This is a genomic window from Yersinia hibernica (assembly GCF_004124235.1).
Classification (GTDB): domain Bacteria; phylum Pseudomonadota; class Gammaproteobacteria; order Enterobacterales; family Enterobacteriaceae; genus Yersinia; species Yersinia hibernica.
The window spans coordinates 4,033,386-4,091,056 of sequence record NZ_CP032487.1; the positions used below are offsets into that span (position 1 = coordinate 4,033,386).

Below are 57,671 nucleotides of genomic sequence, written 5' to 3' on the forward strand. Positions count from 1 at the left end.
GGCCGGCGTTCGCAGTTTTCATGAATCAAACGGCCATAGGCAAAGGTCGGGCGGTTTTTAGCATCCAATGCCGGTGGGCGCTGGAAAGTAATAATATGGGCCACTGTTGCCAGGAAGTTATGCGGGTTGGGCGGGCAGCCGGGAATATTAATCACCGTTTTGCCCGGCAGCGCCTCTTGCAGGCTGACCGCGCCGGTCGGATTACCGCCAGTGGCAGGCACGCCGCCCCAAGCTGAACATGAGCCAATGGCAATAATAGCCGCGGCATGTTCTGCAGCTTCACGGATATGCTCGACAATAGGTTTACCGGCCACCATGCAGTAAATTCCACCATGTTTCAGTGGAATAGAGCCGTCCACCACTAACACATATTTCCCTTTATATTGCTCAATAGCCCGGTGCTTATTTTCCTCCGCTTGCTCGCCAAATGCAGCAGAAAGCACTTCGTGATATTCCATGGAAATAACACTGAGCAATAAATTCTCAATAGTTGGGTGGGTTGAACGTAACAGTGATTCGGTACAACCGGTGCACTCCTGAGCACCAATCCAAATAACCGGAGGGCGCTGGGGCGAGGCCACGGTGTTGGCAATTTCAGCAGCGGCCTTGCTGCTGAGACCCATGGTGGCAGCCAATGCTGCACAGAGCTTCATAAAATCACGACGGTTAACGCCATGCTGGGAAAGCATGTTTTTTCCCCTGTCATTATTATTCTATTGTTCACATACCCGAGACGAACAACGGGCATACCCTTATAAAAAGAATGGTTTTGTATCCAATAAAATTCAAAATGCAAAGAAAGAAGGCAGCAAACACACCTGCACTTTGAAAGGTAAAAGATTTTCTGTTAATAGTTTGTAACTCTAGGACTTTAATTAAGTTGATCTTTATCAATGGATAATTGATTGAGTTGGTGTGGGGGAAATATCTGTGAACTAAAACCGTTTCAGCAAAATATTTCATTTGCTAGAAGATAGAAAATCTGTCAGATGACAATGTGGTGGATGCAGATGAAATTGAATATCATTAACCACGCACACTCAATTAATGCAATAACTTTAATTATATATTACTAACTTTAGTTATTTAAAGAGGAATGAAAATTCTATATAACTTAAATATGAAATGAGGAATTGAGCAACTATTCAATCATACTGATGAATAATAAACCTTAATTCGCCATTAAAAATGCCGAAATTGTGCAGCTAAAATTGCCCTCTGATATCAGCGCTTCCCTTGCCACGACTGGCGCTTAGCTCCGCGCTCTGTTAGAGGCAAAAACCTATACAAAAAACAGGCTCCAGCCAGCTCCATTTCAATCTATCACTGACTTAAAATGATTAATTTAACATTTTTCCCAGCCCTTCCGCCTGCCTAAAATCTATTAACAATTAACTCTTACCTTGCCATTTTATAAAAAGTAAAACAGAGAAGATTCGGCAATATAAATCACCCAACGTGATTAATAATTAATTTAGCCAATACACCCAATATGAATTGTTAAATCCGGCAATCAATCAGATTTCTATCAGTTTCATTCAGATTGAAGATTTAAACACCCTACTTTGCTATTTCTAATGATAAATCCTAATGTTACAAAATGGATCGCCAGAAGCTGCGACTGATAATCCCCAGCCATAAACACACCTATTTCTGGGTATATCAGGCCGAAAATGGTGCTTGCAGTCCCATGTCTTCACCTCAAATTTGTATTTACCAGCCCCCTACAGTGTAAGGAATAAGCCGTAAATCTTAGTTAATTGTATATTTTGTATATAAATCAAGTTATTGGTAAATGAGTCGTGCTATGATTTATTTACCGGTCAATATTCAACCGGTTATGCGCTAAAAGGGGTCGCTATGATTAAGCCATTCATTGTTGTTGCTATCGCCGTCGCCACACTCAGTGGCTGCGCAAATAATAATACCCTTTCGGGTGATACGTTCAGCAGTTCTCAGGCTGGGCAAGCCCAAACTGTCACTTACGGTACTCTGGTTTCGGTACGCCCGGTCACTATTCAGGGCGGTGATGGAAATAACATCGCGGGAGCCGTCGGCGGGGCGGTGGTCGGTGGTTTCCTCGGTAACACCATTGGCGGAGGTACAGGCCGGCGTCTGGGCACCGCTGCGGGGGCCGTTGCCGGCGGTGTTGTTGGTCAACAAGTCCAGAGCATGATGAATCGCAGTAACGGAGTTGAACTGGAAGTTCGCCGTGATAACGGAACCACTTTCCTGGTGGTACAAGCACAAGGGGTAACTCAGTTCCATGCCGGTCAGCGCGTGACTATTGCCACCAATGGCAATACCGTCACCATCACTCCACGCTAATTTTTTCAGCTACGCATTCGTAATGCGAATGCGTAGCTATTATTAGCATTCGGCTACCTCAAGAGCTTAAGATAAATTGCATTACCGAAACCCACTCGCCAGAAACCTTTCTCTGTTCTATTTCTTGCCACCCCAACTTGCGGTACAGCGCTTGCTGATCCGGCGTGTAGAGATAAAGATGTGTAATACCAAATTGCCGACACTGTTCGATGCCAGCATTAACCAGCGCCGTGGCAATACCTTGCCCACGATAAGTTGGCGAGGTAAAAACCTCGCCTAACCAATACTGCCGTTCCTGAATATCATCTAATTCGTACAGCATCACGCTCACGGTTCCCGAGACACACCCATTGTCAGCCAGAGTTAATAAAGTAAATTCCTTATTTAACCCTAAATTACGCAGCGCCAGCCGCTCATTAATCTCGCCAGCGCAAGACCAGCGGGTTAAATCAGACCACTCCTCCTGCAACATTTGAGCTATTTCCGGGACTAAGTGGGGATATTCTTCCAGCTTTTCTATTTTCATTTTTGCGGAGCATCAGCAGAGTAAGACAAACAGTAATAGCCTATTTCCCTGAGTGGGTAAACTTCCTTCGAGGCCTATTTCACCACATTCTCTGCGAGCTCGCCACAGAGCATGCAGTGGCAAATATGCTGAACAGAACTTCCCTCTTCTACCGGAAGGAGAGTGCGCGAGGTTCTTGTTAATATCACCATAGTGATTATTGGAAGAGCATCCGGCTGATAATCACATCGTCAAATGGCATCGGCACATTTAATTTTTCAAAGTCTTTCTTATATTCACTCATCAGTTGTTGGCGTAAATCAGCAATTGAAGTACGACGTACAGCTTGATAATCCATATGTGAAAGTAAGTTTATGGTGGCAGCGCGAATAACCAGCCCCATGGAAACGACGGCCTTAATATCATTATCATCCCCGGTGGCAACCCCTAACTCCAATTGTAGATAGCGCTCATTTTTACTGTCTTTCAGAGTGATAATCATGTTATCAATCTCAACAAACTGGACCGCTTTGTTACCACGAATAAACGATTTGCTGGCAGCCACTGGCTCAGTTTTTCGTTCATCCCCAATAACATCTCGCGCGAGTATCGTCATTACCACCATCAGCGGAATTAACAAAAATAATCCCCCTCTTTTCAAAGGAAATGTTTTTTTCTCTGTATTCATAAATAGTCCTTTATCCCGTGATTAGTTTGGTTCTGTCATTTTATTTCAGCAATTGCCGTGCCAACTTTAATTCACTGATATATATTGAATTAAACTATTAAGGGGAAACAGATCTTCCGATCGGCGGAAGAATCTGGATGACACGACGGAAGAATAAATTAGCATTCCATTTCAGTCAGTTATTATTAATTTTAAAAACAGGTAAAGAATTTCACTTTTTCCGCGACCAATAGAATAACAAGATTATTTTACTTCAGTACATTATAGAATAATGTATAAAAATCATGATGGTAAAAATGTCAAAATGAATAAATTGACTATTTATCCTGCTTGAATGAGGTCATGGATAATACGACATGATCTTAGTTAAAAAATAACCTCTCGCAAAAAAAAAAAACTAAAAATCATCGAATTATGCAATGAAATATACTGAAAACATCTTATCTTCCTTACTTGAAGTTGCAAGAATAATAGCCGCGTTTACTTACCCGAATCACCTACTCACGGCGACTTGAAACTCATTTTTAGGGCAGTGTCTCGTATACGTTCTTAATTTCTGTTTCATCGATCAACGAAATATTGATGCCATTGTGTATATCCCTGAGCATTGAGAATTTTATTTCCCATAAACCATGCTCCTAGCGTAAATTAAAACCATCTACAAATAAAAATGACAAGAAAAACATATATAATTAATGGCTACTTAATCGACCTGAATTCTGGATTTATGACTCACAGAAACACAGGAGAAACAAAGCGACTTGGCGAGTATCAGTTAAAATTGCTCACTGCGCTACTGCAGCATGCGGGTAAAATATTATCCCGTGATGAGATAACGAGTTTAGTCTGGCAACGCGGTCGTGACGCAAACTTAGTGTTGGTGTACTCTTTACCCTTTGGATGATTGATGGCAAAGATTGATGTGGTTTGTCCTCGCTGTTCTGAAACTCATGGGGTTATCCGAAACGGCCACTCCGGCTCAGGGGCGCAGCTCTATCGCTGTAACCAATGCCTGAAGACCTTCCAGCTCAGCTATCGCTACAACGGAGCTAAACCCGAAACCCATCAGGCCATCGTTGATATGGCGATGAACGGCTCCGGATGCCGCGATACAGCACGGGTTCTACGGATAAGCCTCAATACCGTTCTGCGTCATCTAAAAAACTTACGCCGCACCAGGTAGCGCAAAACGTAGAGCCTAGCGCAGAGGTGGTTATCTGCTGTGAAGCCGATGAGCAGTGGTCATATGTCCGCTGTAAAGGCAATCAACGCTGGCTGTTTTATGCCTATGACCGCATCCGAAAGCGCGTTATCGCCCATGTATTTGGCCCGCGAAATGCTTTGACATTAAAGCGTCTTCTGGTTTTGCTGAGCCAGTTTAGCATTGCCTTCTACATGACCGATGCCTGGCCGGTATACCGCACTTTATTGTCCTCAACCAGTCATGTTATCAGCAAGAAATACACCCAGAGGATAGAGCGACATAATCTGAACTTGCGAACCCATCTCAAACGGTTAGCCCGCAAGACTATCTGCTTCTCAAAATCAGAAGAAATGCACGATAAGATCATCGGATGGTATCTGACAATTAACCATTACCACTAAATCTGCGGCACGACCGGCAACGCCGTGTCATTGGCAATAATAGTTTGCCGAATGCTATTCACACCCTACGGTTAGTACTTGGCGACAAAAATAAGCAACAACGCATTATCCAAACCATCCCGAAAATGGGTTATTCGCTAGACCCGAGTTTTTGCGAAATTGTCGAGGATAGCGGAGAGCAATTGCCCGGTACGCTGGCGACAACTCAGAAAGTTGTGCATTCTGCGCAGCGAATTGCGGATACCAAAGCGAATGACGAGCAGGAGGTCAGCCCGATATTCCCTTTAAGTAAAAAGCCACTACTTATCTCTGAAGCACCATCAGAAAATCTTGCTATTGCGGCGAAAAATATCAATCCAGTCAACAACCAGACTCTCTCAACACCTGAGGGTCCCCCCCTAGAAATTGCGGCCAAACAGCGCCCTCTTTTCAGCCGCTGGGCCATAAGTTTGCTGTTGCTGTCAATTCTCATCATAGGTGTCGCTGGCAGTTATATTGTCTATCAGCAGCAAACCACTTTCAACAGTCAGGCAGTCGAACAAAACTTGGGGATGTATAGCAATACTCGTGTTTTGCAATTGCTTGATTCACAGCTATCTCTACAGGACAAACAGAATCTTAATCAGTGTTTAAAAAAACATGCTCTATATGATAAATAAGTAACTTGCCACAGCAATTTGCCATTAGCGTCATAGCAAACAATAAATCAATAATCTAATTAACAAAGAGATGGTGAGAAAAAAGAGCGGAAAACCGCCCCCCTATGCATAATACTCAATGTCGATACCTTCTTCCCGCATATTAGCCAGTCGATATCGCAATGCCCTGGGTGTAATACCTAAAAATTCGGCGGTTTTGGACTTGCTGCCTCTATGTCGTTGTAGTAAATCTGCAATATATTGGTACTGGGCGAGGCGTCCATGTAATTTAATATTACTGTCATTATTCATAGGCTGAGAATTAGATGAAGAAAATATACGTTTATTTCCTGCCAATACATTGCCAGTGGATGCGCTGTCATAAGGTGCTACTAATCCCAAATGAGAAATATCGACCACCCCATTATTACTCATAATAATGCCTCGCTGAATAACATTTTCTAATTCGCGTACATTACCGGGCCAAGGATATTTCTGAAGTGCACTTTGTGCTTGTGGTGTGATATTTATTTTCACATCCGAAAAATCCTGATATTTATAAAAAAATTCTTTTACTAACGGCATAATGTCCTCCGGTCTTTCACGCAAAGGAGAAATATTAATAGGGAAAACTGATAGTCTATAATAAAGATCCTGACGAAATCGCCCTTCAGTGATTTCAACGTTCAGATCTTTATTGGTTGAAGCAATCATTCTAATATCTAGAGGGATACGCTTATTACTGCCTAAACGTTCCACTTCTTGCTCTTGTAATACACGAAGCAACTTAACTTGCAACGTTAATGGCATATCACCTATTTCATCGAGTAATAACGTCCCACCATTAGCCTGTTCAAATTTTCCGACCACACTACTCACCGCGCCAGTAAAGGCACCTTTTTCATAACCGAATAATATTGCCTCCAGCATACTCTCAGGGATAGCGGCACAGTTAACCGCCACATAAGGTGTATTATCGCCCAACGCTTTCTGATGAATATACTTTGCGATACACTCTTTACCGGTTCCTGTCTCCCCCGTAATTAATACTGGAACATTAAATTTTGCCACCCGGCGTGCGAGGGTAAATACACTCACACTGGCGGGTGAATTAGCCACAAAGCCATATTCATTTTTAGTCAACAACACCATAATAATGTCCCCCTCGGCAATAATAAAGTTAATACCCTACGTACAAAAATCACTGATATGACACTTAAAAGACAGCCTTAAACACTTAAATATAAGGTTTTCAAAAGTTATTACCCCAAGCCATAAGATGGTGATATAAATCATGGGTAATCGACTATAAACATTCGATTAAAGATAAAATAATTAAATAAAAATTAAAAAGATTAACACTTTAAAGTCATATGGTTATCTCGGTATATTTAATTTACCTACTGGCTATGCAGAACATAGCATCTCGGGCTTTGGTTAGATGGTTATAAGAGATATGGCATTACTTTTCTTATTCTCCCCACTCAGTTAAGTTGCAATGGCCTGACTTTTTTCAGAACTAATGAGATTAAAGTAAGGGAGATATTCCGAGTTCAAAAACTGTCACTGTGGTGACAGAACAAATCCAAAGTCAGTGAAGTGATGGGGATTAGAGAGTGGTAAGCATCATTATCATGCCCGCTTCTATGGCTAAAAATCTGTAAGGAGCAATAAAAAAACCACCAGATGATGCTGAGTATCTGATGGTTTATTTCTAGTAATCCGATAAAAATATTTTATTTCTAACAGTTAAACTCTCTTTTCGCCCTGCTTAAGCCGCTTGGGGATTGTCTGTGAGATGAAAAACAGCAACAGCTTCAGTTAGCTGGCGAGCCTGCTCCTCTAATGAGGCCGCCGCCGCGGCAGATTCTTGTACTAAGGATGCATTTTGCTGGGTGACGCCATCCATTTCTGCTACAGCTTGGCCAATTTGACCAATCCCACGGCTTTGTTCATCAGAGGCAGATGCTATTTCCCCCATGATATCAGTTACATTCGTCACCGCCTGAACAATGCTGTTCATGGTATCTCCCGCTTTGGCAACTTGTTGCGACCCCATGTTCACGCGAGATACTGATTCACTGATAAGTCCTTCAATTTCCTTGGCGGCCTGCGCACTACGCTGAGCTAAATTGCGGACTTCACTGGCGACGACGGCAAAACCACGCCCTTGCTCACCAGCTCTTGCTGCTTCAACTGCCGCGTTTAGTGCCAGAATATTGGTTTGGAATGCAATACTGTTTATCACCCCGATAATATCGGCGATACGACGAGAACTTTCAGTAATACTGCTCATGGTCGCCACAACATCATTGACAATACGCCCGCCATCTTGTGCTGTTGCGGAGGCATTCTCCGCCAATTTACTGGCCTGGTGAGCATTTTCGGCATTCTGTTTTACGGTGGCATTCAATTGCTCCATGCTGGCCGCAGTTTCCTCTAATGCCGCAGCTTGCTGCTCAGTACGTGAAGAAAGATCGGCATTTCCTGCTGCTATTTCCCCTGCACCGGTATAAATCGCATCAGTGCTATTACGAATAGTCGATACAGTATTCACTAAGCTATTTTGCATTTCTCTTAGGTAGGGGATTAATTGTCCAACACAGTTACGGCCAAATTCAGCCATCGGCCGGCCTAATTGCCCTTCCGCTAAACGTTTAAAATGCAACTTAATTGAATCCAGAGGCCGCACCAAATAACTGACAATATAGCGATCAGTTAAGACCAAAATAATAATACCGGCGATTAATGCAGCCAGTAGCGCCCGCTCACACCACGTGACCAGAGACTCAATGCGTAAACTGGCAGCCTCCGTTGATTGATCAACCGCCGAATTGTATTTCTCGATTGTGGAGCCAAACTCACGGCTTAAAACAGGATATTCAGTGTTAAACATGCGGTTATAGTCATCAAATCGCTTTTCAGCCACCGCCTTAACCATTGGCTCAATGCCTTTGTCCAATAGTGTTGTCCAGCTTTGGATGGTTTTTTCCGTCAGTAACGAATCCATTTCCTCATGAGATTGCAGCTTAAATTTCTGCAATGCTTCTTGTGTATTTTTCAGCGCAACACCTGCGGAGGCTAATTCACGATCAGCATCTGCCATAGCGCCATTTTGGCGATAAGCAGCCGCCCGACTTAAACGAGTGACGACCCGAAAATACTGGTCATTGCCGCGATTAATAATATTAACGTTTTTCTGTTGTTCTGAACTCAGGTGAAGAGAATGTGTTAATTGGTTAAGTGAAAATAATGTAAAGGTTGAAATACCTCCCCAGAGTAACAAAAATACAACAAGAATAGATAATAACGCCATCCTGATGGTGATATGTTTTAGAAAATTCACGGGAATACCCTTGTGTTTTATTTTTTTAGTTTATTTCCTTGAGATTTCAAGGTGTTTATCGCTGATAATTTATGCAGGGAACAAGCTGATTATCAGGATTAAACCATAAAATAGCATAAAACCAATACAAAAGATCAATATCGCCGATCAATAATAACTAACCGATTGATTTCATCTATTAAAATGTAAACAAGCATCGCTACATTTGATGCAATAAATCATTAGTAAATTTCAGTTTTTTCACCAGATATGTATTTACTTTGAATATAAATACAATATCGACTATCAAATGAAATGAGGAATTATAAGCAAATCAATTAATTTAATTACAGAGAGATTATGCCCCTCCGTTGCCACAGCAGAATTAAATACCTTATTAAATAAGATTCGGCGAGATAAATAAAATCCTAACAAAAATTCATATTAAACTATCAGGTTTGATATACAGCAGAATTTATCTATTTATTGGGATAGATCTCTTTGACGTTTTTTTGAACAATAATTTAGCGCGGGGTCAATAATCTTTTTATTCATTACATTACTGCCAAGTGCCGAGCACCTGGCAGTGTTAAGCTGGTTATCAGCGCCACTCAACTTCCCCGATGAGATAACTCACCGAGAATAAAATCGTTAATGATACTGTCGAAATCTTTATCACTGCTGAAACCTAAGGTTTTGGCATAATGCGCTGAGAAATTTCCGGGCCAAGAATTGACAATTTTTTCAATGAGTGGGTCTTGCTGAATTTTAATGAAACCAACCACTTCCTCCCCCGCAATGCGCCGTAATGCATCAATCATCTGCTGCACACTAACAGATAAACCAGGCAGATTAATGACCCGTCCAGACTTAAGCTGACTGGCATCCAGTTGATGACCGTGGATCAAGTTGTTAATCGCCATCTTTGGCGATAATAGCCACAAAAGTGTTTGCGGGCTAACTGGACAAATTGTCGCAACCCCCTGTAATGGCTCGCGAATAATACCGCTGGCAAAGCTGGAGGCGGCACGATTGGGCTTGCCAGGACGAACCACAATAGTCGGCATTCTTAGGCTACGGCCATCAACAAATCCGCGCCGGCTATAATCGGCCAGCAGCAAATCATTCAATGCTTTTTGCGTCCCATAGGAACTTTGTGGCGCCCAAACCTGCTCATCTGGCACCACCGCCGGTAACTCCCCGCCAAATACAGCCACTGAACTGGTCATAATCACTTTAGGGCAGTGCCCCAGCTGACGCGCCCGCTCCAGCAAACCGCGAGTAGCATCAAAGTTGATGCGCATTCCCAGCTCAAATTCCTCTTCTGCTTGGCTGGAAACCACCGCCGCCAAATGGAAAATAGTGTCAATCTGCGCGTCAAAAACACTTTCCAGCCAGTGTGAATCGGCGATATCACCACAAAAGACCTGTACCCGCTCATCAGCTATTGCACTTAGCGGCATCACATCGCAAGCAACTATTTTATTGATTCTGCGCTGCTGGCCTTGGCTGTCCGTCAGATAATCCAGAGTCAGTAAACGTTCAATTAATCGACGCCCCAGAAAGCCAGCAGCGCCTGTTACCATTATGTTCATTGTTTTGTCCTTTTATCTGCGCGGTTAGCGGTTAACTGTTTTGGCCGGAACCAAAAAGACCAGCCCCGCCCCTATAAATAGCATGGTGGAAATAATCAACATCCCGATGGTGGTGCTTTGAGTCAGGTCTTTCAGGTAACCCATCATATAAGGTGCGGCGAAACCGGCCAGATTGCCCCAAGAGTTAATCAGTGCAATACCTGCAGCAGCGGCCGTACCGCCCAGAAATGCCGTCGGTAAGCTCCAAAACAGTGGCAAAGTGCTGAGGGCTCCCATCGCGCCCATGGTTAATCCAATCATGGCGATGATGATGTTGTCACTGAAACTGGCTGAGATAATCATTCCAATGCCACCCAATGTGGCGGTTAATGCCAGATGCCAACGGCGTTCCCGCAAGCGGTCCGCACTGCGTGATACCACAATCATGGTCAACGCAGCCGCGGCATAGGGGATGGCACTTAACAGGCCAATCGACAAAATATCGGTCACGCCGCTGTCTTTAATCAATGTTGGCAACCAGAAGCCAATGGTGTAAAAACCGGCAATCAGGCAGAAATAAATCAGGGTTAGTAACCAGACTCGTGGTTGCAGGAAAATATCTTTCAGGCTGCTATGAACATGGTGTTGAGTGTCATTATCGATATTGGTTTGTAAGATTTTTTTCTCATCGTCACTGAGCCACTTGGCATGGCCAATGCGGTCTGTCAGTTTAAAAATCACCAAAATACCGATCAATACGGAGGGGATACCTTCCAGAATAAACATCCATTGCCAACCGGCATAGCCGTGGAACCCATTAAAGGCATCCATTATCCAGCCAGATAGCGGTGCGCCGATCACCCCTGATAAGGGAACGGCAGTGGCAAATAAAGCATACATCCGGCCACGGCGGTTAGTCGGGAACCAATAAGAGATATATAGAATGACCCCCGGGTAGAAGCCGGCCTCGGCAATGCCCAACAAGCAGCGCATGATGTAAAATGACATCGGCGTGGTAACAAAAGCCATGCCCGCAGAGATAATGCCCCAAGTTATCATGATGCGCGCAATCCACAACCGCGCCCCCACGCGATGCAACATCAGGTTACTGGGAATTTCCAGAAAGAAGTAAGCAACAAAGAAGATACCCGCACCAAAACCATACACCGCATCAGAGAATTGTAAGTCATCAGCCATTTGCAACTTAGCGAAACCCACATTCACCCGATCCAGATAGGCGACGATGTAGCACAGCATCAGTAAAGGTAAAATATGCCACGCCGCCTTACGGTAAGCATGATTTTCCTCCGGTAGCACCTTTGGTATCACTAAAGGTTCGCTGGATGATTCAGACATAGTAGAGCCTCATATTGTCATTATTCGCGGGGAAGAGGTCAGCCATAACCCTGTCAACTACGGCTGCGGGCATTACAGTCAAATGTTAATTTTAGTTATTTAATGTTTATTAAAGTTAAATCTAAGGGATAAGCGGGTGAGTAAATGCGATTGAAATCACAATAATTAACAAATGTGAATGTTAAAAATCATAACTTATTGTTTTTAAATGATTTAAAGTTAAATTATATTCACGAAAAATAACACTGATGCGGAGAGCGGCCAGTAATAAGTCAGCATTGATAGCAATACAGGGGAGAGATAACTGGGCGACTGACCCCATAACCACGAAAACTGACTGTTATGGGGTAGCAAAAAGAGGAGTTTATAGCTCAAACATGGCCAATCAGGCTGACAGTGTGGCACCGCCGTCGACCACAATATCTTGCATTGTGATGTGGCTGGCTAAATCTGAAGCTAAAAATACCACGGTGTTGGCGATTTCCTGCGGCGTGGCAATTTTCCCTAACGGGATACCCAATTTATATTGCTGAGGAAAACCGGCAATCGTCTGCTGCTCAGCATCTGCGCTGTGCCACATACCGCGCTGCATCGGGGTATCCGTAGAACCGGGCGAAACCAGATTACAACGCACGCCGTACGGCGCTAACTCCAAGCCAACACAATGGCTGAAGCTGGTTAATGCCGCTTTAGAAGCACAATAAGCAGACATTCTCATGCGCGGTGCATGGGCTGCATTAGAACCAATAGTGACGACGGCGCCAAATCGCTGCTGTTTGAACTGGGGAATTAATTGGCGCAATAAATAAAATGCGCCAAAAACATTCACATTAAAGCACTGTTGCCAATCTTTCAGACTCAGCGCTTCGGTCTCCGCCATATGCAAAATTCCAGCACCATTGACCAGCACATCAAGACGTGGCGTCTCACTCAATAAATGCTGGCACACCAGTGCTACTTGCTGTGGGTGGCTAATATCCAGCAAAACTGTGGTGAAAGGATAAGACTGAGTCGGCGCAAATGCTTTATCCAGCCCCACCACCTCAGCTCCTTGTGCGACAAACTGGCAAGCAATCTGATAGCCAATCCCTTGCCCGGCCCCCGTCACCCACACGCGTTTACCGCTAAAATCCATCTGCGCAACTTGATGGGCTGCATGGCTATTTTCACCGGATGGCACCTGACTGTCAGCCATTATTCAGCCCTCGCCAGGGCAGCATTTTTGCTCTGCACACTAAGTTGCGGCTCCAGCAATTGCCACCACCCATTCAGACTGGGGCTCTTCGCCAACTCGATAAAACTCAACTCAATACCTTGCTGACGCCATTGGGTTGCCAGCGCCATGATATGCACCGAACTCAAGCCATAGTCTATCAGATTTTCGTCTTCGTCGAAATCTTGGGCGCTTTCATCAATCAGAGCCAGTAATTGCTGTTTAAGCTGATTTTTGCTGAAAAGTAATGTGTTTTCGTTCCTGTTCGTGACAATATCATCAGTAAAAATAACCCGACCACTGCGGGTAGCGACATACTTAAGTGCCATCAAATGCTCTTCAAGCGAGAAATCGGCAATAGCATCGGCGACCATAAATGGTTGAATATCTTGCATAAAAGCATCTGTAGCTGTTGTCAGGCAGCCAATATGGCCATAAATGCCGCAGATAACCAACTGATCACGGCCCCTGTCGGCCATGATTTGGCGTAATGGCGAGCGGTAAAATGCGCTGTAACGCCATTTAACCAGCACTTTATCATCCGCATCCGGTGTCAGCTCTGACACCACCCGCTGTTTAGCCGGATGATTATTCAAACCCGCGCCCCACATATCATTGAGTAATGCGCGATCTGCAGTACTTTGATGATTGGGTTGAGCGGTATAAATCACCGGAATTCCCTGCTGCTTACATTCATTCCTCAGCGCCACAATATTCGCGATAACCTGCTGTATCAACGGGTTATTTTCACCATAGAAACTCACAAAATAGTCCTGCATATCATGGATAAGCAGCAGCGCGCGGCTCGGATTAAACTGCCAATTCACTTTATTGGCAGGAAATTGCCCCACTTTAGGGAGTTCGTAAGCAGGAAGAACAGGGATAGTCATCATAAAATCCTTATTTACTGAGTGTACTGAGGCGGTCTTGAATATCCTGGCGCAACCGCTTTTTATCTATCTTGCCGACCGGGGTAACCGGCAGGCGGGTAACCATTTCAAAGCGGTCAGGTAACTTAAAATCAGCCACCCCCATCTCACGCAGATATTTACGTAGGGCTACTGGCCTTAGATTGGCATTCGTACCAACAATAAAAGCGCAGCTTTTCTCCCCCATCATTTCGTCTGGCATAGAAACCAATGCCGCATGAATGATGTCGTCATGAGCCACCAGCAGGTTTTCAATCTCTTCTGCAGCAATCTTTTCACCGCCGCGGTTAATCTGATCCTTTTCCCGCCCAACCACCCGCAAATAGCCCTCTGTCGTCATCTGCACCAAATCACCTGAATGATAAAAACCTTCATTATCAAAGGCATTGGCATTATGCGCTGGGCTGCGATAATAGCCACGGAAGGTATAGGGGCCGCGAGTCACCAGTGCACCAACCTCGCCAATAGCCACAGGTAACCCATCACTATCAACCACTTTGATTTCATCATCCTCACTGATAGGTCGCCCTTGGGTGGTAAACACCAAATGGTCACTGTCACCAAAGCGAGTGTAATTCACCAATCCCTCCGCCATGCCCAGTACCTGTTGTAACTGGCAGCCCAATACCTGTGGAATACGCCGCGCCAGTGACTCACTGAGTTTTGCTCCCCCCACTTGCAAGACCTGCAAACTGGCCAAATCAGCGGCAAAATGCTCCGCGGCTTGTAACCACAGGGCGACAGCCGGCGGAACCAAAGAGGTAAATGTGATTTGATGGCGCTTAATCAGCGGAAAACAGCTCATGGCACTGGGGTCTGGCGCCAGTACCACACAGCCGCCGGCGTAAAAGACCCCGAGTGCCCCCGGTGAGCTGAGCGGATAATTATGAGCCGCCGGCAAGGCGCAAAGGTAGCGGGTGTGCTCATCAAGCTGACAGATTTCCGCGCTGGCACGCACACTGTAGTAATAGTCATTGTGTGTTCGCGGGATCAATTTTGGTGTACCGGTGCTGCCACCAGAAAGCTGGAAAAAGGCCACTTCATCCGCCGCTGACGGGTGAAATTCGTCAGTTTGCTTATCTAATCCCTCTTCGCTATACAGCAAATCTTCCAGCGGCTGGGCATAGTCCGTCTTTCCCGCCATGATAACGAACTCCAGCATCGGCATTTTTTGCTGTAGCTGAGCGCAATAGTCCCCGGCGGCAAACAGGTTATGACTGGCATGTGCAATCAGTAAACGCGGCTGGATTTGTTCAATATAAGCATTTAATTCCAAACGATTATGGCTAAACAGTGCATTGACTGGCGCCACACCGATTTTTAACAGTGCGAAATAAACCAGATAGAATTCAGCACTATTGGGCAGTTGAACCAACGCCGTATCACCGCAGCGCAAGCCCAACTGCGTTAAGCGCACAGCCAACCGCTGTGCCGCTTGCTCAAACTGCGCATAACTAATATGGCGTTCACCGCAGATGATGGCCGTCGCCGCGGGCCGTATCTGGCATTGGCGAGACAAAATCTCAGTCATCGGCTGAGAACTCCAATACCCTTTCTCACGATAGCGGCGAGCAAACGCCTCCGGCCAGCGGGTAAATTCAATACTCATAGCAGCGCTCCTGGGGGGTGATGGCAATAGCATTGAGCATGGTGCCCAATTTGGCTTCAGTTTCTGCCCACTCCGCGGCGGGTTGCGACGCATCAACAATGCCTGCTCCGGCAAATAACCGCACTTGCGTTGGGTGTACAGTGGCGCAACGGATAATCACCGCCCATTCGCCATTCCCCTGTTCATCACACCACCCCACAATTCCGCTGAATAACCCCCGCTCAAAAGGCTCGAGTTGCTGAATTAGCCGGCGGGCTTTTTGTGTCGGTAATCCACACAATGCCGGGGTGGGGTGTAGCAGATTCGCCAGCTCCAAGACTCGCGTTTGCGGGTTCTCCAACTCGCCACTGATGGCGGAGGATAGGTGCCACAATGCAGCGGTGTTAATTAATGAAGGCTGCGCCGGAATGTGCAGATGAGTGCAATAAGGTGTAAGCAAGCGGCGAATTTCATCAATAACCAGCCGGTGCTCATATTGGTCTTTCTCGGAATCCAATAATGCCAGACTGATATCCACGTCGTGCTGTGGGTCGATTTGGCGTTTCGCAGACCCTGCCAGCGGGTTGGTATACACTCCGGCCAGATGCTTACGAACCAATAATTCAGGGCTGGCCCCCAGCAAGACACCGCCATCAGCAAGGGGAACTCGGAAATGATGTGCAGTGTGGTTTTGGATCAGTAACTGATTCATAACCTGATCACTATCAACCGGGGTATCAGTATCAATTTCCAGAATGCGGGAAAGAACAACTTTATGGATGACTCCGCGCTGACATGCAGCAACAGCCTCGGCGACAATATGTTTGAATTCATTTTCATCCGGCAGGCTGCGTATGGCGCGGCTCGTCACGGCCCTGCCACTTTTGACTCTCGCGGCATTCACCAAAGTTTGGCGGTCACAAACTTGATAACTTTCTGGTATAAATAAGCACGATGGCTGACGGGTATCAAAAGGTATTGCCCCGACGATGATAGGCTGTTGTTGCCCGGCATCCCGGGCGCGCGAAAGTGCCGCTTGCAGTGCCGACTGTAGTGAATTGTCATGACCAGCACGGTCTTGTGCTGCTTGAGTAATTCGCTCGAAGATACCTTGAGTTTTGATACTCTGGTGTCTTGAAGTAAATAAAAATGTTGAGGGTACGGCTGAAAACGGCGAATTAATGGGCATTTCTTCAGAGCTGCCATGTTCTTCAGAGTTGCTGTATCGCACAAAAACCTCCACTGCGATGTAAATAGTAATGATAATTACTATCATTCCTTTTCTTGCGTGGTAAATTACGACTATGCATTCACATTGTCAATCAATGTAAAGATATTACTGATAAAACTTACTTATATATCCCCGCCAGTTTGTGGGCTTAAAACAGAAAGAGAAAATGCCGTTATGTCCTTTTATATCAGTCACCTTCAACCTAAAGCATCGCGTTCAATATTGATGGGCTTGGTAACTTTTGGCCTTATTTTCTGCTTGTCCGGCTGTAAACCCGCAGAAGAAACTACGGGTGAACAAGCGCCATCCTCCAATAATGAAAACGCAACAGCATGGACTCGCACAGTAGAAACGGCCAAAGGCCCGGTGACACTAACCCATCAACCAACGCGGATAGTGTCCACAAGTATCACCATCACCGGCACCTTGCTGGCTATTGATGCTCCGGTGATTGCCAGTGGGGCGACGGTGCCTAATACCACCGTGGCGGATAATCAAGGTTTCTTTACCCAATGGTCAGATATTGCACAGGCCAAAAAGCTGGTGCCGATGTACCACACCGAGCCCAATGCAGAAGCGGTCGCGGGCATGAATCCAGATTTAATTATTATTTCTGCCACAGGCGGTGATTCGGCATTGAAGTTGTATGACCAACTGTCAGCGATCGCCCCGACTCTGGTAATCAATTATGATGATAAAAGTTGGCAAGAGTTAGCTGTCGTGCTGGGGCAAGCAACCGGGCATGAGGCCGGCGCTCAGCAAGTCATTGAGAAATTCACCAATCGACTCAATGAGGTAAAGCAGAACATTACGCTGCCACCGCAACCTATTTCGGCGTTTGTCTATCAAGCTGCGGGCAGCACTGCCAATTTGTGGACCGAGCATTCCGCGCAAGGAAAATTGCTGCAGGAGTTGGGCTTCACACTGGCGCAAATCCCTGATGCGGTGAAGGGCAATACCAGCATGGGGCACCGCAAGGATATCATCCAACTGGGTGGTGAGAAGCTGGCTGAGGGCCTGAATGGCGAGGCTATCTTGCTCTTTTCCGGCGACCAACCAGCAATTGACGCACTGAAAAGTAATAAGTTTTTAGCTCACATCCCGGCCATTGAGCACCAGCGAGTGTATGCCGCTGGCTATGATACATTCCGGTTGGATTATTACAGTGCGAGTAATTTGTTGGCACGGATTGAGGGGATGTTTAAGACAAAACCTTAATAATATTATGTTTTATAAAGTATCAGTGTGGGATGACATCAGGACCATAGTGATGGCCCTGATGTCGATGAGTTTATTCGCAGACTAAGTTTTAACCGCCGTCACGGGCCACTTAAGTTGGTCCTATCTAATCCACAATCTCATCAGTTTTATCCATCTCATTACCCTCATCAGCAACCTCATCCCCCATGGTCGCCCGACGTAGTGTGACACCACAGGTGGCAATAACACCGCCGATGGCCGCTGCGGCCATGCCGAAGGTCAAGGCACTGAGCGCTGGGGTCATCACTCTCGCCAAGACACCTAATCCCAAGGCACCAAATGATTCACCGGTAACAAACTGCACATTCCACAGACTGTTGACCCGCCCTAATAAAGCATCCGGTGTATGAGTTTGCACCAAGGTATATTGCAGCAACCCACTGATAGACCCCAGATAGCCGTATAGCAACAAACCGGGCAATGCCAGATAGAAATTATGTGTCAGCCCCAACGTGCCAATGGCGAGAAAGGCCGCAATTGAACTGTACATCAACACCATGCCGGGCCGCCGAACCTGATTGACCCAACCACTGGTAAACGCGCCAATCGCCGCCCCGAGCGGCACCACGGAATACATCAAACCAATCTGCGACACCCCCACATGATAGGTACTCTGCGCCAAGGCCGGGAACAAAATGCGAATAGCGCCAATCATGCTAACTAATGTCCCCAGCAGCACCACGGACCCCACGATTTTATGCTGCAATACGAATAAAACCCCGGTCGCCAAGGCGCGCAAAGGGTGTTCGTGTTGGCTTGTGGTTGGTTTCATTGAAGGCAAGCTCAACAGCGGTAGCAATGTTAACATCGTCCCCACCGCAGCAATGCCATAGTTCCAACCGACCCCACCATAGACAATGACCAGGCCGCCAATTGCCGGGGAAATCACCGAGCCAAGACGCACTGTCAGCATGCTTAACCCCCCCGCGGCCGCCAAGTTTTCCCGCCCGACCAATGAGGGCGTTGCCGCCATCAATGCCGTCATACCGAGTGCGCCAAAAAAACCATCCCAAGCGGCTAATATATACAATACCCACAGTGAAGGGACCGCAGAGAAAGCATTGATACTTAAGCCAATAAAACCTAAGCCGCAGGTAAAACGGGCAAATAAAATCAGTTTTCGGCGATCAAGTCTGTCCGCTAATACGCCGCCCAGCAGTAGGCCAATAAACATCCCTACGCCATCCAAAGTGACAGCCAGCCCCACCAGCAAGGTGGATCCGGTCATCATTTGTATCTGTACCGGCACTGCAACAGTGAGCATTCCCAGCCCTAATATCGAAATAAAACGGGCAAAAAATACTGCACGAAAGTTAGCATTATCTTTTAATAGGCTGAAATCTAAAAGAATTGGCAATTTTGCCATGATTGTTTAATCCGTTAATGTAGGTTGTAATTACCTGCCATGGTGATAAAGAGAACATAAATCTTGTCAGGGAGAGAATTTTGCCGATGCATTAGCATAATAAGTCGTGTTAACATACATCAATTAAATAGTAATGATAATCAAAACGATAACAAAAATCATTCATAAAATCAGCATTTGTTAAAAAGAGTGACAATGCCCAAAATGGCCCCCCAACCCCCATCTTCACCCACATTGCGACCGTTAGCCCCCATTGCCCGTGCAAGTACGCCGCCCCGTCGTGGGCTTTTGCTCTTACTCAGCATGATGGTATTGATGCTCGTGATGGCCGCCAGCTTGATGTTCGGTGCAAAAGCCATTCCCTTTGCCGTCGTCTGGCAAAGTTTGCTAGGCCAGCAGGGTAACGCCGATAGCATCTTAATATTGGAGTCACGCCTGCCGCGCACCTTAATTGGCGTACTCGCCGGTGCGGCGCTGGGGTTATCAGGGGCTGTTATCCAAGCTCTGACCCGCAACCCACTGGCCGACCCCGGGATTCTGGGAGTCAATGCCGGGGCCAGTTTTGCGGTCGTCATAGGGATAACCGTGTTCGGCGTGCATGCCATTCATGGCTATATGTTCTCGGCCTTTATCGGGGCGATGCTCACCACTTTGGTGGTGTATTGGGTGGGAACTCTGGGCGCAGGGCGCGTTAATCCTTTGCGCTTGACACTCTCTGGCGTGGCTATCGGGGCGGTGTTGATGGGGATTTCTTCGGGCATATCCCTGACCCACCCGCAGGTCTACGACAGTGTCCGCTTCTGGCAAGCCGGGTCGCTAGATATCCGCAATATGTCAGTGGTGACGGCGGTAGCGCCGGCCATTCTTCTCGGTTGTGTGATTGCCTTACTGCTGGCACGCCCACTCAATGCCATGCATATGGGCGAAGATTTAGCCGCCGCGATTGGCGCTCGCATTGCTCAGACCCAATTCTGGGCGGTAGTTACGGTGACGTTACTGTGTGGAGCCGCCACCGCCGCCGTTGGCCCTATCGCCTTTGTGGGCTTGATGGTGCCGCATATTGCGCGCTGGATTGTTGGGCCGAATCAATGCTGGATCCTCCCATTCACGATGGTAATGACTCCAATTTTGCTATTGGTTTCAGACATTGTTGGCCGCTTCCTGGTTCCAGGCGAATTGCGCGTTTCCGTGGTGACGGCATTTATTGGCGCTCCCTTATTGATCTGGCTAGTGCGCCGTAACAAAAGGATGACCGCATTATGAAATCTGCCACTCCAGCGTGGCAATTGGGCCGCCCTGATGGCCCGATAAATCTGCGCATCCCGCCACGTAGCTTGATTGTCGGCGCTTTACTCCTGCTGGCCTGCCTATTGGCTGCCATGTTGGCATTAATGGTCGGTACAATGCCATTATCTCTGGGGCAAGTATTTACCGCCTTATTCGGCCACGCTAGCGGCGCGGTGGATATTATTGTTAACCAATGGCGATTACCGCGCGCGGTAATGGCACTGATTTTCGGTGCGGCGCTGGGGGTCAGTGGCGCAATATTTCAGTCATTAGTGCGTAACCCATTAGGCAGCCCCGACATTATCGGCTTTAATGCTGGGGCGTATACGGGGGCACTGGTGGCCATCACCGTGTTCAACGGCAACTATGTTGAGATTGCCAGCAGCGCACTGGGGGGCGGATTACTGTCCGCCATCGCGGTGTATCTTTTGGCTTACCGCCAAGGGATTCAGGGCTTCCGGCTGATTATTGTCGGTATCGCCATTGGCGCGATGTTAACGGCATTTAATACTTGGCTGACCATCACTGCATCATTGGAGGCCGCCATGACAGCCGCCGCCTGGGGTGCCGGTTCACTCAATGGCCTGACGTGGGCGAAAGGCCTGCCGTCGGTGATGTTTATCATTATTGCCACCGTGCTTGCCATGTTGCTGAGCCGCCGTATGCCACTGTTAGAAATGGGCGACGACGCGGCGGGAGCCTTGGGGGTTCCGGTCGAAAAAACCCGTTTGGGTCTGATGGCTATCGGCGTTATTTTGATGGCCGCAGTCACCGCCGCCGCCGGGCCAATTTCCTTTATTGCCTTGGCCGCCCCCCAGATTGCAAAGCGCCTGTCAGGGACATCGTCTGTGACGCTGACCGCATCGGCGCTAATGGGGGCGTTATTACTGATAGCCGCGGATTTGTGCGCCCAGCACCTGTTTTCACCGAATCAATTGCCCGTCGGTGTGGTCACTATCAGCATCGGCGGTCTGTATCTTATTTGGCTTTTAATCCGGGAGTCCGGACGATCATGAGTAATGTTAGCTCCGCTACCTCACCGACATCTCGCTTGCAGGCTCAAGCCCTGACATTGGGCTATGACGGCAAGATAATTAGCGAAAACCTGAATGTCTCCATTCCGGATGGCGAGTTTACGGTGATTGTCGGCCCCAACGCCTGTGGCAAGTCAACACTGTTGCGCGCCTTGAGCCGCTTGTTGAAACCGCAAGCCGGCGAGGTGATTTTAGATGGCAAAAACATTGCCAGCCTCAATACTCGACATGTCGCCCGCCATTTGGGCTTATTGCCGCAAAGCTCGCAAGCACCTGATGGTATCAGTGTGCTGGATTTAGTGGCGCGTGGCCGCTATCCCCATCAGAAACTGCTACAACAATGGACATCAGCCGACAAACTGGCGGTCAGTCATGCCATGCAAGCCACCGGTGTCAGCGAATTGGCGGATAGGTCAGTGGATGCCCTCTCCGGTGGGCAGCGCCAACGAGTATGGATAGCGATGGTACTGGCGCAGCAAACTCCCTTGTTGCTGTTAGATGAACCGACCACCTATCTGGATATCGCCCATCAAATTGATTTACTTGAATTATTCAGCAGTCTTAATCAGCAGCATAATCATACGTTAGTGGCCGTTCTGCATGATCTTAACCATGCTTGCCGCTACGCCACCCATATTATCGCCATGCGCGATGGGCAGGTCGTGACACAAGGCAAACCACGCGAAGTGATCACCGCCGAATTGGTCGAGCAAGTCTTTGGCATGCCGTGTTTAATTATTGATGATCCGGTTTCACATACGCCGTTGGTGATACCGAAGGGGCGCTTTTAGTTTTTATGCTTAACAAGGGTTCAGTTGTTGCAGTCTCGGGTTAGGTTTCGGTTGATAATCATTGTGTTACCACAGTATCTCAACCGAAACCAGACTCGATATTGCCAACAGCTATCCGAGTGACTCCATCCCACTGAATACTTTCTGTAAAATCGGCCCCAGCACTTTTAATGTCTCCGGCGACATCATGGTAATATGTGAACAATCAAGATGATATGTGCGCAATTGCTTGACATATGGCCGCCAAATCTCCGCCGGGGTTTCCCCTGCGGGTAGGGTTTGAGTGGCGACAAATAACGTGGTTTCGCCCTGATAAACCGGCGTTTTTGCCCCTGATAACAAGCCAACAGAATCGTCATAATTTGCCTGAATTTGTGCAAACATTTCTCGCTTCTCTTCCAGCTCATCGCCCGCCGCCGCCATAAACAATGCCCGCTCACGTTCAACTTCTTCCAGCGCTTCCGCCTCAATCGGAGCATGCCAGTCTTGGGTTTCCGGTGGATAAGTATCCAATAGCCCCAGAAATGCCACGTCCTCGCCCTGAGCCTGCAATTTTACTGCCATGGCCTGCGCCACGGTGCCTCCCAGTGAGTAGCCCATCAGATGGTATGGTCCTTGTGGCTGCACCTGACGTAACGTCGCCAGATGGTGGTCACATAAGCGGTCCATATCCTGATAGGTAGCAATGGCTCCATGAGGGCGCGGTGACTGAATTCCCAAGACTGGCCAGTGACCCGGTAAATAACGCGGTAATGCACTGAACTGCCAAGCAAAACCTGACGCTGGGTGGATACAAAATAGTGGATTACCGCTACCACTACGCAGCGGCAAAATTTCACTGAAACCGGCTTTGCCCGCACTTTGTTCTAATTGCGGCTGACTCAATGCGGCGGCCAATGCGGCCACCGTCGAGGCCACCATCACCTGCCCCACCGCCACCGGCTGTTGCAGCTCACGGCGCAGATCTGCTGCTAAGCGCATCGCCAGCAAGGAGTGGCCGCCTAGCGCGAAGAAATCATCATCCGCCGTCACCGACTCGACCCCCAGTAACTGGGCAAATAATCCGGCAATCACCGTTTCCAGACCGGCCTGTGGCACCCGTCCCCCTCGGCCCGCTTGATTAGCCGGTGCCGGCAATGCCTTGCGATCCAACTTACCATTGGCGCTCAGCGGGAAAGCATTCAAGCTGATGATAACCACTGGCACCATATGTGCTGGCAAGCGCTCACTCAGTTGGCTCCGCAAAACGTCCATATCGCTATTTTCTGCTCCGGCAACCGGCACGATATAGCCGACTAACTGGCGCGTATCAGCACCGGCTAAAGCCCCTTCTGCCCCGGCTAAGGAGCGGGCATGCACGACAGCTTGCTGCACCTCGGGCAATTCCAATAGCGCGGATTCAATCTCACCCAACTCAATGCGCTGCCCACGAATCTTCAATTGATCGTCGCTGCGCCCGAGATACTCCACAGTGCCATCCGGCAGCCAGCGGGCAATATCACCGGTACGGTACATCCGCAGCCCATTATCATAAGGGTCCGCGACAAAACGGCTAGCAGTGAGGCTCGGTCTGGCATAGTAGCCCTGCGCCAGTTGCACGCCACACAGGTAAAGGTCGCCAGCAATGCCAACAGGCACTTGGCGCAACATACTGTCGAGAATGCGCAACTGAGTATTCCACACCGGCTTGCCGATCGGCACACTGCTGCCGCTCACCCGCGCCAAAGCATCGCCATACGCCGGTTGATAAGTGACATCTACTGCCGCTTCAGTCGGGCCATATAAATTATGTAATGGCGCGGTGAAAATCTGCTGGTATAGCTCCGATAGTTCGCGTGACAATGCTTCGCCGCTACAAAATACCCGGCGTAAACTGCGACCAGGTTGGTGCTGCCCATGCATCGCGCTCACAAAAGCGGCCAGCATTGACGGCACAAAGTGGGCGGTTGTCACACCATAATCCTCAATCAGGCTACGCAGTGCCTCCGGATCACGATGGGCATCCGGCGGTGCCATAACCAATTTTGCCCCGGTTATCATCGGCCAGAAAAACTCCCAGACCGAGACATCAAAACTGCACGGCGTTTTTTGTAATACCACATCATCATGGCCCAGCGGATACTCATTTTGCATCCAGAGCAAGCGGTTAACGATTGCTCCGTGCGACACAACAACCCCTTTTGGTCGGCCGGTAGAGCCGGAGGTATAAATCAGATAGGCCGGGCTCTCAGGCGCTATCGAAACCGCAGGCAAGAGTGGCGATTGACCCTGCTCAGGCAGTTTATCCAGCAATAATAGACGCGCCTGACCGGTAAAACGATCCGCTAATGAGCTGATCGTCATCAGCAGGCGTGGATCAGCATCACTTATCATATAAGCCAAACGATCATCCGGATAACTGGTATCCAATGGCAGATAAGCCGCGCCAGCAGCCAGAATCGCCATCAAAGCCAAGCTGAGATTAACCGAGCGGGGCAGCGCCACTGCCACCCGATCACCAGGTTGCACACCTTGTTGACGCAAACAGATAGCCAGCGATTCAACCCGCTGACTAACCTGCTGATAAGTCAGCGTTTCATTAATATCTAACAAGGCAATTGCCTGAGGAGTCAGCTGTGACTGCTGATTCATCAAATCACATAGAGTCAACATAGGTAGGGCGATGGCGGTGTCATTGACAGATGCTAACAGCGTTTTCTCACTGGCCGTCAGCAGATCTAGGGCAGACAACGGCAGATCCGGTTGCCACACTAAATACTCGAGCAACATCACCAAGCGCTGGGCCAGTTGCTGTGGGTCAGTAACCGCATCACGGTATTCCAGTTGCAGATGCAACTTCTCACCCGGCAGGACTAATAAGGTCAGTGGATAATGGGTATAGCCACGATTATTCAGGGCATTGCACCGCACACCAGCGAAAGATTGCTGGTGCAATTGACTGTTTTCTGGATAGTTTTCAACCACCAGCATGGTATCAAATAATGTATTTGCCCCCGTCAGGCGCTGGATCTCCCCTAGGCCCAGACCATCGTGCTCCAGCAACTGAATCTGTTGCTGCTGCAAAGCCGCCAATTGCGCCAACAATGGCAATTGCGGTTGCAGTTTCACCCGCACCGGGATGGTGTTGCTGAACAGCCCAACATGCTGTTCGATACCTTCAATTTCACTGAAACGGCCAGAGACTGGCGAGCCAAATACCACGTCATCCCGCCCGCTGAGCACACTCAATAAGGCGGCCCAAGCACCTTGCAACAAAGTATTGAGCGTAATACCCTCGCGCCGTTGCAGCTCGGTTAGAGCCGTTTCCAGCTTGCTGTCCAGCGCAATCACCCACTCGTGTACCGGGCCGGCGGCATTGGCTTCTGGGTATAAAATAGTTGGCGTCACCCCGCAAATAGCCTGTTGCCAAGCCAAGCGGTCCGGTTGCAGATCACGCGCTGTCATACCGCGGATCAAATCGCCATAGCTGACACTCAGCGGCGGCAGTTCGCTATTGTTGCCATACAAATGCAGCACATCATGCAGCAAGATTGCCGATGACCAGCCATCCCCCACCAGATGGTGCGCGATGATAATCAAAGCATGGCGCTCGGCGCTGTAACTTATCAACGTGGCCATCAACAACGGCTTTAACGTTCCCGCTGTTTCACTCACTAAATCACGCGCCAGCCCTTCGCGCTCCAATTGCTGGGTTTTGGCGAGTTGCTGCTCCGGCGTCAATGCGCTGAGGGAGTATTGCTGCCATGGCCAGCGGCGTGCGCTACCTTGGATCTGCGGCAAGATCTGCAATGATTCACGGTGCAACTCACTGTCAAAAATAGCCCCCAGTTGTGGGTAGCGGTGCAGCAAACTTTCCAATGCATCGCGCAAGCGCTCAATATCAAGCTCTCCTTGGAGGTCAAACCGGCTGATAGCATTGTAATTATTGGCTTCTTGCCCTAACTGAGCATGGAATAGCAAACCTTGTTGGAGCGGCAAAACCGGCAAGATATCGGCGATCGGGCCATATTTTTCACTGGCGGCCTGCCAGAGTGTTTCGGGGAACATCGCCGCCGTTGATGCCGAATGGCTCGCCAGCGGTCTATCAATTAATGGCGCTAAAGCCAGTGCCATCTTAGCAGGGGTGCGCAGAGCAAAAATCTCGCGGGGAGCCAGACGGAAACCGGCACGGCGTAAAGTGCTGCCCAGCGCCATGGCTGAAATACTGTCCCCACCCAGCTGGAAGAAATCATCTTCGGCCCCAATGCTCTCTAGGCGCAGCAAGCTGGCGATAGCATCACACAGTCGCGTTTCCTGCGGGGTTTGTGGGGCGCGGCTGGTGGATGGCTGCTGGTGCTGCGGGGCGGGTAGCGCCTGACGATCAATTTTACCGTTTACCGTCAGCGGCATTTCATCCAACACCACTAAGACTGCTGGCAGCATATAATCGGGCAAAGTGAGTGCCAGTTGCTCCATTAGCTGAGCATTAAGGTCTTGCCGACGGCGCAGTTGTGCATCTGGCACCGCACAGTAACCAATCAGTCGATGCGTCGCGCCAATCGCTTGTGCCATAACCACGGCGCTACTGACTTCAGGTAATGCTACCAGCGCATTTTCGACTTCGCCCAGCTCAACCCGGAAACCACGCACTTTTATTTGGTGGTCGATGCGTCCGACGAAATCCAATTGCCCCGCGGCCGTCCAGCGCATCAAATCACCGCTGCGATACATCACTTCACCATGACGAAAAGGGTTAGCAACAAAACGCGCCGCCGTTAAATCAGGCCGGTTCAGATAACCTCGAGCCAAACCTTTTCCGGCGATGTATAACTCTCCCACGGCACCGACTGGCACTTTGGCCAGTTGACTGTCGAGCAAATAGACCTCGGTATTTGCCACCGGGCGGCCAATCACTGGTTGTGCCGCAACTTGAGTGTGAGCGCCAAGAGTATCAATGGTGTATTCCGATGGGCCGTAGAAATTAACCACATTCAGTTCCGGATGCTGTTTCAGCAAATCCCACAAATGCGGGGTTGCCGCCTCACCGCCAATCATAATAAAGGCAGGCCGGTGACGCCCGGGTTCCAGCAAACCGCTATCAATCATTTGGGTAAAGAATGATGGCGTAATATCCATGGTGTCGATCGGCGTCTGATCCATCATCTGCACCAATGCATAAGCATCACGGCGCATATCTTCATCAAAGATAACCATCTCGCAGCCCATCATCATCCAGAACAACGGCTCCCACGAGGAATCAAAGGAGAATGATGCCGTGTGCCCCGCCCGCATCCGCCGTGAATTATGCTGCTTAAATTCCGCCATCGCCGGGCCGTACAGATAGGTGCGATGTGCCACCAGCAAGTTAACTAGCCCACCGTGCGTGCTCATCACCCCTTTTGGTCGCCCAGTCGAACCGGAGGTATAAATCATGTAAGCCAGCTGGTCGCCGTGCATTGGCTGTCGGCGTTCGGCATCAGTGATGGGCTGGGCTGGGAAAGCCGCACACTCCTGCTGAAAGTGCCGTTCATCGAGACAAACTATTGCCATTTCAGCCGTGGCGACCAGTGAAGATAACGCGCTGGCAGTCGATTGATGGGCTAACAATAAACGCGGCTTGGCGTCCTCACACATCAGCGTCAGACGCTCCATCGGATAGTCCAGATCAAGCGGCATATACGCCGCACCACTGGCTAACACCGCCAAAATGGCCACCAGTGAATCCACAGTCCGCGGAATACCAATCGCGACAACATCATCAGCCCCAATACCTCGGGCCATCAATACTCGCCCGAGTTGGGCCACACGGGCTGAAAGCTGGCGATAGGTTAGATTTTGCTCGCCGCAGCTCACCGCAATAACATCCTGTTGCGCACTCACCTGCTGTTGGAAAATATCCAGCACAGAAACAACCCCGGCCGGCAGGGTTAATTCCGGGCCATTAGCCCAGTTATCAATACGTTGCAACTCTTGTTCTGGCGTCAATAATAGGCCGCTAACTGTGATTTCGGTTTGGGCTGCCAGTTGCTGCAACAAAAATTGTATCCGCTCACCATGCTGATGCAGGTCAGATTCGTCGTAATACATTGTATTTGCTAATATTTCCAGCGACAATTGGCCGTTATGCAGGTAGAGATCAAACTCAATATCATCAACCGGGCCGGAGGCCAAAGTGTGGGTAATGCCGGTTATCTCCCCCAGATTCAGGGCGAAATCGAACATTTTAAAATTCAGAACCGGGCCATACAGCGCCCGCTGTGAGCCGACCATGCCCAAATCACGCCGTAATTGCTCCGCTTCATAGCGCTGATGTTTACGCACGGTCTTCAGCTCATTCGCCACGGCTTGGGCCACATCAAAAATGCGCATTTCATGGTGCAAAGTAACTTGCAATGGCAACACATTGACTACCGGCCCGCTGGCTGTCAAAGCCGCAGACCCCATGCGGCGCATAAATGGGCACCCGACTGATAAGCGCATTTCGCCGCTCATGCGCGCAAAATAAATCAGTAACAACGCCATCGCCATATCAGCGGCGGCAAGGCGTTGCTCAGCTCCCTGCTGGGTTAAATGGCCAAATAATTCGGCATCAATATTAATGCGCTGGCGCAGGACGCGATTATCGCTGTGCTCTGCCCGGATGGGGGCATTTATCGCCGAGAGGGTTATCGCGGCGGGTAAATCGGCCGTGTGATGTTGCCAAAATTGCTTATCGCGCTGCTCGGTTTCTGATCCCACATATGCCAGATATTCACTGACCACATCACTGAACGGGGTAAAGGGCGATTCCCCAATAGGTTTCCCTTGCAGTAAAGCAGTATAAATATCGGCGATACGGCGGGTAATTGCCGCGAAACTAAAGCCATCAAGCAATAAATGATGATAACGCTGATACCAAAACCACCGCGGTTTACCCTTTTCATCCGGAACACGGATAACCCAGTGCCGATACAGCGGGTTTTTATCTTCTAGCCGTAACTCGGCCTCAGTGTCATCCTGCATTAATGTCAGCGCGACTTGCCGCCCATCGGCGCGCGCACTGAGATCCAGCCATGCCAGTTCAGGCATGCTCGCCACATCACGCTGTAGGGGAATGCGCTGCATCGGGCCATCGTTGCCGTCAAAAAAGTGGGCGTGGAGGGTATCTGCTTCAGCTAACCCTTGGCTAACCGCATGGCTAAATAGCGCCTGATCCAGCGGCCCTGCCAGTTCAATATAATGGGCCACCGTAAAGATATTTTTTTGGTGACTGAGTTGTTCGGCAAACCATATACCGGGCTGTGCCGCAACCAGGGGTAACTCGACAGCAGCAAAAAGGGAGATTGAATCCTCTGACACGACGGGTATTCCTTTTCTTTTGGCAACACAGGATTTATTGCGGCCCGTGGGGCCACAATAATCTGATAATTCCTTTAGCCCATGGCCGCGTTAGCGCAGGCCAAGCTCTGCCCGAATCAAACTGGCCGGGCGCATGTCAGTCCAATTAACCTCAAGATATTTCACACAATCGGCTCGGCTCTGTGGGCCATGAACAACTGCCCATCCGGCGGGGATCGCCGTAATTTGTGGCCACAAGCTGTATTGCTGCTGCTCATTGATCAGCACAAAAAAGGGCAGATTTTCGTTATCAAACGGGTTGGTTGGCGCTTCATTGTTCATGGCGTAAATATCCTTATTTTGAATCTGAGGAACCTAATAAACAGTGCAATCCATCAATTAAGCCACCGCGCCAACACAGGGCGTCGTGGCCTCCTGAATAAATTCGGTAATGTAGCCGATGCCCAGCCTGGCGCAGTGCCTCACTCATAGCTTCATTGACTTGATAAATCACATCTTCACGACGGCCCGCTTCCATAAAAATATTCAATGGATGCTCAGCCCCCAGACCTTGATAAACCTGCTCTGTCAACCAGCCCTGCCGCTCGGCAGTCCCTGCGGTTAATGCTTGGAAATTATCGACGTCTGGCCACCAGAAAGAGCCCGATTGGCTCAGTACACAGCCAAAACGCTGCGGCCACTGCAATCCGGCATAGAGCGAGGCCAATCCGCCAAAACTTTGCCCGGCGACCACGGTACGAGAGGCTTGGTCAGTGAAAGGTTGCAGCAAAGCCACCTGCGGCAGTAATTCTGTTTGTAGCGCCTGCCAGAAATCTGGGTTACAGGGCAGTTCCACTGCGCGATGAGGCTGGTCAATAATGTCGATAAACACATACACACCGGCGGGTAAATGCCCGGCATCTGTTTCACTGTCTAGCACCGCACATAGCGATTGCCCATGTACCCAATACTGGCCATCGAGCAAGATGGCCAGTGGCCGTTCGGCTTTATCTTCCGCACCAAGTGTGTGGTAAATCCACACGTGGCGGCGGTTGCCTAATAACTCGCTATTCCAGGTCATCAGTTGCAGGCGTTTGGGGTCCATTGGCAGTGTTTGGCCAGCATCAATGGGCTGCCACGCCGTCTGTGGCAAGGCATCAGCTAAATGCACCGCCGAAAGTGGCTTTCCGCGATAACTGTAATGAGGGGCGGTGTGGTTGAGCGGATCGTGTTCCGCCATCGCCATCAATGAGAGCCACCAATTGCGTTGTGCCTGGCGGCGCTCTTGTGGTGTACCTTCCGGTAAATTCAGGCAGTGTTCTTCAACAACAGGAATAAAGCTGTAGCTGCCGCGAAAGTCAGGCTCCACTTCGACCTGCCAATACCAAATATTGCTCTGGCCCAAGTGCTGTAGAGTTTCAGGATTAACACTGTGATGGTCTGTCACACCGTTAACATCAATGTAGACGCGACTATATACAGGGGCTCCCACCAACGCGGGGGGTTCCCGCCAGAGAAACGTTAACTTTACTTTGCCAGCCGCGCCCGGTTCCACCAGCGGTGTCCCCCACTGGGCAATCTGCTGCCACCATGCTTCACTACCCGCCGAAGAGTCAGCTAACAAACTCTGGCTATCAGGGTATTCATCTGTCGTGCTCACACACAATCCTTTTGATTTCATTGCTCAAGTCTCAATTCACCACTCTTCTAGCCAATGTATGTCTGGACGTGGCCAAGTTAAATATATTTATAATTTAAATATGAATGCAAATAATATTGAGAACCATTACCGTTTGCAATAACATAGTGCATGTTCTCTCGAGAGTTTCACCATATTCCCGCAATATTAGTCAGGGTGCCTTGTGGTGTCGCGCGAATGATTGAATGGGCAGAAATCTTTCTTAATAGCTATACCGGAAAATTAATAAACCCAATACATTTCAAGATGTAGGAAGGCAGAAAAGAAGATAATTCCGATGAGATTATTGACCTTAAACTCAATGAACCGTGCGTAATTCGGATTATTGAGAGCAGCCAACATATCCGTCATTTGAAAGTTGAAGGGGATAAATCCGGATGGACTCCAGCATTTTTATTATTGTGTTTCTAGGTAGGGATAAATCATGTTTGATATTTCTGGCGAGAAAATGCCAAGGAAATTACTATTTCAGGCAAGCAACACATCAAAGACCTTATTATTGACCTCCGCATTTATATTAATACCGACACTACCAGCAGCGGCTGCGACCACCGCAAAAGAAGCCGCAGCGAAAGAAGATAAACTCGTGGTTGTTGCCAAAGCAGGCAGCGGGCAACAAGATAATGGCTTCGTCGCAAAAAATAGCTCAACCGGCACGAAAACTGATACCCCGCTTATCCGCACGCCACAATCAATTTCCGTGATTACTAGCCAGCAGATGCAGGATCAAGGCGCGACATCCGTCGCACAAGCATTGCGTTATACCGCAGGTGTCGTACCGGAATATCGCGGTGGATCTAACATGAATGACGAAGTAATCATTCGTGGTTTCGGCTATGCGCCGCGTTTTCTCGATGGGTTGAGTTACAACTCTCTGGGTGGCGCACGCCGTGGTGGCCAGATTGACCCGTGGTTGCTAGAACGTGTTGAAGTCATCCGTGGCCCGGCCTCAGTCCTGTATGGTCAAGTCAACCCCGGCGGCCTGATAAATATGGTCAGCAAGCGCCCAACAGCTGAAAGTATTCATAAAGTGCAGGTTGGGGCGGGCAATAATAGCTTGGCAGAAGCCGCCTTTGATTTTGGTGGAATATTGGATGATGAGGGTAAAGTTCTCTATCGCCTGAATGGGATTGGCAGAACACAAGATGATGCCGTGAATACCTACAAACAGGAGCGTTTTGCTATCGCCCCGGCGTTAACATTCATTCCCAACGAAGACACCACGTTTACTTTACTGACCAGTTATCAGAAAGAACCCAAGGCCGGTTCACGTAATTTCTTACCAGCCACCGGCACGGTGTTTGGCACCGCTTACGGCAAAATACCTTACGATTTTAACGTCAGCGACCCATCGTTTGAACAATCGGAACGCGAGCAAACCTCGGCCGGTTACGCGCTTGAGCATTACATCAATGATACCTTTAAATTCCGCCAGAACCTGCGTTACAGCTATAACAAGCAGGATTATAAGTATCTGGTCTTTATGGATTTACTGGCAGATAATCGCACAATGACCCGCCGCCCGCAAATTGAACGCCAGACCACGGCTGAGTTTGCAGTCGACAACCAATTGCAAGCTGATTTCTGGACTGGTCAATTAAACCACACCGTGCTGACAGGGATAGATTACAAACGCACCCGTATTGATAGCCAATTCTTTATGGGCAAAGTGCTGCCAGCATACAATCTGGATTGGGTATCACCGGTTTATGGCCTGAATATTAAAGACAGCGATTTGCCACTTAATAGCAGTGACTTGACCAAGCTCGACCAAGTCGGCGTCTATTTACAAGACCAAATTGAGCTGGATAAGTGGAATTTCCTGTTATCCGGGCGCTATGACTGGTCGCAGCTAAAAACCATGAGCCGCAAAACGGCCACCCAAGACCAACAGGATGACCATGCCTTTACTGGCCGTGGTGGCGTGTTGTATGCCTTTGATTCCGGGATTTCGCCGTATGTCAGCTACAGCACTTCATTTGAGCCAAGCACCGCCAAAGGCGCACCGGGTACTGGGGCACTTGACCCTGTGACTGCACGTCAGGTCGAGCTGGGTGTTAAATACCAACCACCGGGAAGCAACACGCTACTGACCACCGCATTATATGATTTACGCCAGAAAAACATCAGCCAATATGACCAGGCACTGGCCTATAATGTGCCAATTGGTGAAATCCAATCTCGCGGCATAGAAACCCAATTAAACAGTCAGATCAACGACAATATCAACCTGATCGCCGCTTATACCTACACCAAAGGGAAAGTGCGTGAAACCAAGACCGCCGCTGAATTAGGTAAAATGCCGGCTCGTACCCCAAGCCATTCAGCCTCACTGTGGGGAATGTATAGCTTTGATAAAGGGGTGGTGGATGGTTTATCTACCGGCGTCGGTGTGCGGTATATCGGCACCAGTTGGGGCGATGGGAAAAACAGCTTTAAAGTCCCGGCGGTAACATTATATGACTGGATGATGCGCTATGAACTGGGGCAGGCACTGCCCGCCATGAAAGGCACCAGTTTGCAGGTCAATGTTAATAACGTATTCAATAAAGAATATGTCGCCAGCTGCGCGCAAATGGCGGCCTGTTTCTATGGCAGTGGCCGTGTCGCTACCGCCACCGTCAGTTATTCCTGGTAAGTTTTCGTTTTCAACCGCGCCGGTTCATTCTTACTGGCGCGCTTTTTATCTTAATGAGATAAGAATTACTTAAAGAAAAGTAAATTTTCGCCCCAATTCGCACCATTTCTGTGGTGTTATTGACAATAAATATAATAAATTCAGCCCACTAACCTTTCAGCAACCTTTCATTCTATTTAGCGTAACCGGACAAAACCATTCTAAAAACAGTGCGATAATCCTATACTCGCAGACAACATTCTTTCATCTCGCCATTTATTCAGGGTCATCATGCCAGCATTGATGAGCAGCAAACAGCTAATGCACCAGATGCGCGCCAGTAAAAAGCGCCTGTGCGGTATGCTATTGGTTGCCTGCTGGTTTTTCCTCAATACACAACTGGCGATTGCGGGTCATCAGTGTGATATCGCCCCCAGTGCGGCCCCGGTTTTTAGCCAGCATCAAGGGCATTTGCAGTCAGACTCAATGCAGCAAATGTTGTCGGCGATGGAAATGTCCCATGGCCAGGCGCAAAATTCCCTGTGTGACAAACACTGTCTTCCCGATTCAGTACAGTCTGACAGCGGGATGCTGGTGCTGGCCGCCTTGCCGACCCACACGGAATTAGTGTTGGCGGATGTCCAACAAGCGCCCCGAGTTCACCGCCTCGACTGGCATATGCCACCGATTGTCGGCCCCCCCACCGAAATCGCATTTTGCCGATTTAGAGAATAGATCCAGACAGATTTAACCACATTATTCACGCGTCTTGCGCGTGCTGTGCTTATTTTTGTTTTGGAGTTATTTCTATGAATACCTTATTTAATATTATCTCCACCGCCGCTAGCGCCTTACTTTATGCTGCCGCTCTATTCTCGGCTCCGCTTTTGGCCGCCATCCCGTCAATGACAGAAACTATGCCGATGTCCCATAACCATGGGGCAATGATGGCTGAAACCGCAACCGCGCCAACTGATGTCTATCACTCTCGCGGGCAAATAAAAGCCTGGAATACCAACAGTGTCGCCATCGCCCACAGTGCTGTTTCAGCCCTAAACTGGCCGCCAATGACCATGACATTCAGCCTGCCGGATAACCTAGTGCCAGCCCCGATTCCGCTTGGCACATCCGTGACATTCAGCTTCCGCCAGACTGAACAGGGTTATCAACTCACCGCCATTTCAGCACAACAGCCGTAAGGCGGGAGCCATCATGAACCACTTATTGAATCGCCGACAATGGGTGCGGCGCCCGGCTGCACTGCGCTTAGGAATGGCCCACCTGCTGATGGCAGTGGCATTCAGCTTGCCGGCCATCAGCTACGCCGCGGATATCACTCTGGAGCAAGCATTGGTTTTCGCACAGCGCTATTCCGCCGAGTTATCCGCCAATCAGCATCAGGTTAATGCGCTAGAAAATATGGCCAGTTCTGCGACCCAACTGCCTGATCCCAAACTGAAATTTGGCATTGAAAACTTGCCCGTCGGGGGTAGCAATGCTCGCCGCTTTACCCGCGAGGGCATGACCATGCAGCGGATCGGTATCATGCAGGATTATGTCAGCAGCGATAAACGGCAAAGAAAGGCCGATACCCTCAATGCCGAAGCCCGTAAAACCGCAGCGGGTAGCGAAACCATCCGCACCCGGCTACAAAAAGAAACCGCGCAAGCCTGGCTGGACTTGGCGCTCACCGAGCAAGCAGTGAGTGATGCCAAAGTCTTGGTACAGGAAAGCGAAAAACAGCTGGCGCTGCAACGAGCCGGGGTAGCCAGTGGCGGCGCGTTACCCAGCAGTGTGTTAGAGGCGCGCCTGACGCTATCGGCCATGCAAGATAGGTTAACCACCGTACAACGTGATGTGGCTTTAGCGCAAACCCAACTGACTCAATTGACCGGAATCGAAGTTCAACACGTCAATGGGCCGCGGCCAAAATTCACCCACCTGCCCGCGGATATCACGGTCCTGCGGGATGCTATCAACCAACATCCCGAAATATTGCTCGCCAGCCGCGAAGCGGAAGTGGCCAAAGCGCGCTCGGCGCAATCCGCGATTGCTGCCACTCCCGATGTGGGTATTGAAGTTTATTACGCCAAACGCGCGCAAGAGTATGAGGACATGGCCGGCGTCATGGTCACAGTCGATCTGCCGCTGTTCCGCTCACAACGTCAGGACAAAGATTATGCCGCTGATGTTTCGCGCTCAATGGAGGCCAATGACCAACTGACATTACTGACCCGTGACCATCGGGCGCAGCTCGATACTTTGCTGGCGCAATATCAGGCCACCCAACAGTTATGGCAGCGGCAGACCAATGAAGTTTTACCGCTGCAAAAACAACGTGTTGATTTGATGATGGCGCAGTATCAGGCCAATAAAAGTGATTTGAGCAGTGTATTAGAAGCCCGGCGCGCCCTGCTCGACAGCCAGCTCAATGCCAGCAATGTCGCCAGAGAATTAGCCCGTACTTGGGCGGCTATCCGTTATCTGACCCCGCAGGAGAGCGCGCGATGAAAAAACTATTTAGTCTGACTTTGGTGGCCGTCGCCGTGATTAGTGGCCTGGGGGGATATCTGCTCGGTAAACCGGCATCGCATTTCACTGACACTGCCACGGCAAGCCCTGACACCACAACAGACAGCAGCCGTAAAGTGCTCTATTGGTATGACCCGATGTCCCCCGCTCAGCGCTTTGATAAGCCCGGAAAATCACCATTTATGGATATGGAATTGGTGCCACGCTATGCCGGTGAAACCGTGGAAGATGCAGGGGTGACTATCAGTGCCCGCCAACAGCAAAATCTGGGGGTACGTACCGCCCCGGCAGAACTGCGTGTGCTGGATTATCGCCTCACCGGCTACGGCACCGTGGCGACAGATGAACGCAGTGTACAAGTGATTGCGGCACGGGCGAATGGCATCATCGAGCAATTATATGTGCGAGCCAACCAGCAATCCGTCACAAAAAATCAGCCATTAGCGCAATTATGGGTGCCGGACTGGAGTGCCGCTCAGCAAGAGTATCTGGCGATTCGCAAATTGGGTGACAGCGCATTAACCATGGCGGCGCGCCAGCGGCTACAACTGCAATTTATGCCAGAAGAGGTGATTCGCAGTGTAGAAAAAAGCGGTCAGCCGCAAACGCGCGTCACTCTGCGCTCCCCGGCCACGGGCTATGTCAATAAACTGGATATCCGCGCCGGTTCGCAAGTCAGTGCGACCCAATCGCTGTTCGAATTAGCCAGCCTCGATCCGGTGTGGATCGTGGTGGATTATCCGCAGTCACAAGCCAGTTTAGTCACTATCGGCAGTGAAATTGCGGCGACCACGGCCAGTTGGCCGGGTGAAACCTTCCATGGCAAAGTCAGCGAGTTATTGCCCAGTATGGATCTCACGACGCGCACATTAAAAGCCCGCATCACCGTAGAAAACCCACAACAGAAGCTAAAACCAGGTATGTATCTGAATGTGCAATCGACACAAATAGCTCCCCGTGAGCCGGTGCTGGTCATTGCGCAGGAAGCATTATTAATGTCGGGCAACCGCAACACCGTGTTGCTGGCCGAAGGTGATGGCCACTTTAAGCCCGTTGAAGTCAGTATCGGACAAACTCAGGACGGTTGGGTCGAAATCAAATCCGGCTTGAGCAATGGCCAGTTGGTGGTGACCTCCGGGCAATTCCTGATTGATTCGGAGGCCAGTTTGCACAGCGCCTTGCCACAAATGAATGACATTCCAGCAACTGCGTCATCTGCGGCGGTATCAGCACCGGCCGACATCTACTCGGTGCAAGGGGAAGTCAACGCGATTAATGGTGCAACCATCACCTTGTCACATGGCCCAATTGCCGCCTTGAAATGGGGAGCCATGACCATGGACTTCCTGCTGCCACCGGGCAAGTTATCAGCAGATATTGATGTCGGGAGCAAAGTGAATTTCACCTTCACCTTGAATGAGCAAGGCGCACAAATCCGCCAGATCCTGCCGGTGAAAACCAATAACACCACGGATATCCATGGGAGCCACTTATGATTGCCGCCATTATCCGCTGGTCGCTACGTAACCGGCTGTTGGTGCTGCTGGGCGCGGCGATGATGGCCGCTTGGGGGATTTGGTCACTGCAACAAACCCCACTGGATGCATTGCCCGACCTGTCAGATACGCAAGTGATCATTCGCGTCAGTTATCCCGGTAAAGCACCACAAGTGGTCGAAGATCAAGTCACTTACCCGCTGACGACCACCATGTTATCTGTGCCCGGGGCCAAAACTGTGCGCGGCTTTTCCATGTTTGGCGATGCCTATGTTTATGTGCTGTTTGATGATGGAACCGACCCTTATTGGGCGCGCTCACGCGTGTTGGAGTATCTCAGTCAAGTGCAATCCACCCTCCCCGCCGAGGCCAAAGCTGCCCTGGGCCCGGATGCTACCGGCGTTGGCTGGATCTATGAATATGCTTTAATCGATAGAAGCGGCAAACACAGTTTGGCTGATTTGCGCGCATTACAGGATTGGACACTGAAGTTTGAGCTGAAAACGGTGCCCAACGTGTCGGAAGTCGCCAGTGTTGGCGGCATGGTGCGCCAATATCAGGTGGTGCTTGACCCAGAAAGGATGCGGGCGCTGAATCTTTCGCATCAGCAAATTGCCAGCGCCATTGCTGACAGCAATCAGGAAGGCGGAGGCTCAGTGTTGGAAATGGGGGCCGCCGAATATATGGTGCGGGCCAGTGGCTATCTGAAAACACCGGATGATTTTCAAAATATTGTGATTACCGCCCGTGAGGGCCTCCCCATTTTACTGTCCGATGTCGCCACTGTGCGCATGGGGCCAGAGATGCGGCGCGGCGTGGCGGAATTAAATGGCGAAGGAGAAGTGGCGGGCGGCATCATTGTGATGCGTTATGGTAAAAATGCATTAGAAACCATCAATGGCGTGAAAGAGAAACTGCAACAGATTGAGCGCAGCTTGCCCGCCGGGGTAGAAATTGTGCCAGTCTATGACCGCTCACAGCTGATTACTCAGGCTATCGACAGCTTGTCATTTAAGCTGCTGGAAGAGTTTTTAGTCGTCGCGGTTATCTGCTCTTTATTTCTGTTCCACTTCCGCTCGGCACTGGTGGCGATAATCACCTTGCCACTGGGGATCCTCGGGGCTTTTATTGTCATGCATTATCAGGGCGTTAATGCCAATATCATGTCACTGGGCGGCATTGCTATTGCCATTGGTGCCATGGTGGATGCGGCGATCGTGATGATCGAGAACATGCACAAAGTATTGGAGCAATGGCGGCGGGATAGACCCGGCCAAACGCCCGTTAGCTCGGATTACTGGCGTATATCCGAACAGGCGGCAATTGAAGTCGGCCCGGCGCTCTTTTGCAGTTTACTGATTATTACGTTGTCATTTATCCCGGTATTTACCTTACAAGCACAAGAGGGGCGAATGTTTTCGCCGCTGGCCTTCACCAAAACTTATGCCATGGCGGTTTCTGCCGGTTTAGCCATCACCTTGGTGCCGGTGTTAATGGGCTATTTTATTCGTGGAAAAATTCCGACCGAAAATGCCAACCCGATTAACCGCTGGCTCATTGCTCTGTATCACCCAGTGTTAACCGCCGTGCTGGCGCGGCCAAAAACCACCCTGGCGGTGGCGGGCATATTATTGCTGGCCACATTATATCCGCTGAGCCGCTTAGGCAGCGAATTTATGCCCGCTCTGGATGAAGGTGATTTGCTGTATATGCCCTCGACCCTGCCGGGGATTTCCGTGCGGGAAGCCAGCCACTTGCTGCAACAAACTGATCGCTTGATCAAAACAGTGCCGGAAGTGGCCACCGTGTTTGGTAAAGCCGGGCGCGCGGAAACCGCCACTGATCCCGCGCCACTCACTATGATTGAAACTACCATTCGTTTTAAACCCAAAGATCAATGGCGGCCCGGCATGACCATGGACAAATTGATTGAGGAACTGGATGCCACTGTTAACGTCCCTGGGATTGCCAATCTGTGGGTGCCGCCCATCCGTAACCGGCTGGACATGCTGTCTACAGGGATAAAAAGCCCGGTCGGAGTCAAAGTGAACGGCAAGAATGTGCAGCAAATTGAGCAAGTGGCGCAGCAAATTGAGCAAGTGGTACGCAAAGTACCGGGGGTTACCTCGGCGCTGTCGGAGCGGCTGGCCGGTGGCCGCTATATTGATATTGATATCGACCGCAAGCGGGCCGCGCGCTATGGCGTGTCAGTCAAAGAGCTACAATCACTGGTCGAAACCGTGATTGGCGGGCAAAACATTGGCGAAACCATTGAAGGGCGCGAGCGCTATCCCATCAATCTGCGTTATCCACGAGAAATCCGTGATTCGCTACAGAAATTACGTGATTTACCGGTCATTACCGCCAGCGGTGGGCAAGTGGCATTATCCGAACTGGCAGATATCAAAGTGGCAGAAGGCCCCCCGATGCTGAAAAGTGAAAATGCGCGCTTATCCGACTGGGTTTATGTTGATCTACGTGGGCGAGATTTGAAATCAGCGGTTACTGACATGCAACAAGCTGTAGCCCAACAAGTGAAACTGCCGGAGGGGGTTTCTCTCAGTTGGTCTGGGCAATTTGAATATCTGGAGCGCGCGAGTGCGAAACTGAAAATTGTTCTGCCAGTCACTCTGATGATCATTTTCGTGCTGCTGTATGTGACATTCAGTAGTGTCCGTGATGCCGCCTTGATTATGGCGACCCTGCCTTTCGCACTGATTGGCGGAGTTTGGCTGCTTTATGGCCTGGGCTATAACTTTTCCGTCCCCGCAGCAGTTGGCTTTATCGCGCTGGCGGGGGTCGCGGCAGAGTTTGGCGTCATTATGGTACTGTATCTGAATCAAGCACTGAAAAAATATCAGCGCCCCGGTATGACCATGACTGCCAGCGAAATGAGTGCCGCCATTCATGAGGGGGCGGTGCTGCGAGTTCGACCCAAAGCCATGACGGTGGCGACAATCATGGCTGGCCTACTGCCCATTATGTGGGGAGGCGGCACCGGTTCAGAAGTTATGCAACGCATTGCCGCCCCAATGATCGGCGGGATGGTGAGCGCCCCCTTGCTTTCGATGTTAGTTATTCCGGCGGTGTATAGGTTGCTGCACAAAAAAGACCGTAAATAGCAATAAAACCTTAGTCATCCTCACCATAGCCCTGAATTTAACTTTACAGAACTCAGGGCTTTCTTATTGGTGCCTGATTAGTTCTCAATCCGCCCAGCGCAACAAAAGGTTAAGTTAATCCGACATGTGCCCGCACTGGCAGAAAATCCGCCTCATGGTGTCATTGGGAAGACAGATCCGTTGCCATCACGGCCTCACTTTACCTCAAACTATTGTGTCACTAAGACCAATATAATTTACTCCAACTCCCGAGTTAACTTATTGCTATTTCATTCCCCACCGACTTTTCACCACTTCACACGGAGAGAAAATATTATATTTAATATATTGAAGTTAAAAAACATTAAAATTCATCGAAAACAAGAAGAATAATGCAAAAAACACAATTAAATGGCAAGGATAAAATAATAAACAAATAAGAAATGATGATAAATAATAATAGCAAATAGCATATTCAGTCTAAATGACTGCTTGTTAAGCATAATTGTATCATGCAAGAATATGTGGCGTAGTTCTTTAAAGAGTTTATGGGGAAATAAGCATAGAGAAGCAGCGCATTAATAATCCTTATAGCAACCATCACATGGTATGACGACACTTACAATACACAACATCAAAGAAAAACACTTACTCGAGTAGATCTGATTTGCTCAAGATAAGATAAAACCTTAAAGCAATAAAAAACACACACCTTATACAGGATAGGTAACTGCCAATATGGAGACAAATGAGATAGTGTTTAAATTAGAAGGCACGGTGCTATTTTCCCCCACACAACGCTGCTTAAATGGCCCTGATGGCTCAGTGGTAATATTGACTGAAAATAATCTGAGATTCTTACAGTTATTGCTTAATGGCGTCACTGAAAAAGAGCAGATTATCAATCAAGTATGGAAAGAACAACGCGGAGCAGTCAGTGAAAGCAGTTATTATGGGCAACTCTATATGCTGCGTAAGGCATTTATTCAGGTTGGGTTGAAAGAATCCCTTATTCATACAATTCCTCGCAAAGGAGTTCGCTATACCGGGTCAGTCAGCCAAATAACAGGGTGCCAAGGCTTACAAGAAGAGCAAAACAATAATGATATTCAACAGATAACAGTACTCCCTGCTACCTCTCAAACCACTACACTCTCTTTGCCAGTTAAAAGCATTGCACTACAAACTCCACCAATAGCGAGTAAACAAAGCTTTCTGCACAGCAACCACTGGAAAAGATTAATTTCTATACTCGCTTTTTTCTCTTTCTGCTGGCTCTCATTCCTCTCAGTCTTAGTCACTATTATCTTATTCAGTGGGGACAAACCAAATCCTTAATGATCGCACTAAAATGAATGTGATTTAAAAAGGCAAAATGATGGCAGCAAAAAGGATTTCCCACCCAATAAAACGTTTAATAGCTACCACTACGAACGAGGCGAATATAAAAAATATCAATTCGGGTAGTAGCGAAATACCTACTCAATACTTAATTTAAAATATCGGGAAAATTCCCAACACTTTTAACGAGGAAAATAAGCTATGATGGACTTAATCACTAAAGGTTACGTAACAGCACAAGTTAATGTACAAAAGTTTATGAAAGATAATCGCGGCACGGTTATTGAGTACGTTATGATAATTGCTGTAGCAGCTACCTTACTGGCCTTAGTGAAAACACCATTGAAGGATATAGTAGATTCGACCATGACAAACATAACTGAAATGGTTAAATAAATATAAATTGTTCTCATCTGCACGGTAGCCTAATACTACCGTGCATCATATATATCGGGGTGGTGGATTGAACCTATTTAACGTATTGTTAAATACACTATTGATATTGCAGCTACTGTTGGTCTGCTACAGTGATATCCACTATCGGACTATTAGCAATAATTTTATTATCACTATCACTATCAATACCGTAGTTTTGGGTTTTACGACCAACCACGGAATTAACATGATAATTCCTCTCAGTGCATTACTGATTGGTTATGGCATATTTTATTTCAACCTTATTGGTGGAGGTGATGTCAAATTAATCACCGCATTGTTATTTGCACTAACAACGGTGCAGTCACTGGATTTTATTCTCTATACAGCAATGATGGGCGGCGTAGTGATGATAATAGGAATGTTGGTTAACCGGAGAGATATTCAACAGCGCGGAGTTCCCTATGCTGTTGCAATATCTGCTGGATTTTTATTGTCACTTATCATTTAAATTAATAAGTCTATCATCTAAAAAATAAGATAAAGGATATTATCATGAATCGTAAGTTTATTTTATTTCTTTCCATCTTAATAATAGCCACTGGTATTACAGGTATCCTGGTTAATAATGATAGTCACGAAACGACATCCAACGAATTGCTCGAATTGAATAGCGAGAAATACGTCAATATAGCATTAGCACAGTCAACTCGAGACCTATCCTCAGGAAAAACATTAAGTAAAAACGATTACGCCATAAAAAAACTCTTAGTTAAAGAATCAAGTGAATTAGCAAAAAACAACATATCAAGCAGTGCTGAAATCAATAGCCACATATTGAAGGAAAATGTTCTTGCTAACTCCTATCTGACAAAAGACATGTTAGCCTCACCTGATAGTGATGAGTTTAATCGCCTTACCTTAAAGAAAGGTGAGATAATCTATAAATTCAATTTAAAAAAACAAGATGAATATTTACTCAATTCATTAGACATCGGAGATAAAGTTTCCTTTCAATTAGTTACTCTTGAGACAGATAATAGAAAGGGGATGGAGAATGACATCACGATAAATAAAAAAGGAATGAGTAATAGACAAGGGCAAAGTTACTCACTCTATAAAATTATCCAAAACATGCAAGTAGTAAGAATTAAAAAGTACTCAGAAAGTGAATTATCAGAAGTAAACGGTAAGAATAAAAAGACTGAGGAGACGATAACTGGTTATATAGACGTCATCATAAACATGCGAGATCTAGATTTAATCTATCTGGCGGAAGTATCAGGTGAAATAATCCTGACTCCAGCTATCGCTGATGAAGATAATAAATCAAAACGTCTACATGACACGTTACCTGAGTTACGCAAAATAAGAGAGTTAAGAGGATGAGAGTCGCTAAGTCGAGATACTTAAATAAAATAATACTATTTTTACTATGCATAATTACCGCTTACCAAATAGCAGTGAATAGTGCATATGCTAAACCAGTTTATTTATCTGAGGGTGAATCTTATATTATTAAAGTACAAGAGGAAATAGACACTGTTTTTGTTTCTGCCGCAACTATCGCAGACTATGAGTTAGTCGGTAACAATAGTATTATTGTGTATGCTAAACAGGAAGGAACTGCAGAGTTTGTTTTGTTTAATCAAAGCCATCAACCCATAAAAAAGTCAGTCGTATTAGTTAATAATATTATTACCTCGGCAAACAAAAGAATACAACTTGAATTCCCTGAAAGTAACATAGATATTAACAAGCTAGGTAATAGCTATATCCTGACAGGAACAGTAGAAACTGAAGAGGCAAAAGATAGTATTATCAGTATTATTGGTGAAGCCATCGGAAGTAAAAAATTAATAGGGGTAAGCAGAAAAAAAGAAATCGATGGTGATAGTCAATATTTTAACACCCCAGAATACTCTGGTATTATTAATAGAATAAAGTTATCGAATTCAAACCAAGTAAATGTAAAATTAACTATTGCAGAGGTCACCAAAGACTTTAGTGAAAACATTGGTGTTGACTGGAATACGATAGGAAATCTATCAGGTTCATTTCAATTTCATAAATTTGATGGGTTGAGTAAATTTAACGCGAAAGGTATTAGCGCATTAGTCCATGCTATTAATGATGATTCTATTGCTCGTGTTTTAGCCGAGCCTAATCTATCCGTATTATCAGGAGAAAGTGCTACATTTTTAGTCGGTGGAGAAATACCCATTGTTAATACCACACAAAATAGCACGTCAGTAACTTATAAAGAATTTGGCATAAAACTAAATATCGGAGCCAAAGTCAATGAGAAAAAACGTATCAGAATTAAACTTGATGAAGAAGTCAGTAGTATAAATAAATTATTTAGTATCAATGGAGGAGATTCACATCCATCATTCAGAACACGAAAAGCCGCAACAACTTTAGAGTTAGGTGATGGTGAAAGCTTTATCCTTGGCGGGCTTATCAGCAGCTCGGAGAGGGAATCTCTAAAAAAAATCCCACTTATTGGTGATATCCCTATATTAGGCGCATTCTTTCGCAATGCAGAGACACAGAAAAATCAAACTGAATTAGTTGTCGTCGCGACCGTGAATTTAGTGAGACCCGTTTCAGAGAAAGAAGTGGAACTCCCCAATTTCATGCATACCTCAACACTTGAGCGATTCTTTAACTTTACACATATCATGGAAATAAAAAGAGAGAAAATGGCTAGAGAATTTCTAAGCAAAGGGGGATTTATCAAATGAAGTTATTACTAATAGGCAGCATTGCTTTATTTTCAAATTTGGTTAATGCAGGGCCAACAATTACCCCGATGAGCAATGAGCGCGCATCAGTATTAGTAGAAAAGAATGAAAAACCAATAAAAATCATCAATCAATGCAAAGATAGCAAATTAAACGCTCGATACAAACCCTGTCAATATAATGTTAATGATTACCGCATCACTAAAAGTAGTGAAGTAGGCTGTGCCTACAATACCAATAGAAAAAACTCAAACACTAATGGTAAATTATGCAATTAATTCTCAATAAGGAACTCATCAATAGGAAAGACAGTAAAATAAAAAACAATATTGTAATTATGTCTACCAGAAAATGGGTGATAGAGAAAGTATCTGAAAAGATACGGCTAGCTGATATTCACGAAATTAAAGAAATTGATAAAGATATTTTTAATATATCGGATATAACTATTCCAGAACAAACTGTCGGATTTATTGTTGATATCGGTAATAATGAGGATGTCGATAAAACGTTAAGTTTAATAAAAAGCAATACTCCGCGGGACTGTTGGTGTGTGTTAGTCGGTGATATAGACTCAATTAGCGTCGCGCAAAAATTTACTGAGCGTGGAGTGTTATACTTAAATCTGCAATCACAGTCAGTTGAATTAACACAACACTTACTCAAAGGCATTCCTATTGAAACCGAAAGGAAAGCTTTTTTTATTAGTATACTAGGATGTAAAGGTGGTATTGGCACCACACTACTCAGCTATCATTTCTCTTGTGAAATAGCTCAAATAAAGAAATCACCTACTTTATTATTACAAGGTAATCAAGGATCTCAAGATCTTGATCTTGTCACAGAGAAAAAGATAACAGCAGAGGTAAATGAATGTCATAAGAATATTGACATTATGTTATGCAAAGAAAATAAATTAAGTGATATTAATACCCAAATAGGTAGAAAGCACAATTATATTGTGTTCGATCAATCCATCCATAATTTATCAAAAGAAAAATTAACAAAATATATTGAATACTCAGATTGCATCATTATATTACTCGACAATAGTATGACATCTGTTCGTGTTGCTAAAGAATTCATTGATATTTATGAACGTTTTAAACGAGATAACAGACAAGCCACACGATTGATTGTTTGTTTAAATGAAAGCCGGCCGATAGCAAAGAATATGTTAGATACTTCCGACATCCAGACTTTATTAGCTAGAAAGATTGACACCCAAATACCTTATATATATAAAAATAAAGAGTCACTAATTGATCAGAATTATTTTGGCAGAAATAAAATAAAAATAAAAAACTTAGCTAAAAACACATTGGGCATCAGCACCCGCTTATCAAACAATAAAAAGTCATGGATAAATATAATCACTGTATCACTAAAAAAAAGGAATGCTAAAAAGTGAAGGTACCATTGAGCACACAAGAACTCATTAGAGAGAGAATGCTAGCTAACATTGATATAGATAAGGTTGAATATCTGGTTGATGATTATAGCAAACTCAGTGAATTACTTTCACATACTCTTGATGATTTATTTAATAATAATAACTATAAATTAACAACCCAAGAACAGAAAGAAATGATTGCAATGATTGCGGATGAAATTACTGGATTCGGCCCATTAAGAGAACTTATGGAGGATGAATCTATTAGTGACATTATGGTTAATGGCCCAGAAAAAATATTTATTGAACGCCATGGGAAAATAACTTTAACTGCTCGCCGCTTTATTAATAACGCTCAATTGACAGATATTGCTAAACGTTTGATGCAACGTGCTAACCGTCGTATTGATGAAAGCCGGCCACTGGCGGATGCTCGTTTAATTGACGGAAGTCGTATCAATGTGGCCATAAGCCCTATCACATTGGATGGAACTGTACTTTCTATCCGAAAATTTAGTAGCAATAAAAGAAAGTTAGAAGACTTAGTCGATATGGGTGCCATGAGTAGTGATATGGCTAATTTTCTCATTATTGCTGCTAGTTGTCGGGTTAATATTATTATCTCAGGGGGAACAGGGTCAGGTAAGACAACATTACTCAATGCACTATCAATGTATATTGCTGAAAATGAGCGGGTTATTACCTTAGAAGATGCAGCGGAACTCAATCTTGAACAACCACATGTAGTACGAATGGAAACACGACTTGCCGGGTTGGAAAATACCGGACAAATAACAATGCGAGACTTAGTTACCAACTCACTGCGTATGCGCCCTGATCGGATCATTATTGGGGAGTGCCGAGGTGAAGAAACCTTTGAAATGCTTCAGGCAATGAACACAGGCCATAATGGTTCAATGTCCACACTGCATGCTAATTCTCCTCGAGATGCGGTTACCAGGCTCGAAAGTATGATTATGATGGGGCCGGTTAATATGCCAATATTGACTATTCGTCGTAATATTTCCTCAGCAATCAATCTTATTATCCAGGTTTCGCGAATGAATGATGGTTCGCGAAAAATATGTCAAATCAGCGAAATTATGGGGATGGAGGGAGATAATGTTGTGTTACAGGATATTTTTTCATTTAAATCTGCAAAAGAACCCAGACGAGAAGGAAATATCCAAGGTGAATTTATCAATCATGGTTTACTGAGTCGTTCATCTGTAAGGATAAATTCCGATATCTATAACTTATCAAATGAATTAAATGGCATTTTTTCTTTGGTGGGAAAATGATTTACTACATAATATTATTATCAGGTTTTATTTTGATATTGTTAAATAATATCAAATGGTTGAAAATAAAGAGATCAGTTATAAAGACAAAAAAACACAATGGATCTTTCTTAGCTATATTAGCTAAGAAAACATTTGAAGAATGGACCGTTTATTTATCCGATATTTTTAAAGAGAAGAACACTCTCCATATATCAATTCCGATAATATACTCAACAGGTATTTATTCGATAAATTACTTTTGGTTTAGCCTAAATACTATTATTACTTTACTTTTCATCATGATAAGTGTTGTATACTTTCAATTGATATTGTCAAAAAGAAGATATTATACTCTTTTTAAGCAAGATTTTCCTGAAGCATTGTTAATGATTAATATGGCCGCAAGTAGTGGTGCAAGTATTAATCAAGTATTAGACCGCTGTGGTCAAGAGATTAGTGGCCCATTAGGGAGTGAGTTTAATCTTATTTACCGCCGATTAAATGTGGGGGAATCTCCTGAGTCCGTTTTTTATGAATCTTATCAGCGTTTTAATTACCCAGAGTTCTATTTTCTTATCACTATTATTTTACTTAACCTACAGCAAGGTGGGCAGTTAAGAGAGCTCACCAGTCGCTTATCAGAAGTGATCAATAAAAATAAAACTACTGAACAAAAAAAAGCAGTTATGACCGCACAAGTACGGATGTCGGTGAATATTATATCCGTAATGCCGATCGTATTTTCTCTGTTACTCTATTTTCTTGACCCTACCACCATAAAATCCATGTGGGAACATCCCATCGGAAAATTGATATATTACTATATTTTTGCCAGTGAATTGATTGGAATGGTAGTCATAAGAAGAATGTTAGGTAAAGCGACATGATGACATTATTATTCATTACTATAATAATATTTGGGCTGACTGTTTTTCTAAAAAATAAAAACAAGAATAACAGCATGGAAAACTACAAAAAAAATAAATAATATCGATAATGAAAAAATAAAAACTAAGAGTAATAATAGCGCAAAAGAAATTGATAAAAATATCTACAACACCATAAAATTACCATTTTTTTATATAAAACAATATATTTAAAATTGACTATTATCATAGTCACTCTGATGATAATAGCTTTACTAGCAGCACTTGATTTATTCCAAGTTAATCTCGAAAACATGCTTTTAGTCGTAGTGTTTATGTTAATAATATCATTATATATCCCCAAATTGATCGTGGAAAGTATTGTAGCCAGGAGGACTCAATTTTTACTTAAGTCGCTCCCATTCTTTATTGATATAACGGCTGCCTGTGTTCAATCTGGGATGACAATAGATAATTCATTGCGTTACTCAGCCAAGAAATTTGAGTTAATTAATACCGACTTAAGTTTAATTATGCTAAAAATGACACGACGAGCTGAAATTAATGGTTTAGAGAGTGCAATTAAAGAATTTTATCAATCCTCTACACAGGTGGAAATTCGAATGTTCTGTGGCGCACTTCAATACAGTATCAGTTTTGGTGCCACTGTTTACGAGCAGTTGATTAAATTATCAAAGGATATGAGAGAAATGCAGTTGCTCGTTACAGAAGAGAGAATAAGCAAATTAACAGCGAAGTTAACTATCCCATTATTTTTATTCATTCTTATCCCATTTATTATATTAGTTATATCCCCTAGCCTTCTGGAGTTACTTGCATATGAATAAAAAATTTAGTATCTCGACAAGTGTATTATTTTTTACTTTATTTTTAAGTGGTTGCACTTATAATAAAAATATAAGTGACAAAGAGTATTATTATCGTGAGAGTATTTTACTCAAAGCTAATAATCACCATGGACTCATTAATTTATATCGCGATAGGTTAAAATTAAAAGAAGATGACTCAACCAGGTTAAAGCTGGCAAATAGTTACTATCTTACCGGTGATATTAAATCATCTTTATATTATCTACATCCAATATCGCATATGCAGAATGCCTCAGTTCACATGCTACAAGCCAAGAATTTTATAAGTAACAATGATAATGTGGCTGCCAGGATGGCAGTCAATAGGTTATTAGCTATTTCCCCCAATAATGCAGAAGCACATAATTTAAACGGCATTATTTTTGCCAATGAGGGTGACATAAAGAAAGCTGAGACGGCTATTGAACAATCACGTGCTTTGTTTATATCTGATGAGATAGCAATGAATAATCTCGCAGTAGTAGCAATACTCGATGAACGTTATGCCGATGCTGTCAGGATATTATTCCCTGACTATCTGGCGGGTGGTCGAGAAAATTTAATGCTGCATAACTTAGTATTCTCATTAGTTAAACTTGATGATAAGCAATATGCCAAAAAGATAATATCCGCTGAGAAAATGGCTAAAGACCCTGACGAGTTAATACTCGCACTCAGTCAAGTGAGCGGCCCCTATCAAGATAAATTCGCAGCTAAGGCTCAATAATGGGTGCCATAACTCTACGTTTTTTTCACTCTAATCGGGGTTCTATTGCTATTGATTTTTCACTCATAATAATTTTATTTATATTTATGCTGCTTTTTAGCGCGGAAATTGCTCGCTTACTTTATATTTCTGCTAGTTTGGATTTAGCCGTTTCGGAAGCGGCAAAATCAGCCAAAAATAAAGAGCGCAGTGACAATAATAGCTATAGTTCGATCCTACGCCAGAGATTAATTTCACACCAAGGAGTTTTAGGCTCTTTTATTACAGAAGATAACTTGAGTATTTCAAACGTTTTATTTAGTCGTAATATTCCTGGGGTTATTAATCGGGATATATCAGGTGATAATACATATCCGCTAGCTACGTATAGTATTAGCTATTTATATCAACCAGCTTTTTTTCCTATTTCATCGTTATGGGCCAGTAGTCTATTATCACGAGAGGTTGTTTTTGTACAAGAAAATTAACCCCAAAAATATAATTGTCAATATTCAGGGTGCAATCATTGTTGAATTTGTTTTTGTTGTTTTCATCACTACTCTATTTATAAAAATATTGCTGTCAGTCTCTGAATACTATTCAACCGTTGGAAAATTAGATCGAATATCATATTCATTAGTTGGGGTCGTGCGAGAAAGAACCCGGCTATATAACAATGATAATGTGTTAACGCAGGCTCAAGTTAGTGAAATAAAAAAGTTGGCAGATAGTATGTTGGCAAACTCGCATTATCCGCAGACTGATCTTGCAATAAAAATAGAAACAATACATTTCCGTCATACAGATTCGTCTAAGATAGAAAATAGACATATTGATGATGAGAAGAGTCTTTCATTCAATATTGGAGTTTGTGAACCGGATGAATCGCTCAATGAGTTAAGACAATTATCATCCTTTAGTCTTGCCGGAAGATGGATTCCTCTTTATCAAGTGACTTTATGTTTACCCACGACACCTTGGTATAGCGTTCTATTTAAGTCTAGGGGAAATATTGCACCAATAAAATCATCATCCATCGCCATGGAACGCTAATTAACCCATAGCATTGGGTACAACAATCACGCAATTAGGCTATTTATGCTGAAAGAAAATACTATTATTCATAGGGAATTTAGAATTATCAATTTTATCAAAAATGAAAATGGCGCGATCTTACTGTCATTTATTATTTTACTGCCTATCCTTATGGGGCTCATTTTTTTATCTTTGGAATTATCTCTTTTCATACAAAAGAAAGCTAGGCTCTCTGATGCTATTGAGCAAGCTACATTAGCATTAACTGTTGCAAACCATGATATTCCTGATGATCCTCAGGCACAGAGAAACAATGACCTTGTTTCTTCTTATGTTGCAGCATACTTGCCATCAGAAACATTCTCGATACCAACAATAGCAATTAATAATAACGCGGTTCACCTTGAATATGATGTAAATATTACGATGAATTACCCGGTATCCTTTTTAAAAAAATCGATGATTGCTCGTGTAAATAATGAAATTACCACCACTGATAGCGCTTCTGCTAAAAAATACCTATCCAGCCGTGCTGAACCCACCGACATTGTTTTTGTCGCTGACTATTCCGGTTCAATGAATAAGTCATTTGACTATTCGAATAGCACTGAAAGTAAAATAGCAGTATTGAGGAGGATATTTGAAAATTTAAATGAAAAAATAAACAGTAATGATGCCATTGATGTCATTGGGTTTGTCCCCTTTTCCTGGGGAAGTAAAATCATAGCGGGGAATAAAGAATTTTGTCATTTTCCATTCGTGCCAAAAAAATATAGTTCTAGTGGGGACTATCTTCGGCGATATACCGCATCTGGATTAAAGAAATTCCAAGGTTTAGAAAAATTAGGCGATATTATTCATGTTGAGTATGGAAAATTAAGTCAGGAAAGTGAAGATATTGAAAAGGGAATTGAAGGAATAAAGAAAAATATCATTAATGATAAACAGCGTTCTAAAGCCACTAAGTTTTTCAAATATGCTACTTTTATTGATTACACCACAATAATATGGAAGATTATTACTGATAATATTGACTATAATAAGACAATTAAATCAATTACAAAAGAAACAAAAGAAACAAAAGAAACAAAAGAAATTAATATTCCTATGTTAGATATTCTTAATAATGAATCTTGCTTAAAAAACATTAATGCCCATATTATTGACAGAGATAATATGAATAACTCAATATTATTGGACGCCTTAAAATTTGATGCTGAGGGTGGAACGCTAATAAGTTCCGGGATACTGGCTGGAAATAATATCTTTAAGAAAATAAATAACGGCCATAAAAAATTAATGGTCATTCTTTCTGACGGTGATGATAGTAACCATACTCACACTGGACTTCCTGACGAGTATAAAGATAAAAACTACTTTAATGTTACTAAAAAACTTATTAAGAAGGGAATGTGTGAAAAAATCAAAGAGAATGATATTAGGATGGTGTTTATTGGGATTGGCTATGTTCCAAGAGAAGATATTGATTGGAAAGCATGTGTTGGGGAGGATAATTTCTATTTAGCACAGAATGCCCATGAATTGGCGCAGGATCTTGAGCAAGTGCTAATAGCCGATACTGAAGTTGGTCGTAATACGCCGAAAAAATAATAATAGGCGCGGTAATATCCACCGCGCCCTTATTGATTATTTTGCGCCACCCGCTTCCATGCCGACTAACCCGACCTTGAGATAACCTGATTTACGCAATGCATCCATCACGCTCATTAAGGTTTCATAATCCACCACTTTATCCGCTTGGAAGAAAATGGTGGTTTCTTTGTTAGATTGGGTCACTTTATCCAGTGCTGTGGCCAGTGTGTCACGATCCACTTGCTGGTCACCGACATACAACTGATTATCCGCTTTCACCGTCAGAAAGACCGGCTTCTCTGGCCGCGGCTGTGGCACCGCTGAGGATGCAGGTAAGTCCACTTTGATATCAACTGTTGCCAATGGCGCTGCCACCATAAAGATAATCAGTAATACCAGCATGACATCAATGAAAGGCGTCACGTTAATTTCGTGCAACTCGCCACTTTCATCAAGGTTGTCGTTCATCCGCATGGCCATAAATCACCCCGCACGCAATTGGTGAGGCTGCTTAGGTGACTTTGCTTCAGCGCTGCTGCTCAAATCAAGATCACGACTCAACAGTAATAATACCTGTGCTGCGACATCCCCGACCTGAGCCCGGTAAGAACCAATCAAGCGAGCGAAAATGTTATAGATAACAACCGCAGGAATGGCGGCAACCAAGCCAAGGGCAGTGGCGAGCAATGCTTCAGCAATCCCCGGCGCAACCACGGCCAGGTTCGTCGTCTGTGAATGGGCAATGCCGATAAAGCTGTTCATGATGCCCCAAACCGTCCCAAACAACCCGACAAACGGCGAAATCGCCCCAATTGTTGCCAAGAATCCGTTACCTTTGCCCATTTGGCGGCTAATGGCCGCCACACGGCGCTCCAGACGAAAAGCGGTACGTTCTTTGATGCCGTTGTTATCATTCGATTCTGCCGATAACAGGCGCTCGTTTTGCGCCTCGCGCAGCAATAGGCCGCTGATACTCTGTGGAGAAAAGGCCTCTGCCCGCTCGGACGCCGTGTCGAGATCAGTGACCGCACCAATAACTTCGTGCTCTTGCTGTAAGCGGCGACGGGCGCGGAATAATTCGGTTCCTTTGGAGAACAAAATGGTCCAGGTGACAATAGATGCCAATACCAAACCAATCATTACCCCTTTCACAACCACGTCAGCATGTTGATACATGCCCCAAACAGAGAGATCCATCGCCAGCCCTTGTGGTGCCGGTGCGGTGAGTGGCTGGACCATAGGTGCCGATGTCGCAGGCGCAACAGCTTCTGCATTGGCAGGTGTTGCTGCTACAGGTGTAATTTCCGGCGCAGGTAATGGTGTTGATGTTGCAGTTGTTGGTGTCGCAACAGATGCAGCGACGGCGCTGCTGTTGCCTGGCGCTGCGAATGCATGGCCGGCTAAACCTGCCACCAGCAATAATGCCGTCGCGCCTTTCATCATTCGGCCTGGCGCGAATGATTTATCTTTAATCTCTTTGCCAGCTGTTTTCACGCTGTGCCTCCACCCAATATGCATATCAATTTAAGGACGAAATCAGAGGCCGATCATATCAAACAAATCAGGGATTGATAGTAATTATCATTAGTATTTGCGCCGATTTTTTGAGAAAAAGTAAGAATTGCCCTGATATCAGGGACTCCGTGGTTTGATAAGAAATATGATTTATTAGTCGCACCGGATGACTAATGCCAAATGAATATATAAAAGTGATTAGTCATATGGCGTAAGCTGGCGCAAAATAAGGTATTCGTTGGCGCTAACACCTTAATAAATCCTCTATTCCGGCATTTATACAGCATTTTTCCATCACAAACTCTCAGAAAACAGCGAGTCACCCTCTTGAGTTTTTTTCATGGTGAAAGCTGACCCCACATGATAATCATCATGCTAACGTAAGGAATAAATACATCCCGATAATGAATGCTGGCCATGGAATAATGGGCGTGCTGATAAGAAGGTGGCAACAAAATCATGTCTGCAAATAAATCAACCACAGAAAAATTGGAAACAACCTTAGTGAGCGCCGGCAGAAGCAAGAAGTTCACCCAAGGTTCGGTCAACACCGTGATTCAGCGGGCATCTTCTCTGGTTTTCGACTCAGTAAAAGCGAAAAAACAGGCCACGATTAACCGTGGAAATGGCGAGTTATTTTATGGCCGTCGCGGCACGTTAACTCACTTTTCTTTGCAAGAAGCCATGACCGAACTGGAGGGCGGTGCGGGGTGTGTGCTTTATCCTTGTGGGGCCGCCGCCATTAGCAATGCCATCTTATCATTTGTTTCCACTGGCGATCATGTGCTGATGACCGGCTCTGCCTATGAACCGGCGCAAAGTTTTTGCGATAAAATATTGTCGCGCATGAATATTGCCACCACTTATTTTGATCCCATGATAGGGGCCGAAATAGCCTCTTTGATCCGGCCAGAAACCAAAGTCGTCTTCTTGGAGTCACCGGGTTCTATCACCATGGAAGTGCAGGATATTCCGGCGATAGTCAAGGCCATCCGCGCGGTCTCGCCTGACATGATTATTATGATGGACAATACCTGGGCGGCTGGCGTGCTGTTTAAAGCACTGGATTTTGATATTGATATCTCAATCCAATCAGGCACTAAATATATCATTGGCCATTCCGATGCCATGTTGGGCATTGCGGTTGCCAACGCCCGTTGTTGGGAGCAGCTGCGCGAAGATTCTTATCTGATGGGGCAGATGGTGGATGCCGATACCGCCTATCTGGCCAGCCGCGGTTTACGCACCTTAAGTGTGCGTTTGAAGCAGCATGAGAAAAATAGTATCGCAATCGCAAACTGGCTAGCTCAGCGCCCGGAAGTTGCGGCGGTCTATCACCCTGCGCTGCCCGGCTGTAAAGGGCATGAATTCTATAAACGCGATTTTACGGGCTGCAATGGTTTGTTTTCTTTTGAGTTAAAAGCAGAGCTCACTCAGCAGCAGTTAGAAGCTTATCTCGATAATTTTACTCATTTCAGCATGGCTTTCTCTTGGGGCGGATTCGAGTCTTTGATTCTGGGTTATCAACCTAAAGATATCCGAGCAATCCGTCAATATGAGGGCGCAGGAATCACAGGCACCCTGTTGCGTTTGCACATTGGCCTGGAAAATGTACAGGATTTGCAGGACGACTTAGCTGCAGGGTTTGAGCGCATCAAAGCCGCGCAGTAAACTTTTCGCATGTGAATGTGCGCTAACAGTCTCCGCGCATTCATCCTCTCTTACACAAATAGTATCAACAGCGGGTATATATACCCGCGAAAATTCAGTTATTGAGGATAAGATCAATGTGGATCCGCGCCATTACAGATACACTGGGTAAGACCTCACAACAATATCCTCACATGATAGGCAAACAGGAACAGAAATGGATGTATTACGCGAAATCCTTCATGCCTTATGGCAGCAGGATTTTAGTAAACTTGCCGACCCGAATGTGATTTGGGTTATTTACGGCATACTTTTTACGACTCTTTTTTTAGAAAATGGCTTGTTACCGGCTTCTTTCCTCCCTGGTGATAGTTTGTTGCTATTGGCGGGGGCACTCATCGCCAAGGGTGTCATGGCATTCTTGCCAACCATGATAATTCTGACCGCAGCGGCCAGCTTGGGGTGTTGGCTGAGCTACCTGCAAGGGCTGTGGTTGGGAGACACCAAAGTGGTCAAAAGGTGGCTGTTGCAGCTACCTGTTCATTATCGCCAACGCGCCCACAATCTGTTTGTTCGCCACGGGCTGGCGGCGCTGATTATTGGCCGTTTTCTGGCTTTTGTCAGGACTTTATTACCCACTCTGGCGGGGATTTCAGGTTTAAATAGCACACGTTTTCAGTTCTTTAACTGGCTTAGCGGCCTGCTATGGGTGGGGAGTGTGGTGGGCTTGGGCTATGCACTTAGCCACATTCCGCTGGTTAAGCATTATGAAAACCAAGTCATGACCGCCCTGATGATTTTGCCCATTATCTTGCTGCTGGCGGGCTTGATTGGCACCC

General features: G+C 46.2%; 45 protein-coding genes and 2 pseudogenes (2 of these 47 cut by a window edge). 30 read left to right on the top strand and 17 right to left on the bottom strand.

Going from position 1 to position 57,671, the window contains the following annotated elements; genetic code table 11:
* Positions 1 to 706: pseudogene (gene hybO, locus D5F51_RS18995) on the bottom strand (hydrogenase 2 small subunit) (it extends 427 nt beyond the left edge of the window).
* Between the two features lie 1,154 nt (positions 707 to 1,860).
* Here hybO and D5F51_RS19000 point away from each other — a divergent pair.
* Entirely contained in the window at positions 1,861 to 2,328 is a 468-nt protein-coding gene (locus D5F51_RS19000) for an outer membrane lipoprotein (RefSeq protein WP_025376918.1), read from the top strand.
* Between the two features lie 58 nt (positions 2,329 to 2,386).
* Here the strand turns inward: D5F51_RS19000 and D5F51_RS19005 are convergent, their stop codons facing one another.
* Positions 2,387 to 2,854 carry a GNAT family N-acetyltransferase gene (locus tag D5F51_RS19005; RefSeq protein ID WP_025376917.1) on the bottom strand — a complete coding sequence of 156 codons (468 nt, stop codon included), beginning with the start codon at positions 2,852 to 2,854 and terminating at the stop codon, positions 2,387 to 2,389.
* A 196-nt stretch (positions 2,855 to 3,050) separates the two neighbouring features.
* Entirely contained in the window at positions 3,051 to 3,449 is a 399-nt protein-coding gene (locus D5F51_RS19010; protein WP_391592425.1) for a flagellar basal body-associated FliL family protein, read from the bottom strand.
* A 742-nt stretch (positions 3,450 to 4,191) separates the two neighbouring features.
* Here D5F51_RS19010 and D5F51_RS19015 point away from each other — a divergent pair.
* The 3 genes from D5F51_RS19015 (at position 4,192) to D5F51_RS22840 (ending at position 5,785) form a co-directional block, all read left to right on the top strand.
* Positions 4,192 to 4,425, top strand: coding sequence for a winged helix-turn-helix domain-containing protein (locus D5F51_RS19015; RefSeq protein ID WP_129198496.1), 234 nt, complete (start codon positions 4,192 to 4,194; stop codon positions 4,423 to 4,425).
* A gap of 3 nt (positions 4,426 to 4,428) precedes the next feature.
* Positions 4,429 to 5,126, top strand: a protein-coding gene (locus tag D5F51_RS19020) for an IS1 family transposase (protein ID WP_100273935.1) whose coding sequence is annotated in 2 segments (ribosomal slippage) — positions 4,429 to 4,687 and positions 4,687 to 5,126 — 699 coding nt in all. Because the reading frame shifts where the segments join, the coding sequence is not laid out codon by codon here.
* Positions 5,127 to 5,170: 44 nt separating this feature from the next.
* On the top strand, positions 5,171 to 5,785 hold the full coding sequence (locus D5F51_RS22840; protein WP_245994842.1) for a hypothetical protein: 615 nt from the start codon (positions 5,171 to 5,173) through the stop codon (positions 5,783 to 5,785).
* A gap of 102 nt (positions 5,786 to 5,887) precedes the next feature.
* Here the strand turns inward: D5F51_RS22840 and D5F51_RS19030 are convergent, their stop codons facing one another.
* The 8 genes from D5F51_RS19030 to D5F51_RS19065 all read right to left on the bottom strand — a co-directional run bounded on the left by D5F51_RS19030 (position 5,888) and on the right by D5F51_RS19065 (position 16,938).
* Positions 5,888 to 6,916 carry a sigma-54 interaction domain-containing protein gene (locus D5F51_RS19030; RefSeq protein ID WP_129198498.1) on the bottom strand — a complete coding sequence of 343 codons (1,029 nt, stop codon included), beginning with the start codon at positions 6,914 to 6,916 and terminating at the stop codon, positions 5,888 to 5,890.
* 619 nt (positions 6,917 to 7,535) lie between these two features.
* Positions 7,536 to 9,110 carry a methyl-accepting chemotaxis protein gene (locus D5F51_RS19035; RefSeq protein ID WP_129198500.1) on the bottom strand — a complete coding sequence of 525 codons (1,575 nt, stop codon included), beginning with the start codon at positions 9,108 to 9,110 and terminating at the stop codon, positions 7,536 to 7,538.
* Positions 9,111 to 9,700: 590 nt separating this feature from the next.
* Complete coding sequence (gene denD, locus D5F51_RS19040; RefSeq protein WP_129198502.1) at positions 9,701 to 10,684, bottom strand: D-erythronate dehydrogenase; 984 nt, start codon at positions 10,682 to 10,684, stop codon at positions 9,701 to 9,703.
* A gap of 24 nt (positions 10,685 to 10,708) precedes the next feature.
* The gene (locus D5F51_RS19045; RefSeq protein WP_129198504.1) at positions 10,709 to 12,019 is read right to left on the bottom strand and encodes an MFS transporter; all 1,311 of its coding nucleotides are present in this window, start codon (positions 12,017 to 12,019) and stop codon (positions 10,709 to 10,711) included.
* Between the two features lie 385 nt (positions 12,020 to 12,404).
* Positions 12,405 to 13,214, bottom strand: a complete 810-nt coding sequence (dhbA, locus tag D5F51_RS19050) for a 2,3-dihydro-2,3-dihydroxybenzoate dehydrogenase (protein ID WP_245994845.1) — start codon at positions 13,212 to 13,214, stop codon at positions 12,405 to 12,407.
* Entirely contained in the window at positions 13,214 to 14,122 is a 909-nt protein-coding gene (locus D5F51_RS19055; RefSeq protein WP_129199502.1) for an isochorismatase family protein, read from the bottom strand. Before D5F51_RS19055 ends, dhbA begins: the two co-directional genes overlap by 1 nt.
* Before the next feature lie 10 nt (positions 14,123 to 14,132).
* Positions 14,133 to 15,770, bottom strand: a complete 1,638-nt coding sequence (locus tag D5F51_RS19060) for a (2,3-dihydroxybenzoyl)adenylate synthase (RefSeq protein ID WP_025376949.1) — start codon at positions 15,768 to 15,770, stop codon at positions 14,133 to 14,135.
* Positions 15,760 to 16,938 (bottom strand): isochorismate synthase, encoded by a 1,179-nt coding sequence (locus D5F51_RS19065; RefSeq protein WP_129199504.1) that lies wholly within the window; start codon positions 16,936 to 16,938, stop codon positions 15,760 to 15,762. Before D5F51_RS19065 ends, D5F51_RS19060 begins: the two co-directional genes overlap by 11 nt.
* Positions 16,939 to 17,205: 267 nt before the next feature.
* Here D5F51_RS19065 and fepB point away from each other — a divergent pair, with 267 nt between their 5' ends.
* The gene (gene fepB / locus D5F51_RS19070) at positions 17,206 to 18,198 is read left to right on the top strand and encodes a Fe2+-enterobactin ABC transporter substrate-binding protein (RefSeq protein ID WP_391592426.1); all 993 of its coding nucleotides are present in this window, start codon (positions 17,206 to 17,208) and stop codon (positions 18,196 to 18,198) included.
* Between the two features lie 127 nt (positions 18,199 to 18,325).
* Here the strand turns inward: fepB and entS are convergent, their stop codons facing one another.
* Positions 18,326 to 19,606: an enterobactin transporter EntS gene (gene entS, locus D5F51_RS19075; RefSeq protein ID WP_129198508.1), complete on the bottom strand. Its 1,281-nt coding sequence runs from the start codon at positions 19,604 to 19,606 to the stop codon at positions 18,326 to 18,328.
* Between the two features lie 195 nt (positions 19,607 to 19,801).
* On the opposite strand from entS, the gene fepD reads away from it, so the two are divergent.
* From fepD to D5F51_RS19090, 3 genes are read left to right on the top strand one after another with little or no spacing between them, the layout of a single operon-like run.
* Positions 19,802 to 20,869 carry a Fe(3+)-siderophore ABC transporter permease gene (gene fepD / locus D5F51_RS19080; protein WP_129198509.1) on the top strand — a complete coding sequence of 356 codons (1,068 nt, stop codon included), beginning with the start codon at positions 19,802 to 19,804 and terminating at the stop codon, positions 20,867 to 20,869.
* Positions 20,866 to 21,909 carry an iron-enterobactin ABC transporter permease gene (gene fepG, locus D5F51_RS19085; protein ID WP_129198511.1) on the top strand — a complete coding sequence of 348 codons (1,044 nt, stop codon included), beginning with the start codon at positions 20,866 to 20,868 and terminating at the stop codon, positions 21,907 to 21,909. The genes fepD and fepG overlap by 4 nt, the downstream gene beginning before the upstream one ends.
* Positions 21,906 to 22,718 (top strand): ABC transporter ATP-binding protein, encoded by an 813-nt coding sequence (locus tag D5F51_RS19090; protein WP_162301793.1) that lies wholly within the window; start codon positions 21,906 to 21,908, stop codon positions 22,716 to 22,718. The genes fepG and D5F51_RS19090 overlap by 4 nt, the downstream gene beginning before the upstream one ends.
* A gap of 111 nt (positions 22,719 to 22,829) precedes the next feature.
* Here D5F51_RS19090 and D5F51_RS19095 read toward each other — a convergent pair whose 3' ends face one another.
* The 3 genes from D5F51_RS19095 to fes form a co-directional block, all read right to left on the bottom strand.
* The gene (locus tag D5F51_RS19095) at positions 22,830 to 30,035 is read right to left on the bottom strand and encodes a non-ribosomal peptide synthetase (RefSeq protein ID WP_129198515.1); all 7,206 of its coding nucleotides are present in this window, start codon (positions 30,033 to 30,035) and stop codon (positions 22,830 to 22,832) included.
* Positions 30,036 to 30,125: 90 nt separating this feature from the next.
* Positions 30,126 to 30,356, bottom strand: a complete 231-nt coding sequence (locus D5F51_RS19100; protein WP_025376958.1) for an MbtH family protein — start codon at positions 30,354 to 30,356, stop codon at positions 30,126 to 30,128.
* Between the two features lie 13 nt (positions 30,357 to 30,369).
* Positions 30,370 to 31,674: an enterochelin esterase gene (gene fes, locus D5F51_RS19105; protein ID WP_129198517.1), complete on the bottom strand. Its 1,305-nt coding sequence runs from the start codon at positions 31,672 to 31,674 to the stop codon at positions 30,370 to 30,372.
* 463 nt (positions 31,675 to 32,137) lie between these two features.
* Here fes and D5F51_RS19110 point away from each other — a divergent pair, with 463 nt between their 5' ends.
* From D5F51_RS19110 to D5F51_RS19205, 20 genes and pseudogenes are all read left to right on the top strand, one after another.
* Positions 32,138 to 34,351 (top strand): TonB-dependent siderophore receptor, encoded by a 2,214-nt coding sequence (locus tag D5F51_RS19110; protein ID WP_129198519.1) that lies wholly within the window; start codon positions 32,138 to 32,140, stop codon positions 34,349 to 34,351.
* A gap of 300 nt (positions 34,352 to 34,651) precedes the next feature.
* A complete protein-coding gene (locus D5F51_RS19115) occupies positions 34,652 to 35,065 on the top strand; it encodes a hypothetical protein (RefSeq protein WP_129199506.1) in 414 nt (137 codons plus the stop codon).
* 74 nt (positions 35,066 to 35,139) lie between these two features.
* Positions 35,140 to 35,529 carry a copper-binding protein gene (locus D5F51_RS19120; protein WP_129198521.1) on the top strand — a complete coding sequence of 130 codons (390 nt, stop codon included), beginning with the start codon at positions 35,140 to 35,142 and terminating at the stop codon, positions 35,527 to 35,529.
* Positions 35,530 to 35,542: 13 nt separating this feature from the next.
* The gene (locus tag D5F51_RS19125; RefSeq protein ID WP_129198523.1) at positions 35,543 to 36,841 is read left to right on the top strand and encodes a TolC family protein; all 1,299 of its coding nucleotides are present in this window, start codon (positions 35,543 to 35,545) and stop codon (positions 36,839 to 36,841) included.
* A complete protein-coding gene (locus D5F51_RS19130) occupies positions 36,838 to 38,358 on the top strand; it encodes an efflux RND transporter periplasmic adaptor subunit (RefSeq protein WP_129198525.1) in 1,521 nt (506 codons plus the stop codon). The genes D5F51_RS19125 and D5F51_RS19130 overlap by 4 nt, the downstream gene beginning before the upstream one ends.
* Positions 38,355 to 41,480, top strand: coding sequence for an efflux RND transporter permease subunit (locus tag D5F51_RS19135; protein WP_129198527.1), 3,126 nt, complete (start codon positions 38,355 to 38,357; stop codon positions 41,478 to 41,480). Before D5F51_RS19130 ends, D5F51_RS19135 begins: the two co-directional genes overlap by 4 nt.
* Before the next feature lie 717 nt (positions 41,481 to 42,197).
* Positions 42,198 to 42,797 carry a winged helix-turn-helix domain-containing protein gene (locus D5F51_RS19140; RefSeq protein WP_129198529.1) on the top strand — a complete coding sequence of 200 codons (600 nt, stop codon included), beginning with the start codon at positions 42,198 to 42,200 and terminating at the stop codon, positions 42,795 to 42,797.
* A 204-nt stretch (positions 42,798 to 43,001) separates the two neighbouring features.
* The gene (locus D5F51_RS19145) at positions 43,002 to 43,196 is read left to right on the top strand and encodes a hypothetical protein (protein WP_129198531.1); all 195 of its coding nucleotides are present in this window, start codon (positions 43,002 to 43,004) and stop codon (positions 43,194 to 43,196) included.
* A gap of 103 nt (positions 43,197 to 43,299) precedes the next feature.
* Complete coding sequence (locus D5F51_RS19150; RefSeq protein WP_162301866.1) at positions 43,300 to 43,686, top strand: A24 family peptidase; 387 nt, start codon at positions 43,300 to 43,302, stop codon at positions 43,684 to 43,686.
* A 44-nt stretch (positions 43,687 to 43,730) separates the two neighbouring features.
* Positions 43,731 to 44,564, top strand: a complete 834-nt coding sequence (locus D5F51_RS19155; RefSeq protein ID WP_087768356.1) for a tight adherance operon protein — start codon at positions 43,731 to 43,733, stop codon at positions 44,562 to 44,564.
* Complete coding sequence (locus tag D5F51_RS19160) at positions 44,561 to 45,922, top strand: type II and III secretion system protein family protein (protein ID WP_129198535.1); 1,362 nt, start codon at positions 44,561 to 44,563, stop codon at positions 45,920 to 45,922. Before D5F51_RS19155 ends, D5F51_RS19160 begins: the two co-directional genes overlap by 4 nt.
* Complete coding sequence (locus tag D5F51_RS19165; protein ID WP_129198537.1) at positions 45,919 to 46,200, top strand: hypothetical protein; 282 nt, start codon at positions 45,919 to 45,921, stop codon at positions 46,198 to 46,200. The genes D5F51_RS19160 and D5F51_RS19165 overlap by 4 nt, the downstream gene beginning before the upstream one ends.
* Positions 46,191 to 47,333, top strand: coding sequence for a CpaE/TadZ family protein (locus D5F51_RS19170; protein WP_129198539.1), 1,143 nt, complete (start codon positions 46,191 to 46,193; stop codon positions 47,331 to 47,333). Before D5F51_RS19165 ends, D5F51_RS19170 begins: the two co-directional genes overlap by 10 nt.
* A complete protein-coding gene (locus D5F51_RS19175; RefSeq protein ID WP_162301794.1) occupies positions 47,330 to 48,616 on the top strand; it encodes a TadA family conjugal transfer-associated ATPase in 1,287 nt (428 codons plus the stop codon). The genes D5F51_RS19170 and D5F51_RS19175 overlap by 4 nt, the downstream gene beginning before the upstream one ends.
* Positions 48,613 to 49,485: a type II secretion system F family protein gene (locus D5F51_RS19180; protein ID WP_162301795.1), complete on the top strand. Its 873-nt coding sequence runs from the start codon at positions 48,613 to 48,615 to the stop codon at positions 49,483 to 49,485. Before D5F51_RS19175 ends, D5F51_RS19180 begins: the two co-directional genes overlap by 4 nt.
* Positions 49,482 to 50,312, top strand: a pseudogene (locus D5F51_RS19185) (type II secretion system F family protein). Before D5F51_RS19180 ends, D5F51_RS19185 begins: the two are co-directional and overlap by 4 nt.
* Positions 50,305 to 51,060 carry a tetratricopeptide repeat protein gene (locus D5F51_RS19190; RefSeq protein WP_129198541.1) on the top strand — a complete coding sequence of 252 codons (756 nt, stop codon included), beginning with the start codon at positions 50,305 to 50,307 and terminating at the stop codon, positions 51,058 to 51,060. The pseudogene D5F51_RS19185 and the gene D5F51_RS19190 overlap by 8 nt, the downstream one beginning before the upstream one ends.
* On the top strand, positions 51,060 to 51,527 hold the full coding sequence (locus tag D5F51_RS19195; protein ID WP_025376972.1) for a TadE/TadG family type IV pilus assembly protein: 468 nt from the start codon (positions 51,060 to 51,062) through the stop codon (positions 51,525 to 51,527). The genes D5F51_RS19190 and D5F51_RS19195 overlap by 1 nt, the downstream gene beginning before the upstream one ends.
* The gene (gene tadF, locus D5F51_RS19200) at positions 51,511 to 52,092 is read left to right on the top strand and encodes a tight adherence pilus pseudopilin TadF (protein WP_129198543.1); all 582 of its coding nucleotides are present in this window, start codon (positions 51,511 to 51,513) and stop codon (positions 52,090 to 52,092) included. Before D5F51_RS19195 ends, tadF begins: the two co-directional genes overlap by 17 nt.
* Before the next feature lie 45 nt (positions 52,093 to 52,137).
* Positions 52,138 to 53,685 carry a TadE/TadG family type IV pilus assembly protein gene (locus tag D5F51_RS19205; protein ID WP_129198545.1) on the top strand — a complete coding sequence of 516 codons (1,548 nt, stop codon included), beginning with the start codon at positions 52,138 to 52,140 and terminating at the stop codon, positions 53,683 to 53,685.
* Positions 53,686 to 53,721: 36 nt separating this feature from the next.
* Here D5F51_RS19205 and exbD read toward each other — a convergent pair whose 3' ends face one another.
* Both exbD and exbB read right to left on the bottom strand, forming a co-directional pair.
* A complete protein-coding gene (gene exbD, locus D5F51_RS19210) occupies positions 53,722 to 54,147 on the bottom strand; it encodes a TonB system transport protein ExbD (RefSeq protein WP_025376975.1) in 426 nt (141 codons plus the stop codon).
* 3 nt (positions 54,148 to 54,150) lie between these two features.
* Entirely contained in the window at positions 54,151 to 55,161 is a 1,011-nt protein-coding gene (gene exbB, locus D5F51_RS19215) for a tol-pal system-associated acyl-CoA thioesterase (protein WP_162301796.1), read from the bottom strand.
* Between the two features lie 480 nt (positions 55,162 to 55,641).
* Here exbB and metC point away from each other — a divergent pair, with 480 nt between their 5' ends.
* Both metC and D5F51_RS19225 read left to right on the top strand, forming a co-directional pair.
* Positions 55,642 to 56,853, top strand: coding sequence for a cystathionine beta-lyase (gene metC / locus D5F51_RS19220; RefSeq protein WP_129198550.1), 1,212 nt, complete (start codon positions 55,642 to 55,644; stop codon positions 56,851 to 56,853).
* 196 nt (positions 56,854 to 57,049) lie between these two features.
* Positions 57,050 to 57,671: the 5' portion of a DedA family protein gene (locus D5F51_RS19225; RefSeq protein ID WP_129198552.1), read on the top strand. 41 nt of this gene lie beyond the right edge of the window; the window shows 622 of its 663 coding nt (coding positions 1–622); its start codon is at positions 57,050 to 57,052; the stop codon falls past the right edge of the window.

Bases quoted from the DNA above. Each gene is read 5' to 3' on its own strand.
- D5F51_RS19165 (WP_129198537.1), top strand. From the start codon at position 45,919: ATGAAGTTATTACTAATAGGCAGCATTGCTTTATTTTCAAATTTGGTT.
- D5F51_RS19010 (WP_391592425.1), bottom strand. From the start codon at position 3,449: ATGACGATACTCGCGCGAGATGTTATTGGGGATGAACGAAAAACTGAG.
- D5F51_RS19115 (WP_129199506.1), top strand. From the start codon at position 34,652: ATGCACCAGATGCGCGCCAGTAAAAAGCGCCTGTGCGGTATGCTATTG.
- entS (WP_129198508.1), bottom strand. From the start codon at position 19,606: ATGGCAAAATTGCCAATTCTTTTAGATTTCAGCCTATTAAAAGATAAT.
- D5F51_RS19110 (WP_129198519.1), top strand. From the start codon at position 32,138: ATGTTTGATATTTCTGGCGAGAAAATGCCAAGGAAATTACTATTTCAG.
- fepB (WP_391592426.1), top strand. From the start codon at position 17,206: ATGGGCTTGGTAACTTTTGGCCTTATTTTCTGCTTGTCCGGCTGTAAA.
- D5F51_RS19000 (WP_025376918.1), top strand. From the start codon at position 1,861: ATGATTAAGCCATTCATTGTTGTTGCTATCGCCGTCGCCACACTCAGT.
- D5F51_RS19100 (WP_025376958.1), bottom strand. From the start codon at position 30,356: ATGAACAATGAAGCGCCAACCAACCCGTTTGATAACGAAAATCTGCCC.
- fepD (WP_129198509.1), top strand. From the start codon at position 19,802: ATGCCCAAAATGGCCCCCCAACCCCCATCTTCACCCACATTGCGACCG.
- D5F51_RS19090 (WP_162301793.1), top strand. From the start codon at position 21,906: ATGAGTAATGTTAGCTCCGCTACCTCACCGACATCTCGCTTGCAGGCT.
- D5F51_RS19205 (WP_129198545.1), top strand. From the start codon at position 52,138: ATGCTGAAAGAAAATACTATTATTCATAGGGAATTTAGAATTATCAAT.
- D5F51_RS19195 (WP_025376972.1), top strand. From the start codon at position 51,060: ATGGGTGCCATAACTCTACGTTTTTTTCACTCTAATCGGGGTTCTATT.
- D5F51_RS19155 (WP_087768356.1), top strand. From the start codon at position 43,731: ATGAATCGTAAGTTTATTTTATTTCTTTCCATCTTAATAATAGCCACT.
- D5F51_RS19140 (WP_129198529.1), top strand. From the start codon at position 42,198: ATGGAGACAAATGAGATAGTGTTTAAATTAGAAGGCACGGTGCTATTT.
- exbD (WP_025376975.1), bottom strand. From the start codon at position 54,147: ATGGCCATGCGGATGAACGACAACCTTGATGAAAGTGGCGAGTTGCAC.
- D5F51_RS19060 (WP_025376949.1), bottom strand. From the start codon at position 15,770: ATGAGTATTGAATTTACCCGCTGGCCGGAGGCGTTTGCTCGCCGCTAT.
- D5F51_RS19180 (WP_162301795.1), top strand. From the start codon at position 48,613: ATGATTTACTACATAATATTATTATCAGGTTTTATTTTGATATTGTTA.
- D5F51_RS19130 (WP_129198525.1), top strand. From the start codon at position 36,838: ATGAAAAAACTATTTAGTCTGACTTTGGTGGCCGTCGCCGTGATTAGT.
- D5F51_RS19065 (WP_129199504.1), bottom strand. From the start codon at position 16,938: ATGCCCATTAATTCGCCGTTTTCAGCCGTACCCTCAACATTTTTATTT.
- D5F51_RS19145 (WP_129198531.1), top strand. From the start codon at position 43,002: ATGATGGACTTAATCACTAAAGGTTACGTAACAGCACAAGTTAATGTA.
- D5F51_RS19120 (WP_129198521.1), top strand. From the start codon at position 35,140: ATGAATACCTTATTTAATATTATCTCCACCGCCGCTAGCGCCTTACTT.
- D5F51_RS19005 (WP_025376917.1), bottom strand. From the start codon at position 2,854: ATGAAAATAGAAAAGCTGGAAGAATATCCCCACTTAGTCCCGGAAATA.
- dhbA (WP_245994845.1), bottom strand. From the start codon at position 13,214: ATGGCTGACAGTCAGGTGCCATCCGGTGAAAATAGCCATGCAGCCCAT.
- D5F51_RS19170 (WP_129198539.1), top strand. From the start codon at position 46,191: ATGCAATTAATTCTCAATAAGGAACTCATCAATAGGAAAGACAGTAAA.
- D5F51_RS19055 (WP_129199502.1), bottom strand. From the start codon at position 14,122: ATGACTATCCCTGTTCTTCCTGCTTACGAACTCCCTAAAGTGGGGCAA.
- D5F51_RS19160 (WP_129198535.1), top strand. From the start codon at position 44,561: ATGAGAGTCGCTAAGTCGAGATACTTAAATAAAATAATACTATTTTTA.
- D5F51_RS19030 (WP_129198498.1), bottom strand. From the start codon at position 6,916: ATGGTGTTGTTGACTAAAAATGAATATGGCTTTGTGGCTAATTCACCC.
- D5F51_RS19045 (WP_129198504.1), bottom strand. From the start codon at position 12,019: ATGTCTGAATCATCCAGCGAACCTTTAGTGATACCAAAGGTGCTACCG.
- metC (WP_129198550.1), top strand. From the start codon at position 55,642: ATGTCTGCAAATAAATCAACCACAGAAAAATTGGAAACAACCTTAGTG.
- fepG (WP_129198511.1), top strand. From the start codon at position 20,866: ATGAAATCTGCCACTCCAGCGTGGCAATTGGGCCGCCCTGATGGCCCG.
- denD (WP_129198502.1), bottom strand. From the start codon at position 10,684: ATGAACATAATGGTAACAGGCGCTGCTGGCTTTCTGGGGCGTCGATTA.
- D5F51_RS19190 (WP_129198541.1), top strand. From the start codon at position 50,305: ATGAATAAAAAATTTAGTATCTCGACAAGTGTATTATTTTTTACTTTA.
- D5F51_RS19015 (WP_129198496.1), top strand. From the start codon at position 4,192: ATGACAAGAAAAACATATATAATTAATGGCTACTTAATCGACCTGAAT.
- D5F51_RS19135 (WP_129198527.1), top strand. From the start codon at position 38,355: ATGATTGCCGCCATTATCCGCTGGTCGCTACGTAACCGGCTGTTGGTG.
- D5F51_RS19125 (WP_129198523.1), top strand. From the start codon at position 35,543: ATGAACCACTTATTGAATCGCCGACAATGGGTGCGGCGCCCGGCTGCA.